Annotated in this window: 53 protein-coding genes and 6 pseudogenes (2 of these 59 only partly in view); 21 read left to right on the top strand and 38 right to left on the bottom strand. The window is 60.9% G+C overall.

The genetic code is table 11. From position 1 onward, the window contains the following. A protein-coding gene (gene leuA, locus B0O95_RS11125; protein WP_104077951.1) for a 2-isopropylmalate synthase crosses the window boundary here: on the top strand, positions 1-542 show its end. Its footprint begins 1,147 nt before the window's first position; 542 of the gene's 1,689 nt are visible here — the last part of the coding sequence; the start codon falls outside the window, past its left edge; it ends in the stop codon at positions 540-542. 207 nt (positions 543-749) lie between these two features. Then, a complete protein-coding gene (locus B0O95_RS11120) occupies positions 750-1,001 on the top strand; it encodes a hypothetical protein (RefSeq protein WP_104077950.1) in 252 nt (83 codons plus the stop codon). 38 nt (positions 1,002-1,039) lie between these two features. Here the strand turns inward: B0O95_RS11120 and B0O95_RS11115 are convergent. The 24 genes and pseudogenes from B0O95_RS11115 to B0O95_RS10995 all read right to left on the bottom strand — a co-directional run. Further along, positions 1,040-1,186: pseudogene (locus B0O95_RS11115) on the bottom strand (EamA family transporter); the annotation flags it as partial. A gap of 410 nt (positions 1,187-1,596) precedes the next feature. After that, complete coding sequence (locus B0O95_RS11105) at positions 1,597-2,817, bottom strand: O-succinylhomoserine sulfhydrylase (protein ID WP_104077948.1); 1,221 nt, start codon at positions 2,815-2,817, stop codon at positions 1,597-1,599. 28 nt (positions 2,818-2,845) lie between these two features. Next, the gene (gene purF, locus B0O95_RS11100) at positions 2,846-4,381 is read right to left on the bottom strand and encodes an amidophosphoribosyltransferase (protein ID WP_104077947.1); all 1,536 of its coding nucleotides are present in this window, start codon (positions 4,379-4,381) and stop codon (positions 2,846-2,848) included. 36 nt (positions 4,382-4,417) lie between these two features. Next, on the bottom strand, positions 4,418-4,924 hold the full coding sequence (locus B0O95_RS11095) for a CvpA family protein (RefSeq protein WP_104077946.1): 507 nt from the start codon (positions 4,922-4,924) through the stop codon (positions 4,418-4,420). A gap of 15 nt (positions 4,925-4,939) precedes the next feature. Continuing rightward, entirely contained in the window at positions 4,940-5,650 is a 711-nt protein-coding gene (locus B0O95_RS11090) for an SPOR domain-containing protein (RefSeq protein ID WP_104077971.1), read from the bottom strand. Between the two features lie 56 nt (positions 5,651-5,706). After that, a complete protein-coding gene (folC, locus tag B0O95_RS11085) occupies positions 5,707-7,032 on the bottom strand; it encodes a bifunctional tetrahydrofolate synthase/dihydrofolate synthase (RefSeq protein ID WP_104077945.1) in 1,326 nt (441 codons plus the stop codon). 28 nt (positions 7,033-7,060) lie between these two features. Further along, entirely contained in the window at positions 7,061-7,933 is an 873-nt protein-coding gene (gene accD / locus B0O95_RS11080) for an acetyl-CoA carboxylase, carboxyltransferase subunit beta (protein ID WP_076786520.1), read from the bottom strand. Between the two features lie 44 nt (positions 7,934-7,977). Next, the gene (trpA, locus tag B0O95_RS11075) at positions 7,978-8,781 is read right to left on the bottom strand and encodes a tryptophan synthase subunit alpha (RefSeq protein ID WP_104077944.1); all 804 of its coding nucleotides are present in this window, start codon (positions 8,779-8,781) and stop codon (positions 7,978-7,980) included. Next, the gene (locus B0O95_RS11070) at positions 8,768-9,595 is read right to left on the bottom strand and encodes a DNA-methyltransferase (RefSeq protein WP_104077943.1); all 828 of its coding nucleotides are present in this window, start codon (positions 9,593-9,595) and stop codon (positions 8,768-8,770) included. Before B0O95_RS11070 ends, trpA begins: the two co-directional genes overlap by 14 nt. 29 nt (positions 9,596-9,624) lie before the next feature. After that, positions 9,625-10,818 carry a tryptophan synthase subunit beta gene (gene trpB / locus B0O95_RS11065; protein ID WP_104077942.1) on the bottom strand — a complete coding sequence of 398 codons (1,194 nt, stop codon included), beginning with the start codon at positions 10,816-10,818 and terminating at the stop codon, positions 9,625-9,627. A gap of 48 nt (positions 10,819-10,866) precedes the next feature. Next, positions 10,867-11,586, bottom strand: coding sequence for a phosphoribosylanthranilate isomerase (locus tag B0O95_RS11060; RefSeq protein ID WP_104077941.1), 720 nt, complete (start codon positions 11,584-11,586; stop codon positions 10,867-10,869). Then, entirely contained in the window at positions 11,579-12,379 is an 801-nt protein-coding gene (gene truA, locus B0O95_RS11055; protein WP_104077940.1) for a tRNA pseudouridine(38-40) synthase TruA, read from the bottom strand. The genes B0O95_RS11060 and truA overlap by 8 nt, the downstream gene beginning before the upstream one ends. Positions 12,380-12,390: 11 nt before the next feature. After that, positions 12,391-13,743 (bottom strand): FimV/HubP family polar landmark protein, encoded by a 1,353-nt coding sequence (locus B0O95_RS11050; protein ID WP_104077939.1) that lies wholly within the window; start codon positions 13,741-13,743, stop codon positions 12,391-12,393. A gap of 184 nt (positions 13,744-13,927) precedes the next feature. After that, positions 13,928-15,049, bottom strand: a complete 1,122-nt coding sequence (asd, locus tag B0O95_RS11045) for an aspartate-semialdehyde dehydrogenase (protein WP_104077938.1) — start codon at positions 15,047-15,049, stop codon at positions 13,928-13,930. A gap of 348 nt (positions 15,050-15,397) precedes the next feature. After that, complete coding sequence (gene leuB, locus B0O95_RS11040) at positions 15,398-16,471, bottom strand: 3-isopropylmalate dehydrogenase (protein WP_104077937.1); 1,074 nt, start codon at positions 16,469-16,471, stop codon at positions 15,398-15,400. Between the two features lie 58 nt (positions 16,472-16,529). Then, on the bottom strand, positions 16,530-17,183 hold the full coding sequence (gene leuD / locus B0O95_RS11035; protein WP_104077936.1) for a 3-isopropylmalate dehydratase small subunit: 654 nt from the start codon (positions 17,181-17,183) through the stop codon (positions 16,530-16,532). Between the two features lie 123 nt (positions 17,184-17,306). Beyond that, positions 17,307-18,716 carry a 3-isopropylmalate dehydratase large subunit gene (gene leuC, locus B0O95_RS11030; RefSeq protein WP_104077935.1) on the bottom strand — a complete coding sequence of 470 codons (1,410 nt, stop codon included), beginning with the start codon at positions 18,714-18,716 and terminating at the stop codon, positions 17,307-17,309. Positions 18,717-19,197: 481 nt separating this feature from the next. Then, positions 19,198-20,499 carry a citrate synthase gene (gene gltA / locus B0O95_RS11025; protein WP_104077934.1) on the bottom strand — a complete coding sequence of 434 codons (1,302 nt, stop codon included), beginning with the start codon at positions 20,497-20,499 and terminating at the stop codon, positions 19,198-19,200. 51 nt (positions 20,500-20,550) lie between these two features. Next, positions 20,551-20,820: an FAD assembly factor SdhE gene (locus B0O95_RS11020; protein ID WP_104077933.1), complete on the bottom strand. Its 270-nt coding sequence runs from the start codon at positions 20,818-20,820 to the stop codon at positions 20,551-20,553. Positions 20,821-20,827: 7 nt separating this feature from the next. Beyond that, positions 20,828-21,532, bottom strand: a complete 705-nt coding sequence (locus B0O95_RS11015) for a succinate dehydrogenase iron-sulfur subunit (protein ID WP_076786497.1) — start codon at positions 21,530-21,532, stop codon at positions 20,828-20,830. A 30-nt stretch (positions 21,533-21,562) separates the two neighbouring features. Next, a complete protein-coding gene (gene sdhA / locus B0O95_RS11010) occupies positions 21,563-23,338 on the bottom strand; it encodes a succinate dehydrogenase flavoprotein subunit (protein ID WP_104077932.1) in 1,776 nt (591 codons plus the stop codon). A 4-nt stretch (positions 23,339-23,342) separates the two neighbouring features. Next, complete coding sequence (gene sdhD, locus B0O95_RS11005; protein ID WP_104077931.1) at positions 23,343-23,711, bottom strand: succinate dehydrogenase, hydrophobic membrane anchor protein; 369 nt, start codon at positions 23,709-23,711, stop codon at positions 23,343-23,345. Beyond that, positions 23,712-24,122: a succinate dehydrogenase, cytochrome b556 subunit gene (sdhC, locus tag B0O95_RS11000; protein WP_076786491.1), complete on the bottom strand. Its 411-nt coding sequence runs from the start codon at positions 24,120-24,122 to the stop codon at positions 23,712-23,714. 203 nt (positions 24,123-24,325) lie between these two features. Then, positions 24,326-25,114, bottom strand: a complete 789-nt coding sequence (locus B0O95_RS10995; RefSeq protein WP_104077930.1) for a GntR family transcriptional regulator — start codon at positions 25,112-25,114, stop codon at positions 24,326-24,328. 381 nt (positions 25,115-25,495) lie between these two features. Between B0O95_RS10995 and B0O95_RS10990 the strand changes: the two genes are divergently transcribed. The 5 genes and pseudogenes from B0O95_RS10990 (at position 25,496) to acnA (ending at position 31,381) form a co-directional block, all read left to right on the top strand. Then, a complete protein-coding gene (locus B0O95_RS10990; protein WP_104077929.1) occupies positions 25,496-26,479 on the top strand; it encodes a malate dehydrogenase in 984 nt (327 codons plus the stop codon). Positions 26,480-26,503: 24 nt separating this feature from the next. After that, a complete protein-coding gene (locus tag B0O95_RS10985) occupies positions 26,504-27,580 on the top strand; it encodes an HpcH/HpaI aldolase/citrate lyase family protein (protein ID WP_104077970.1) in 1,077 nt (358 codons plus the stop codon). Positions 27,581-27,647: 67 nt separating this feature from the next. Then, the gene (locus B0O95_RS10980) at positions 27,648-28,184 is read left to right on the top strand and encodes a hypothetical protein (protein WP_104077928.1); all 537 of its coding nucleotides are present in this window, start codon (positions 27,648-27,650) and stop codon (positions 28,182-28,184) included. 32 nt (positions 28,185-28,216) lie between these two features. Beyond that, a pseudogene (gene prpD, locus B0O95_RS10975) lies at positions 28,217-28,402 on the top strand (2-methylcitrate dehydratase); the annotation flags it as partial. 264 nt (positions 28,403-28,666) lie between these two features. After that, positions 28,667-31,381, top strand: a complete 2,715-nt coding sequence (gene acnA / locus B0O95_RS10965; RefSeq protein WP_104077927.1) for an aconitate hydratase AcnA — start codon at positions 28,667-28,669, stop codon at positions 31,379-31,381. A gap of 147 nt (positions 31,382-31,528) precedes the next feature. On the opposite strand, the gene B0O95_RS10960 is transcribed toward acnA, so the two are convergent. Then, positions 31,529-32,593, bottom strand: a complete 1,065-nt coding sequence (locus tag B0O95_RS10960; RefSeq protein ID WP_104077926.1) for a 2,3-butanediol dehydrogenase — start codon at positions 32,591-32,593, stop codon at positions 31,529-31,531. A 706-nt stretch (positions 32,594-33,299) separates the two neighbouring features. Here B0O95_RS10960 and B0O95_RS10955 point away from each other — a divergent pair. From B0O95_RS10955 to B0O95_RS10940, 4 genes are all read left to right on the top strand, one after another. After that, complete coding sequence (locus tag B0O95_RS10955; RefSeq protein ID WP_104077925.1) at positions 33,300-34,517, top strand: DUF2863 family protein; 1,218 nt, start codon at positions 33,300-33,302, stop codon at positions 34,515-34,517. Positions 34,518-34,704: 187 nt separating this feature from the next. Further along, positions 34,705-35,559 carry a response regulator transcription factor gene (locus B0O95_RS10950; RefSeq protein WP_233203298.1) on the top strand — a complete coding sequence of 285 codons (855 nt, stop codon included), beginning with the start codon at positions 34,705-34,707 and terminating at the stop codon, positions 35,557-35,559. A gap of 72 nt (positions 35,560-35,631) precedes the next feature. Continuing rightward, positions 35,632-36,324, top strand: a complete 693-nt coding sequence (locus B0O95_RS10945) for an energy-coupling factor ABC transporter permease (RefSeq protein WP_104077969.1) — start codon at positions 35,632-35,634, stop codon at positions 36,322-36,324. A 221-nt stretch (positions 36,325-36,545) separates the two neighbouring features. Then, the gene (locus tag B0O95_RS10940; RefSeq protein ID WP_104077923.1) at positions 36,546-37,124 is read left to right on the top strand and encodes a BspC domain-containing protein; all 579 of its coding nucleotides are present in this window, start codon (positions 36,546-36,548) and stop codon (positions 37,122-37,124) included. A gap of 57 nt (positions 37,125-37,181) precedes the next feature. Here the strand turns inward: B0O95_RS10940 and B0O95_RS10935 are convergent, their stop codons facing one another. Together B0O95_RS10935 and yaaA are read right to left on the bottom strand one after the other, a co-directional pair. Then, positions 37,182-38,324, bottom strand: a complete 1,143-nt coding sequence (locus B0O95_RS10935) for a M14 family metallopeptidase (protein WP_104077922.1) — start codon at positions 38,322-38,324, stop codon at positions 37,182-37,184. A gap of 33 nt (positions 38,325-38,357) precedes the next feature. Next, positions 38,358-39,131, bottom strand: coding sequence for a peroxide stress protein YaaA (gene yaaA / locus B0O95_RS10930; protein ID WP_104077921.1), 774 nt, complete (start codon positions 39,129-39,131; stop codon positions 38,358-38,360). A 153-nt stretch (positions 39,132-39,284) separates the two neighbouring features. Here yaaA and B0O95_RS10925 point away from each other — a divergent pair, with 153 nt between their 5' ends. Beyond that, positions 39,285-39,827, top strand: coding sequence for a PIN domain-containing protein (locus tag B0O95_RS10925; protein WP_199180497.1), 543 nt, complete (start codon positions 39,285-39,287; stop codon positions 39,825-39,827). 59 nt (positions 39,828-39,886) lie between these two features. Then, positions 39,887-41,071, top strand: a complete 1,185-nt coding sequence (locus tag B0O95_RS10920) for a pyridoxal phosphate-dependent aminotransferase (RefSeq protein ID WP_104077919.1) — start codon at positions 39,887-39,889, stop codon at positions 41,069-41,071. A gap of 52 nt (positions 41,072-41,123) precedes the next feature. Here the strand turns inward: B0O95_RS10920 and B0O95_RS10915 are convergent, their stop codons facing one another. Beyond that, the gene (locus B0O95_RS10915; protein ID WP_104077968.1) at positions 41,124-41,780 is read right to left on the bottom strand and encodes a glutathione S-transferase family protein; all 657 of its coding nucleotides are present in this window, start codon (positions 41,778-41,780) and stop codon (positions 41,124-41,126) included. Between the two features lie 187 nt (positions 41,781-41,967). Here B0O95_RS10915 and B0O95_RS10910 point away from each other — a divergent pair. From B0O95_RS10910 to B0O95_RS10895, 4 genes and pseudogenes are all read left to right on the top strand, one after another. Next, positions 41,968-42,321: pseudogene (locus B0O95_RS10910) on the top strand (3-hydroxyacyl-CoA dehydrogenase family protein); the annotation flags it as partial. Positions 42,322-42,367: 46 nt separating this feature from the next. Next, complete coding sequence (locus B0O95_RS10905) at positions 42,368-43,147, top strand: oxepin-CoA hydrolase, alternative type (protein ID WP_104077917.1); 780 nt, start codon at positions 42,368-42,370, stop codon at positions 43,145-43,147. Between the two features lie 5 nt (positions 43,148-43,152). Further along, a pseudogene (locus B0O95_RS10900) lies at positions 43,153-43,662 on the top strand (acyl-CoA dehydrogenase family protein); the annotation flags it as partial. Between the two features lie 83 nt (positions 43,663-43,745). Further along, positions 43,746-44,438 (top strand): glutathione binding-like protein, encoded by a 693-nt coding sequence (locus B0O95_RS10895; protein ID WP_104077916.1) that lies wholly within the window; start codon positions 43,746-43,748, stop codon positions 44,436-44,438. Positions 44,439-44,526: 88 nt separating this feature from the next. On the opposite strand, the gene B0O95_RS10890 is transcribed toward B0O95_RS10895, so the two are convergent. Together B0O95_RS10890 and B0O95_RS10885 are read right to left on the bottom strand one after the other, a co-directional pair. Continuing rightward, positions 44,527-44,976 (bottom strand): DUF1178 family protein, encoded by a 450-nt coding sequence (locus B0O95_RS10890; RefSeq protein WP_104077915.1) that lies wholly within the window; start codon positions 44,974-44,976, stop codon positions 44,527-44,529. Positions 44,977-45,084: 108 nt separating this feature from the next. After that, positions 45,085-45,258: pseudogene (locus tag B0O95_RS10885) on the bottom strand (IS30 family transposase); the annotation flags it as partial. 592 nt (positions 45,259-45,850) lie between these two features. Between B0O95_RS10885 and ribA the strand changes: the two are divergent. Beyond that, entirely contained in the window at positions 45,851-46,501 is a 651-nt protein-coding gene (ribA, locus tag B0O95_RS10880; RefSeq protein WP_104077914.1) for a GTP cyclohydrolase II, read from the top strand. A 95-nt stretch (positions 46,502-46,596) separates the two neighbouring features. Here the strand turns inward: ribA and B0O95_RS10875 are convergent, their stop codons facing one another. The 4 genes from B0O95_RS10875 to cofC form a co-directional block, all read right to left on the bottom strand. Then, positions 46,597-48,420 (bottom strand): ABCB family ABC transporter ATP-binding protein/permease, encoded by a 1,824-nt coding sequence (locus B0O95_RS10875; protein ID WP_104077967.1) that lies wholly within the window; start codon positions 48,418-48,420, stop codon positions 46,597-46,599. Between the two features lie 135 nt (positions 48,421-48,555). Continuing rightward, the gene (cofD, locus tag B0O95_RS10870; protein WP_104077913.1) at positions 48,556-49,527 is read right to left on the bottom strand and encodes a 2-phospho-L-lactate transferase; all 972 of its coding nucleotides are present in this window, start codon (positions 49,525-49,527) and stop codon (positions 48,556-48,558) included. 214 nt (positions 49,528-49,741) lie between these two features. After that, positions 49,742-52,228: a 5-amino-6-(D-ribitylamino)uracil--L-tyrosine 4-hydroxyphenyl transferase CofH gene (cofH, locus tag B0O95_RS10865; RefSeq protein ID WP_104077912.1), complete on the bottom strand. Its 2,487-nt coding sequence runs from the start codon at positions 52,226-52,228 to the stop codon at positions 49,742-49,744. Beyond that, positions 52,216-52,866, bottom strand: coding sequence for a 2-phospho-L-lactate guanylyltransferase (gene cofC / locus B0O95_RS10860; RefSeq protein ID WP_158249482.1), 651 nt, complete (start codon positions 52,864-52,866; stop codon positions 52,216-52,218). Before cofC ends, cofH begins: the two co-directional genes overlap by 13 nt. 308 nt (positions 52,867-53,174) lie before the next feature. Here cofC and cofE point away from each other — a divergent pair, with 308 nt between their 5' ends. The 3 genes and pseudogenes from cofE (at position 53,175) to B0O95_RS15570 (ending at position 55,307) form a co-directional block, all read left to right on the top strand. Further along, positions 53,175-53,957 carry a coenzyme F420-0:L-glutamate ligase gene (cofE, locus tag B0O95_RS10855; protein WP_233203296.1) on the top strand — a complete coding sequence of 261 codons (783 nt, stop codon included), beginning with the start codon at positions 53,175-53,177 and terminating at the stop codon, positions 53,955-53,957. Between the two features lie 26 nt (positions 53,958-53,983). Continuing rightward, positions 53,984-54,145 (top strand): annotated as a pseudogene (locus tag B0O95_RS10850) (IS3 family transposase); the annotation flags it as partial. A 577-nt stretch (positions 54,146-54,722) separates the two neighbouring features. Beyond that, positions 54,723-55,307 (top strand): hypothetical protein, encoded by a 585-nt coding sequence (locus B0O95_RS15570; RefSeq protein WP_146064057.1) that lies wholly within the window; start codon positions 54,723-54,725, stop codon positions 55,305-55,307. A gap of 226 nt (positions 55,308-55,533) precedes the next feature. Here the strand turns inward: B0O95_RS15570 and B0O95_RS10845 are convergent, their stop codons facing one another. From B0O95_RS10845 to B0O95_RS10830, 4 genes are all read right to left on the bottom strand, one after another. Next, positions 55,534-55,722, bottom strand: a complete 189-nt coding sequence (locus B0O95_RS10845) for a hypothetical protein (RefSeq protein WP_104077909.1) — start codon at positions 55,720-55,722, stop codon at positions 55,534-55,536. 94 nt (positions 55,723-55,816) lie between these two features. After that, on the bottom strand, positions 55,817-56,770 hold the full coding sequence (locus B0O95_RS10840; protein ID WP_233203295.1) for an esterase/lipase family protein: 954 nt from the start codon (positions 56,768-56,770) through the stop codon (positions 55,817-55,819). 135 nt (positions 56,771-56,905) lie between these two features. Continuing rightward, entirely contained in the window at positions 56,906-57,121 is a 216-nt protein-coding gene (locus B0O95_RS15565) for a hypothetical protein (RefSeq protein WP_146064056.1), read from the bottom strand. 332 nt (positions 57,122-57,453) lie between these two features. Then, positions 57,454-57,671, bottom strand: partial view of a Pvc16 family protein gene (locus tag B0O95_RS10830; protein ID WP_269845329.1) — the 3' portion only. Its footprint extends 7 nt past the window's final position; the window shows 218 of its 225 coding nt (coding positions 8-225); its start codon lies off the right edge, out of view; the stop codon is at positions 57,454-57,456.

Below are 57,671 nucleotides of genomic sequence, written 5' to 3'. Positions count from 1 at the left end.
AGGGCGGTATCGCATACCTGCTCGAACAGGGCTATGGCATCGCGCTGCCACGGCGGCTGCAGGTCGATTTCAGCGCCGCGGTACAGCGGCACACTGACGACAGCGGCCAGGAGGTCAGCGCCGCACAAATCTGGGCTTTGTTCCAGCAGGAATATGCGCGCAACGATGCACCGCTGCGCTACATCGGCCACGAATTGTCCAAGCACGAGGGCGGCGAATCCATCGCGGTCACCGTTCAGATCCATGGCCGCCAGCAGGTTCTGACCGGCACGGGCAACGGTCCTCTCGATGCGCTGATGCGCGCGCTGCGCACGCCGCTGCGCATCCAGCACTATGAGGAGCGCGCGTTGAACCAGGGCGCCGACGCACAGGCCATCGCCATCGCTGAACTAGCCGGTTCCGCCGTGTGCGGCAGCGCGTTCGGCGTCGGCATTGATGCGAATCTGACGACTGCGTCGATCCGCGCGGTCGTGAATGGCGTGAACCGGGCGTATGCGCGCTGTGACGCCACAAGGCAACACACGTTCTTCGATGCCGTATAGCAGGCATCGACCAACGCCGGCGTCAGCCGAGCTGCGTAACGCCCCGGTTCAACGCATGCACAGGTGCCCGGCGACAATACACCGGGTTTCGTGTATCACGGAACAGCACGCGGTACCCGTGGTCCAACCCCGGTCATTCGACATCGCCGCCGGCGGCTCCCCCTTGCCGGCGGCCAGCATTGTAAAAACCTTGCAGATACCCAGCGCATGAACGCCGATACCGTCAATACGTCGTCACCGCGCAAGCCGTTGTTGCGCCGCCTATTGAGCCACCATGAAATAGCCACGCTGCTGCTGTTACTGCACGCGCCAGCCGGCGCTCTCGCCGCCAAGCCAGATGTCGCCGCGCTGGCGGAAGTCGGACTAGTACGTATCGTCGATTCGTCAGAGAGCGGATCGCACGTCGAGCTGACTCCCGAAGGCGATGCAGTGCTGCGCACGTTGGCCGCGTCGCGCTGATTGCGCCAGCAGCGCCCTAGACGCCGCGGGGATGTCGCGGCGGACCTGGCTGCGCGCCGCCGCGATGCCAACCAGCCGCCGCCGAGTTGACACACGAGCAGCCCGGCCAGCATCAACGCGCAGCCGGCCATCGCGCGCAACGACAACGTCTCGCCGAACAGCCACCAGCCAAACAGGGTGGCAAATGGATTACGCGGGGGCACTGTCCAGCATGTCGCGAATACCAGGACACCGACAGGAAGACCGATCCACTCGCGCCGACCGAATCGGATCATTGCCGAATCCGGCGTCGCCAAAATGACGATGTACAAGCACTTTGCGTCCAAGAGCCAATTGGTGCTGGACGTGCTACGCACGCGGTGCAGCGAGCCGAGTCAGTGGCGGCGTTGGTGGACAAGCAGCGGGAACCGCTCGCCCAGTTGCGGGCGGTCTTCGTCTGACATGATCGTTGGCTCAAGTCCGCGCAGTTCGCCGGCTGCCTGTTCATCAATGCGGCCGCTGCCCCGCAATGGTTGTCGGCGGCCGACGCGTCGCACAAGCTCGCCTGAGCGGCAGGCAACGCGGACGCGGCGACGGGAGCCTATCGTGGCGACGGTCAGCCGTTCAGGCCGCGCGCCAGGTCGCGCTTCAGGTCATCGACTCCTTCAAGACCAACCGACATCCGGATCAAGCCTTCGGTGATACCGGCAGCCGCTCGGGCCTGCTCCGTGATCCGCGCATGCGTGGTAGTCGCCGGATGGGTCAGCGTGGTGCGCGTGTCGCCAAGGTTGCCCGTGATCGAGCAGATCCTCGTGCCGTCGATCACGCGCCATGCGTTGGCGCGCATCTGCTCGGGCGAGTCGCCGTTGAGCTCGAACGATACGATCGCGCCGCCGGCACGCTGCTGGCGCTGGGCGAGCGCGTGCTGCGGATGCGACTGAAGCCCCGGATAGAAGACCCGGTTCACCGCCGGATGCGCGTCAAGCCAACGCGCCAGCTCAAGTGCGTTGGCTGACTGCCGCTCGAGCCGCACGTGCAAGGTCTCCATGCCCTTAAGCAGCACCCATGCGTTGAACGCGGACAGCGTCGGGCCGGCGCTGCGCACGAACGGGAACACCTTCTCCATCAACAACTGCCGCTCCCCCACCAGCGCGCCGCCGAGCACGCGACCTTGGCCGTCCAGATACTTGGTGGCCGAGTGCATCACCACGTCTGCCCCGAGCTTCAGCGGCTGCTGCAACGCCGGGCTACAGAAGCAGTTGTCGACGACGAACAATGCCCCTGCCTGCTTCGCGATCTGGCTCACCGCTTCGATGTCCGACACCTCGGTGAGCGGATTCGACGGCGTCTCCAGAAAGAACATCCGAGTGGTGGGCGTCACCGCGCGACGCCAGGCATGCAGGTCGGACGGATCGACGAACGTCGTCGTGATGCCCAGCCGCGGCAGCATCTGCGCGAACATGCCGAGCGTCGAGCCGAACAGGCTCCGGGAACTGACGATGTGTTCACCGGCCTGCAGCACCGACAATACGATCGACAGGATAGCGCTCATGCCGGAAGCGGTCGCGATACAAGCCTCGCCGCCTTCGAGCGCCGCCAGACGGTCCTGGAACATCGATACCGTCGGATTCGTGAAGCGCGAATAAGTGAAGCTGTTTTCGGAGTCGGCAAAGCGCTCGGCGGCCTGCGCCGCGCTGTCGAAACAGAAGCTCGAAGTCAGCAGCAACGCCTCGGAGTGCTCGTTGAACGGCGTGCGCCGCGTACCGGCACGCACCGCCAGCGTATCGCTGGACAATTCTTGCGGATCCCCGTCATGTGGGTGGAGAAAATCGCTCATGGATGACGTTCGCCGATGGTTTGCTTGCTCATTCAACCGACAAATGCAGGTGCAGTTGTGAGCGGTCGTTGCCTTCACCGGTCGCATCCCGGTCCGACTGTGACGTCGGATCGAGCCGCACCCGTTCGATCTTGTCCAGATACTCAGTCGTCACGTCGCCGGTGATGTAGTGGCCGTCGAAGCACGACGCCTCGAAATTCTGCAGCTGCGGGTTCGTGTCACGCACCGCCTGCTTCATGTCCTCGACGTCCTGGTAGACGAGCGCATCGGCGCCGATGATCTGCGCCACTTCCTGGTCGGTCCGACCATGCGCCACCAATTCACCGCGGGTCGGCATATCGATGCCATACACATTCGGGAAGCGCACTGGCGGTGCCGCCGAGGCAAAGATCACCTTGTTCGCGCCGGCGTCGCGTGCCATTTGCACGATCTCCTGTGACGTGGTGCCGCGCACGATCGAGTCGTCGACGATCAACACATTGCGGCCCTTGAACTCGACCGCCATCGCGTTGAGCTTCTGGCGCACCGACTTCTTGCGCACTGCCTGACCGGGCATGATAAAGGTGCGGCCAACATAGCGATTCTTGAAGAACCCTTCGCGATATTCGATGTTGAGCTTCTTGGCGACCTGCATCGCCGCCGGCCGCGACGAATCAGGAATCGGCATCACGACATCAATCTGCATGCCGGGCAGCGTGCGCTTGATCTTTTCGGCCAGGTAGTCGCCCATGCGCAACCGCGCGTTGTAGACGGGCACACCATCGAGCACCGAGTCGGGCCGCGCTAGGTAGACAAGCTCGAAGATACACGGATTCAGGCTGGGATGCTGCGCGCATTGCTTTGCGTGTAGCACGCCGTCCATGCCGATGAACACGGCTTCGCCAGGCGCCACGTCTCGTACGAACTCGAAACCGATGCCCTCGAGCGCGACCGATTCGGATGCGATTATCCATTCGGTGCCCTGCACGGTGTCGTGCTTGCCGATGGCCAGCGGCCGGATACCATGCGGATCACGAAACGCCAGCAACCCGTATCCGGCAATCAACGCGACGATCGCATAAGAGCCCTTCACGCGCCGGTGCACCGCGGACACCGCCTTGAAGATCGCGTCAGGCTCCAGCGAGAACCCGGTCGTGGCCAACTGCAGCTCGTGTGCGAACACATTGAGCAGCACCTCGGAATCGGAACTCGTGTTGATGTGCCGGCGGTCGATGCGGAACATTTCGTCCTTGAGCTGTTCCCAGTTCGTCACGTTGCCGTTGTGCGCGAGGATGATACCAAACGGTGCATTCACGTAGAACGGTTGGGCCTCCTCTGCACTACTGGCCGAGCCGGCGGTCGGATAGCGGACCTGGCCGATCCCGCAGTTGCCGGGCAGCGAGCGCATGTTGCGCGTGCGGAACACGTCGCGCACCATGCCGTTTGCCTTGTACATGTGGAACGTGCTGCCGTTGGCCGTTGCAATACCGGCCGCGTCCTGGCCGCGATGCTGCAGCAGTAGCAAGCTGTCATAGATCAGCTGATTGATGGGAGACTGGGAAATTACGCCTACGATGCCGCACATGGCATGTCCTTCAAAGAAATTGAATCCGGGTGCCGCTCAGAAATGCACGTACGCCGCGATCGCGGCCGGCAGGAACGGTTTCAGTTCGCGCACGCCGTGTTCGGCATAAGACCTGAACATCGCGTTGCGCCAAAAATTCTGTCGCGGCAGCTCGGTCAACCCGGCGACCGCCACCAATACGAGTACCAGCAGGACGCCTCGTATCAGCCCAAATAGTATGCCCAACGTGCGATCGACACCGCGCAGCCCGCCGGCTTCGGCAAGCCGCGTGATTAGCGCACCGACCACGCCAGAGACAACCAGTACAGCCGCCGCCAAGCCGAAGAACGCGACTAGGTACTGCGTCAGCACGCCGCCGGGCCAGTTCGCCGGTACATAGCGTACCAGCGCTGGCGCATAGATCGCGGCGACAATCAACGCGACGACCCACCCAATCAGGCCGAATACCTCCGCCAGCAGCCCCCGCCACATCCCGCGCAGCGCCGACAGGCCGATAACCGCGATCACGGCGTAGTCGAAAGCGGTTAACGTCGCGTCTGTCACTTCGTCAGCCGTTCTCTATTGCGTGCGCTTACTGTCGCCGCCCGAGGTCAGGCCGGCCTCGCGCACCTTCGCCACCGCGGCAGCGGCCGCCGAACGATCGGCGAAGGGCCCGGCGCGCAATAGGATGCGCTCGCTGCCGTCGGACTGGCGCCGGCGCTCGATATAGGCCGGCACGCCGAGCGCCTTCAACCGGCCCACCCACTCCCGCGCGGCGGCATCGCTGTTCAGCGCGCCCAGTTGCACCACGTAGCGATTGCCGGCTGGCGCATTCGGCATACCGCCGGGGCTCGACACATCAAATGACGCATTCGCACCGCTTTGTGCTCGAGCGCGCCCGGTTTCCATCGCAGTCTTGCCGCGCGGCGGCGGCGCGATGGCCGGCGGCGGCGCAGCCGGCATCACATCATCGTCATGCGCATGCGACGATGCCGGCGCCGATTCGAGCCGCGCCGGAATCTGGATGGCGATGTCGTCGGTAAAGGGCTTTGGGTGGGAGTCGAGAATCACCGGCAGCGCGACCACGGCCGCCACGACCAGCGCGATCGCACCGACCAGGCGCCGACGCGCGCGCTGTTTCTCAGGCAGCGTCGGATCGAGCAGCATTGCGTCCGGATCGGAGCGGCGCTCGGCACGCTGCTCGCGGCGGCTCGTGCGGGCGGCACGGCTCCCCGCGGTGGTCCGGGACGGGCCCGCGTCGTCTTTGCTGCCGAAGGAGAACAATCCCATATGTGGCTCGTGGCGGCGCCGGCAGACCGGTCTGCCCGGCTCGCGCGCCGCGCGGATCAATGATGCTGCATCTTACGATAGGCCAGCACGCCGGCTACCGTATAGAAACTGCCAAAAACCACGATTCTATCATTTTCGCACGCCCGGCTGAGTGCATCCTGATAGGCAAGCTGTGGATTCGCGAACTGCCGGATCGACGCGTCCGAGGGTGCGTCGGGATCGCCGCGCGACACACCCAGCGCCACCAATGTCTGTTCGATGTCGACCGCACTGGCCGCACGCGACGTGGGCAATTCGGTTACGCACCAATGGTCGACCTCACCTTTCAAGCGTGCAAGCACGCCGGCGATATCCTTGTCGGCCATCGCGCCGAACACCGCATAGGTGTAGGGGAAATAGCCCATGTTGCCCAGATTCTGTGCCAACACCGCGGCCGCGTGAGGGTTGTGTGCAACATCCAGCACGATCGCCGGTTTGCCGGGCAGCACCTGGAAGCGCCCGGGCAGCTCGACGTTGGCCAGCCCGAGCCGGATGTCCTGCGCGCTGACTGGCAGATGCTCGCGCAGCGCCTCGAGCGCGGCGAGCGCCGCCGCGGTATTGAGCAACTGGTTTGCACCGCGCAGCGCCGGATAGGCCAGCGCCGCGCGTTTCAGCGTGCGGCCGCGGTAGCTCCATTGCTGCCGCTCGCTGCCGGCATGACCCTCGTAGTGGAAGTCGCGGTTGAACAGCCACAGGTCGGCGCCGATCGCCTCGGCATGCTCGACCACGCTGGACGGCGGCAGCGGATCGCCGACGATCGCTGGCTTGCCGGGACGAAAGATCCCCGCCTTCTCGCGGCCGATTTGCTCCCGCGTGTCGCCAAGGTAATGCTGGTGGTCCAGATCGACGCTGGTGATGACCGCACAATCGGCATCGATGATATTCACCGCGTCGAGCCGGCCGCCCAGGCCGACCTCCAAAATCACCGCATCGAGCTGGCGGGATGCGAACAAGCGCATGATCGCCAGCGTCGTGAACTCGAAGTAAGTCAGCGACACCGGCTCGGGCAACGACAACCGTGCAGCCTCGATCGCCTCGAAATGCGGCAGTAGTTCGTCATCGGTCGCATTGCGGCCGTCCACGCGCGCGCGTTCGTTGAACTCGAGCAGGTGTGGCGACGTGTGGCACCCGACGTGATAGCCGGCACGCAGCAGAATCGCTTCTAGGATCGCGCACGTCGATCCCTTGCCGTTGGTGCCGCCCACGGTGATCACCGGACAGTCGAACTGTAGTCCAAGCGCCGCCTTGACGCGCCCAATGCGTGCCAGCCCCATGTCGATACCGACCGGATGGGCGGTTTCCAGATGCGCGAGCCAATCCTGAAGCGTGGCGAAAACAGTCATGACAGCCCCAGTGTCGAGCGCCGCCGCTTCACGCGACCGCGTCCGCCGGCTGGTGCGTCAACAGCGCGATCAGCCGGGCGATTTCCTCGCGCATCTTGCGACGATCCACGATCATATCAATCGCACCTTTTTGCAGCAGGAATTCCGAACGCTGAAAGCCCTCTGGCAGTTTCTCGCGCACCGTCTGCTCGATCACGCGCGGGCCGGCGAAGCCGATCAGCGCGCGGGGCTCGGCAATCACGACATCGCCCAAGAACGCGAAGCTGGCCGACACGCCGCCCATCGTCGGGTCGGTCAGCACCGAGATGAACGGCAGCTTGGCCTCGGAGAGCTTTGTGAGCATCGCTGTGGTCTTGGCCATCTGCATCAGCGATAGCACGCTTTCCTGCATCCGCGCACCGCCCGATGCGGCAAAGCAAATAAACGGGACCTGCTGCTCGAGCGCGTTCTTCGCCCCGCGCACGAAGCGCTCGCCGACGACCGAGCCCATCGAACCGCCCATGAACGCGAACTCAAAGCAGGCGACCACTACCGGCAATGTGTGGATCGCACCGCCCATCACGACCATCGCGTCGGTCTCACCGGTCTCGTCCATCGCGTCCTTGAGCCGATCCGGGTATTTACGGCTGTCCTTGAACTTCAGCGCATCGACCGGCACGATCTCCTGGCCGATTTCATAGCGGCCCTCCGGATCGAGCAACACGTCCAACCGCTCACGCGCACCCATCCGCATATGGTGATCGCACTTCGGACACACGTGTAGATTGGCCTGCACATCATTGCGGTAAAGCACCGCTTCGCAGTTCGGGCACTTGACCCACAGTCCTTCCGGGATGCTCTTGCGGCTGCGCGGATCCGTTTGCTTGATCTTCGGCGGCAGCAGTTTATCCAGCCAACTCATGAAAGCTCCTCGATGCGTAGTTTCGTCGCGGCATGCCGCCGGGTTCAGGCTGCGTGGTCCAGCGCGTGCCGCACCTCGGCAACAAACGTCTTGAGTACGTTCGCAGCGTCCTGCCCGGGCGTCTGCTCGAGCAGTTGGACAATGCGGCTACCGATCACGACCGCGTCGCTGACCTCGGCGACCACACGGGCCGTGGCGGCATCGCGAATGCCGAAACCGACTCCGATCGGCAGAGGCACCCGCGCCTTGATGGTCGGCATTTTACCTGCGATGCTGGAAACGTCGAGATTTGCCGCACCAGTCACGCCCTTGAGCGACACATAATAGACATAACCGCTCGCCACGCGCCCCACCGCGGCAATGCGCTCTTCGGTGGACGTCGGCGCGAGCAGGAAGATCGGATCGATGCCGTAGCCGCGCATCGCGTCGGCGAATTCGGCAGCTTCCTCGGGCGGATAGTCGACCACCAGCACGCCATCGACGCCGGCCTCACGCGCCGCGGCGCCGAACGCCTCGCGCCCCATCCGCTCGATCGGATTCGCGTAGCCCATCAGCACCACGGGTGTATCACGATCGCGCTCGCGAAACGCGCGCACGTCGTCGAGCACGCGCCGCAGCGTGATACCGCGCGCCAGTGCCCGCTCGGACGAGCGCTGGATCACGGGGCCGTCGGCCATCGGGTCCGAGAACGGCACACCCAGCTCGATTACGTCGGCGCCGCCAGCAGCCAGCGCGTGCATGAACTCGACGGTGCGCGCCGGGTCCGGATCGCCCGCGGTCATGAATGGAATCAGGCCCTTGCGTCGAGCGCGGGTCAACGCCGCAAACTTCGTTTCAATTCGGGACATGGGATGAAGTCTCGTCTAAGATCGCGCGGTCTGCCTCCAGCTCAGCCAATCGCCGGCGAGCAAGCGCGCAGTATTCAGGATTGATCTCGTAGCCAACAAAGCGGCGCTGGCGCCGCGCGCAGGCCACCGCGGTGGTGCCGCTGCCCATGAACGGATCGAGCACCAGACCGCCCGGCGGACAGCTGGACAGCACCATTCGCTCGATAATCTCCAGCGGCTTTTGCGTCGGATGCGCGACGCGCTCGGCATGCTGGCGGTGCAGGCGCGACACCGACCAGACGTCCTTCGGGTTATAGCCGAGTTCTAGCCATTTGCTGCCTTCGAAAATGCGCCGCGAGCGGGCCTTCTTCGTGACAGGATCGTACGGAATACGCACCGAGTCTAGGTCGAAGTAATAGTCCTTCGACGCCGCGAAAAAGCCGATGTTGTCGTGCACCGACGTGAACCGGCGCGTCGTGCCGCCCATGCTCGGCACGCGCCGGTCCCAGATAATCTCGTTGATCATCGTGAGCCGGCGCTTCAAGAAGCAGAAGATTTCCGGCGCGTATTGCCACGTGCAGAATACATACAGTGAGCCGCTCGGCTTAAGCTTCGGAATTGCCAGCTCGAGCCAGCGGCAGGTCCACGCGATGAAATCCTGGCCGTTGCGCTTGTCCGAATCATTGCCATAGTCCTTGCCCAGCCCGTATGGCGGGTCGGCCAGGATCAGGTCGATCGACTGGTCAGCCAGGCTGCCTACGTCAGCAACGAAATCGCGATTGCGTAACGCAATCCCCGGCGGGATGGCGCGCGGATGCAGCGCGTCGCCGCGCATCGTGATCGGTGTCGTGTCACCACGCGCGCTCAAAACGCGAGGCCGGTGCGCTCGGCCACCGTATGCATGTCCTTGTCGCCACGGCCCGACAGGTTCACCAGTAGCAGCTTGTCACGCGCCAGGCTCGGTGCGAGCTTGGCTGCATACGCGAGCGCGTGGCTGGACTCGAGCGCGGGAATGATGCCCTCTATGCGGCAGCAGTCGTAAAACGCCTTCAGCGCCTCATCATCGGTGATTCCGACGTACTGTGCGCGGCCGATATCGTGCAGCCACGCATGTTCCGGCCCGACACCCGGATAGTCCAGCCCCGCGGAGACCGAATGCGTATCGTTGATCTGCCCGTTCTCGTCCTGCAACAGATAGGTGCGGTTGCCATGCAGCACGCCGGGCATGCCCCCGATCAGCGACGCCGCGTGCCGGCCGCTGTCCAGTCCATCGCCGGCCGCCTCCACGCCGATTAATTGCACCGCCGTGTCGTCGATGTAGGGATAGAAAATGCCCATCGCATTCGAGCCGCCCCCCACACACGCGATCACCGCGTCCGGCTGGCGGCCGACTAGTTCGGGCATCTGCACGCGGCACTCGTCGCCGATCACGCGCTGAAAGTCGCGCACCATCATCGGATACGGATGAGGGCCGGCCACGGTGCCGATGATGTAGAACGTGTTCTCGACATTCGTAACCCAGTCGCGCATCGCCTCGTTTAGCGCGTCCTTCAGCGTGCGCGAACCCGAGTCCACCGGCACGACGGTCGCGCCAAGCAGCTTCATCCGGTAAACGTTCGCCGCCTGCCGGCGCACATCTTCGACGCCCATGTACACCACGCATTCCATGCCAAGGCGCGCGGCGATCGTCGCCGTGGCCACGCCGTGCTGGCCGGCGCCCGTCTCCGCGATGACGCGCGGCTTGCCCATACGGCGCGCCAGCAACGCCTGGCCGATCACGTTGTTGACCTTGTGCGCGCCAGTGTGATTCAAGTCCTCGCGCTTCAAGTAAATCTGCGCACCGCCGAGCAGCTCGCTCCAACGCTGTGCGTGATAGATCGGCGACGGACGGCCGACGAAATGCTTCAGCTCGCGCGCATATTCGTCGACGAACTCGGGATCCTGCCTGTATTTGTCGTACGCGTCGCACAGTTCGGCGAGCGCATGAACCAAGGTTTCGGCGACGAACACGCCACCATAAGGGCCGAAGTGGCCACGTTCATCAGGCAAGTTGTACATTGCGTCACTCTCGTCAGACAGGGCCCGCGCGTCACGCGAGCCCACTGTTCACCGGGCGTCCATCGCCGCCGCTGCCACATCTGCGGCCCGCACGGCATCGACGAACGCCGCCATTCGGGCATGATCCTTCACGCCCTTTGCACCCGGCACTTCGATGCCGCTGGACACATCCACGGCATATGGGCGCACACGGTGGATGGCGTCAGTTACGTTTTGCGCGTTCAACCCACCACTCAAAACGGCCTGACGCGCGATGTCTGCTGGAATAAGTGACCAATCGAAAACCTTTCCGCCCCCACCATAGCCGGCGACCAGCGTATCAAGCAGCAAGCCCGTCGCGCAAGCATAGTTAACCGATGATTCTACCAAATCAGCCGGCCGGGTATCCGGTCCGACACGTAGGGCGCGCATCCAGCGCAGGCCCGCGCGCCCCGCCAAGGCGGCGCAGCGCTGCGGCGTCTCGTCACCGTGAAATTGCACCATGCCGAGCGGCACCGCGTCGAGCACCTGTTCGAACAGCGCGTCGTCGGCATTGACGAACAGCCCCACCACAGTCACGAATGCCGGGACTCGGCGCGCCAGCGCGGCGGCAAGCTCGATGCTCACACAACGCGGGCTAGGCGGATAAAAAACCAGTCCAATCGCATCCGCGCCCAGTGCGACCGCGAAATCGACGTCTTGCGCAGTGGACAGACCACACAGCTTCACGCGCGTGCGCCGCGCACGGCAGACCGGCGCGGCGGCCCCGATGGTTGCGGGCTCAGTCACGATTCCATACCTCGCTGAACGGCAAACTGGCGAGATTGGGCGGCGGCACGCCGAAGTCGTCAGGATAGCCCACCTGCGCCAGATACAGGCCGTCCGGCATGAACGTCGGCGCCGCGTGCTTGCGCTCGCGAGCGGCCAGCACTTCGGCCATCCAACGGGCCGGATGCCTGCGCCGTCCCACCGACACCAGGCAGCCCATGATGTTGCGCACCATGTGATGCAGAAACGCATTCGCGCGAAAGCGCAAATGCACGAACGGCCCGTGCTCGACGATATCGATTGCATACAGGTGCTTGACGGGTGTCTTCGCCTGGCAATCGGACGAGCGAAACGACGAAAAGTCGTGTTCACCGATTAAATAACCGGCGGCCTTGCGCATCCTCTCGACATCCAGCGCCGTATGAACCCACCCGGCGCGCCTCGCGAGCATCGGCGAGCGCACTGGATGCACGTACAGCACATAGAAATACGTGCGCTCGAACGCTGCAAAGCGCGCATGAAAAGTTGGCGGCACCGGCTTGGCCCACTGCACCGAGACACTGGGCGGCAAGAACGCGTTGACTCCCCGAACCCACGAAAATTCCGCCCGGTCGAGCTGTGTATCGAAATGCACGACTTGACCGAGCGCATGCACGCCCGTGTCGGTACGGCCGGCGACGACAGTGGGCAGCGACACTTGCGCGAACTGCTCCAGTGCACGCTCGAGCACGTTCTGCACCGTATTGCCGTGCGGCTGCGCCTGCCAGCCGCAGAATGCGGCGCCGTCATACTGGAGTCCCAGCGCGATGCGCATCGCCACCCCGCTCAAAGCGGCGCGAGCGCGGCGTGCAGCTTCCGCGCCTCGTCCAGCGTCGTTGGGTCGTTCGACGCGATGACTTCGCTAACCAATGCGCGCGCGCCCGCCGCATCGCCTAACTCCATGTATTCGACGGCCAGATTGAGCTTGTGACGGGCGATCGCGGCGAGTTCGTCCGGCGTCGACACAACGGACGATTGCTCGGCCAGCGGCGGCAAATCGAGATCGAAATCGAGGTTCAGTGCGCCGAAAGGGGCGGCACCGACGCGGGGCGGCAGCGCAACGGATGGTGGCGGGGCCATCGGTGCGTCGCGCTCGACGGCAGCAATCGCCGCATCGTACACGCTCGACGACGTGGACGACAGCGGCGGCAGCGACAGCTCCAGCGATGCCAGCGCGGCAGCGGCGTGTGCCGGAAAGTCGGGCGCCAGCGGCGTTTGCCGCTCACCGGCGTGCGTTGCCGTGACAGTCGGCGATTCGGCTGCTGAGGTGGCTAAAACAACACCCGATGACGGCGGCGCAACGTCCGGACCGTGCTCGACCGTGTCACCGCGCGACAACGCGTCGTGTACTCCGGCGGCGGAAACGGCCCCAGGCAGCAGGCCGGCCTTACCAGCGTCACCGGTCGGGCCTTCGCGCGCCGTGTCAGCGGCATGGGCTGCCGCGCGCTGCCGTCGTCGCACCAGTGCAATCAGCAACCCCATCAACAGGACCGCCAGCGCAGCAGCACCCGCCGCGATCGCTGGCGACAGACGTAGCGAAGCACCCGTGCGGGCCGACGCGTGGTCCGTACCCTGGCTCGCCGCCACGGCAGGTGTCGAGACCGCCCGTGCCGCGGACGAGGACGCGACGCCACCCGACGCGGCAGTGCCCGACGCTGATGGCTGAACCGGCACACCACCGCGCGACGCGGCGCTTGCAGCTGCGGCGCTACCCGCAACCGGTGCATGTGCGCCGGAGGTCGTCACCACGACCGACGCCGCGGGCGGCAGTGCATTGCCGGCGACGCCCGCCGCGGCCGTCACCGTCGCCACCGCGCCGTCTGGTACCCGGATCACCGCGCCGATCTTCAAGCGGTTCGGATCGCGCCCCATGAACGCGCTGGGATTGGCCTCGAACAGCAGCGCCACCATCCTGTCACGCATCGTCCGGTCGTTGGACTGGATCACAGCACTGGCTATGTCGTTCAGCGACTGGCCAGGCTTGACGACAAAACGATTGGAGCTTGCGTTGTCGGCAGCCGATGCGCCGGCCGTGCCGGCCGCGCTGGTATTCGTTCCGGCTGCCGCCGCGCCCGGCGGCAACACCACAACTATTGCCGCCACCGCCACAGCGCACGCGCCCCCTGCTCGAACACTCATTGATACTCCTGCATCGCCACGATGCGTGCTAACCTGAGCCGCCGTTGGCTTGTGCCACACGCCGGCGCCGATCCCAGTCGGCTTTCGATCACAAAAGCAGAATCTTAAAACGAAAAAGGCGCCACGCAGCGCGCAACGCCCTTGTCTTTCGCGCGCACGGGCACGCGCGTTGTTCGCTGGCGGATCAACGCTCGAGCAAAATGCGCAACATCCGGCGCAGCGGTTCGGCAGCGCCCCACAGCAACTGGTCGCCGACCGTGAATGCCGACAGGTATTCGCCGCCCATCGCGAGCTTGCGCAACCGGCCGACCGGCACCGACAACGTGCCGGTCACGTTGGCCGGCGACAGCCCGTGCATCGACGCGTCGCGCTCGTTCGGCACGACCTTCACCCAATCGTTCGCCGTCGCCAGCATCTGATAGATCTCGTCAAGCGGCACGTCCTTTTTCAGCTTGATCGTCAATGCCTGTGAGTGGCAACGCATCGCACCGATGCGCACGCACAATCCGTCAACCGGGATCGACCCCGGCTCGCCGACGGCTGGACGGCCGAGGATCTTGTTCGTCTCGGCGCCACCCTTCCATTCTTCCTTTGACATGCCATTGCCCAGGTCCTTGTCGATCCATGGAATCAGCGAACCGGCCAGCGGCACGCCGAAATGCTGCGTCGGCATCGCGTCACTGTTCATCGCGGACGACACGCGGCGGTCGATGTCCAGGATGGCCGACGCGGGATCGGCCAGTTGCGGCTCCACCGCGCCATGCAGCATCCCCATCTGCGCCAAAAGCTCGCGCATGTTTTGTGCGCCGGCCCCGGACGCGGCCTGATACGTCATCGCGGTCAGCCAGTCGACCAGGTCGTGCTGGAACAATCCGCCCAGCGCCATCAGCATCAAGCTCACGGTGCAATTCCCACCGATGAAATCGCGTCCGCCACGCACCAGCGAATCACGGATCACGTCGAGATTGACCGGATCCAGGATGATCACCGCATCATCCTTCATCCGCAGCGCAGATGCCGCATCGATCCAGTAGCCCTTCCAGCCAGCGGCGCGCAGCTTCGGATAGACGTCGTTCGTATAGTCGCCCCCCTGGCACGTGATGATCGCGTCGCAGCGCTTTAGTTCGTCGATATCGGACGCGTCCTTCAGTTTCGTGTCCGTGTTCGCGAATGCCGGCGCCGCACCGCCCGCATTGCTGGTACTGAAGAAGACCGGCTCTATCAGGTCGAAATCGCGCTCCTGTTGCATACGTTGCATCAGGACGCTGCCGACCATGCCACGCCATCCAACGAAACCTACGTTCATGACTTACCTTTGGGATCGATTCTTCCCCGCATCTGTCCCCAGTGTGACCGCGCGGGGAAGATGAGGCGGACACGACTGGACACAATCAAGTTTTGATCGTTTTGCGGGTGCGAATAATCGTCGTGCTAATAGGCGTGCGATGCGCCGCGCGCACGGCCGCTAATTTCCGCTCGCGCGAACGCGCGCCGCGATCGTCACCGATGATCGCGGCAACCAGGTTCGTGGAGCAGGATGCTGGCATCATGGTGCGCAGTGTACACGAAATCGTAGCGCGATGGCGCCAAACTGATTCAAAAAGCGAACCGATTCAGCAACTTGCACCACCTCGGACAAATCGCCTGGGCGGTCTCAGCGCGCCAGCGCCGCGATGACCGCATCGCCCATTTCGCGCGTGCCGACTTGCTTGCAACCCGGCGTGGCAATGTCCGCGGTGCGATAGCCTTGCGCGAGCACACGCTTGACCGCGTCCTCGATCCGGTCCGCCTGTTCGGCGCGCCCCAGAGAGTAGCGCAACATCATCGCAGCCGACAGGATCGTTGCGAGCGGATTGGCCACGCCCTTGCCCGCGATATCCGGCGCCGATCCGTGCGACGGCTCATACAGGCCCTTGTTATTCGCGTCAAGCGACGCGGAGGGCAGCATCCCGATCGAGCCGGTCAGCATCGCGGCTTCGTCGGACAGGATATCGCCAAACATGTTGCCCGTGACAACCACATCGAACGCCTTGGGCGCCTTCACCAGTTGCATCGCCGCGTTGTCGACATACATATGCGAGAGTTCGACATCCGGATAGTCGCGCGCCACGTCGATCATGACGTCCTTCCACAGTTGCGACGTCTCCAGTACATTAGCTTTGTCTACCGAGGTCAACCGCTTCGCGCGCTTTTGCGCGGCCTGGAAGGCTACGTGCGCAATCCGTCGCACCTCCGGCTCCGCATAGCGCATCGTGTCGAAACCCTCGCGGCTGCCGTGGAACGGGCCGTCCGGCGCGTCGCGCAGGCCGCGCGGCTGGCCGAAGTAGATATCGCCGTTCAGTTCGCGCACGATCAAGATGTCCAGTCCGGACACGATCTCCGGCTTCAGCGATGACGCACCGGTCAACTCCGGATAGCAAATCGCCGGACGAAAGTTTGCGAACAACTGCAAGTGCTTGCGCAAGCCAAGGATTGCCTGCTCCGGGCGCAACGCACGCTCGAGCTGATCGTATTTCCAATCGCCGACCGCGCCGAACAGGATCGCGTCCGCGTGCCTAGCCAGCGCCAGCGTGGCGTCCGGCAACGGGTGCCCGCTTGCCTCGTAGCCGGCGCCGCCGACCGGAGCCTGCTCCAGCTCGAAGCGCTCGTCGAGCGCATTCAGTACTTTTACTGCCTCGGTGACGATTTCCGGGCCAATCCCATCGCCCGGCAACACGGCAATCTTCATACGTTCCATTCCAAAGACATTGAACCGAAAGGCACGACGTGCAGCGACGCGTGCCGCCTCAACCGACGAGTCGATTGGTCAGCCACGGTTGATGGGCCAGCCGCTCGGCCTCGAACTGACGAATCCGGTCGGCATGACGCAGCGTAAGACCGATGTCGTCAAACCCGTTGAGCAGACAGTACTTGCGAAACGGTGCAACATCGAACTCGAACACGTGGGCGCCGTCCACGGTGCGCACCTGCTGCTGCTCCAGGTCGATCGTCAGCTGGAAGCCGTTGAATGCGGCCGTGTCGTTGAACAGCCGGTGCACATCGGAGTCGCGCAACACGATCGGCAGCAAGCCGTTCTTGAAGCAGTTGTTAAAGAAGATGTCTGCAAAGCTGGGCGCGATGATCGCCCGAAAACCATACTGCTGCAATGCCCACGGCGCATGCTCGCGTGAACTGCCGCAGCCGAAGTTCTGGCGCGCAATCAGGATCGAGGCGCCCTGGTAGCGCGGCTGGTTCAGCACGAAATCCGGGTTCAGCGGCCGCTTCGAACAATCCTGGCCCGGCTCTCCATGGTCCAGGTAGCGCCACTCATCAAACAGATTGGGACCAAAGCCCGTACGCTTAATCGACTTCAGGAACTGCTTCGGAATGATGGCATCGGTGTCGACATTCTCGCGATCGAGCGGTGCGACGATACCGGTATGAACGACAAATTTTTCCATGACTTCCTCGAACGTGATCGAGTCCTGATCGAACCAGGGCGGGCCCGCCGTCGCGGGCCGTGTGCGTGACCCCGTGACCTGCGGCGCGACCCGCGTTACTCCGCGGCCTTCTTGATCGTCGCGTCAGGCCAGCTGACGCACGTCGACAAAATGACCTTCGATGGCCGCCGCGGCTGCCATCGCCGGGCTGACCAGGTGCGTGCGTCCGCCGTTGCCCTGGCGCCCCTCAAAATTGCGATTCGACGTCGATGCGCAGCGCTCGCCCGGCTCGAGCCGGTCCGCGTTCATCGCCAGGCACATCGAGCAACCCGGCTCGCGCCATTCGAACCCGGCGTCCTTAAATACTTTGTCGAGCCCCTCGCGCTCGGCCTGCGCCTTCACGAGCCCGGAGCCCGGCACGACCAGCGCCTGTCGGATGCTCGGTGCAATGCGCCGCCCGAGCTTGCGCACCACGTGCGCGGCCGCGCGCAGATCCTCGATCCGCGCATTCGTGCAAGAGCCGATGAAGACCTTGTCGGGCTTGATCGCCTCGATCGGCGTATCGGGCTCCAGCACCATGTACTGGAGCGCACGCTCCATCGCATCGCGCTTGACCGGATCCTTCTCGCGCTCCGGGTCCGGCACCCGTGCGTCGATCGAGGTAACCATCTCCGGCGACGTGCCCCACGTCACTTGCGGCACGATCTGCGCGGCATCCAGCTCGACGACGCGATCAAAGTACGCGCCTTCATCGGAGCGGAACGTGCGCCAATACTGCGCGGCCTGCTCGAACTCGGCGCCCTTCGGCGAGAACGGCCGCTCGCGCAGATAGTCGATTGTCGTGTCATCGACCGCCACCATCCCGGCACGCGCGCCGGCCTCGATGGCCATGTTGCACACGGTCATACGACCTTCCATCGACAGCGCACGGATCGTCGAGCCGTCGAATTCAATCGCGTAGCCGGTGCCGCCCGCCGTGCCGATGCGCCCGATGATCGCGAGCACGATGTCCTTGGCCGTGCATCCACGCGGCAACACGCCATCAACTTTGATCAGCATGTTCTTGCTTTTTTTCTGTAGCAAAGTCTGCGTGGCAAGCACGTGTTCGACCTCGGACGTACCAATGCCGTGCGCGAGCGCGCCGAACGCGCCGTGCGTCGACGTGTGGGAATCGCCGCACACGATCGTCATGCCGGGCAACGTCGCGCCCTGCTCCGGCCCAATGATGTGAACGATGCCCTGCCGCTGGTCGTTCATCTTGAATTGCGTGATGCCATAGGCGTCACAGTTGGCGTCCAGCGTATCGACCTGCAGCTTGGACACCGGATCGGCAATGCCGTGGCTGCGGTCGGTAGTCGGCACGTTGTGGTCCGACACCGCCAGGTTCGCGCTGATGCGCCACACCGGTCGCTGCGCGAGCTTCAGGCCTTCAAATGCCTGTGGCGAAGTCACCTCGTGCAGCAGGTGCCGGTCGATATAAAGCAGCGTGGTGCCGTCTTCCTCGGTATGGACGACGTGCGAATCCCACAGTTTGTCATACAGGGTCTGGGGCATGGCGTTCAGTCTCGGGTCAGTGCTGGACCGTGGTATTGAAGGGACAGCGTAAGTCGATGTTGCGTTGGTCCACGCACCGATTATGCCAGCAGCACGGGCAGATTCGCTACCTCTTTGATAAAAAAACCTTATAAAAACATATACTTATGGTGGTATTCGCAATACCTGGATAAATACTGCCAGCTTTATTGATGCACGCTGCAGCCCTACGGCGTTCGACTGCTGCCGGTCTCGACTGTTGCCAGTCATTACCGGCAATCCCAACGCATACGCATCGGAGACAGCTGCATACGGCGGCCCAGCCTACAACAATCCCGGCGTGGAAAAAGCGCACGGGCCAGAGGCGCCTGTCCAGCACCTCTGGCCCGCTCTGTCCTCGGCCTAATCAACCTTGACGGCCGGTTCACGCAGACTGCCCGTTCACACAGGCTACCGGTTACGAGCCGCCGAACACCGACAGCCGCAACACGCAGGTCCGCTCTTACCGCTTGTCGATCGGCTTCACCTCGCGCGACGTATGGCCGATAAACAATTGACGCGGACGACCGATCTTTTGCTCCGGCTCCGAAATCATCTCGCTCCACTGCGCGATCCAGCCTACCGTACGGGCCATCGCGAAAATACATGTGAACATCGACGTCGGAATACCGAGCGCGCGCTGCACGATGCCGGAATAGAAATCCACGTTCGGATACAGCTTGCGCGACACGAAGTACTCGTCCTCGAGCGCGATCTTCTCCAGCTCCATCGCCAACTTGAACAGCGGATCATCGTGCAAGCCAAGCTCGTTGAGCACTTCGTGGCACGTCTCGCGCATCAACTTCGCGCGCGGATCGTAGTTCTTGTACACGCGGTGGCCAAAACCCATCAGCTTGACGCCGGAGTTCTTGTCCTTGACCTGCTTGATGAACTCGGGAATCCTGTCCGGCGAGCCGATTTCCTCGAGCATATTCAGCGCCGCCTCGTTGGCGCCGCCATGCGCCGGCCCCCACAGGCACGCGATCCCCGCGGCGATACACGCAAACGGATTGGCGCCGGACGAGCCGGCCAGCCGCACAGTCGACGTCGATGCGTTTTGCTCGTGATCCGCGTGCAGGATCAAGATACGGTCGAGCGCGCGCACCAGCACATCGTTGACCACATATTCCTCACACGGGTTCGCGAACATCATGCGCATGAAGTTTGCGCTGTACGACAGGTCGTTACGCGGATAGACGAACGGCTGGCCAATGCTGTACTTGTAGGCCATCGCGACGAGCGTCGGCAGCTTCGCAATCATCCGGATCGCCGATACATCACGATGACGCGGATCGTTGATGTTCAGCGAGTCGTGGTAGAACGCCGACAGCGCACCCACCGCCGCCGTCAGGATCGCCATCGGATGCGCATCGCGGCGAAAGCCCCGGAAGAAGAACTGCATCTGCTCGTGGACCATCGTATGCTTGGCCACGGTATCGACGAATTCCTTCTTCTGCTGTTGATTCGGCAGATCGCCCTTGAGCAGCGCATAACACGTCTCGAGAAAGTCCGCGTTCTGCGCCAGCTCGTCGATCGGGTAGCCGCGGTACAGCAGCTCGCCCTTGTCGCCATCGATATAGGTGATCGAGGAGTTGCACGACGCGGTGGACATGAACCCCGGGTCATACGTGAATTTGCCGGTCTGGCCGTACAGCTTGCGGATGTCGATCACATCCGGGCCCATCGTGCCCTTGTAGATCGGCAGTTCGACACTCGGCGAATTGTCGCTGAACGATAGCGTGGCTTTAACGTCTGACGGGGTCATGGCAGATCCTCAATCGTGGTATAGGAAACAGTTTGCGATATGACGCATGAATCACACCGTGCGCAGCCAACCGAGTACGCGCGCCACGTCGGGCGTCGCGAGCGCTCCATCGGGTTCGCTACGCGACAACAGCAGGTCCATCAGCTCGTTGTCGGACAACTCCAGCAGTTGCGTGAGCGCGCCGACGTCCGCGTCGCTGAGTGCATGTTCATATCGGCTGAAAAAACGCTCGAAAATCAGATCGTTTTCCAGCAGGCCGCGTCGCGCGCGCCAGCGAAGCCGCGCGCGACGAGTAGGGTCGGACTGATGAGACGATGACACGTCAGCCTCAAACCGCCCGGCGCACCATCAGTTCCTTGATCTTGCCGATCGCCTTTGTCGGATTGAGCCCCTTCGGGCACACGTCGACGCAGTTCATGATCGTGTGGCAACGGAACAGACGATACGGGTCTTCCAGGTTGTCCAGCCGCTCGCCGGTTGCCTGGTCGCGGCTGTCGGCAATGAACCGATACGCTTGCAACAAACCCGCCGGGCCGACGAACTTATCCGGATTCCACCAAAAGCTGGGGCACGACGTCGAGCAGCTCGCGCACAAGATGCACTCGTACAGGCCGTCGAGTTCGTCGCGCTCCTCGGGCGACTGCAACCGCTCCTTCTCCGGCGGTGGCGTATCGTTGATCAAATACGGCTTGATCGAGTGATACTGGTTAAAGAACTGCGTGAAGTCGCAAATCAGGTCGCGCACGACCGGCAGTCCCGGCAACGGACGCAGCACGATCTTGTGCGGCAGCTCGTTCAGGTTCGTCAGGCACGCCAGCCCGTTCTTGCCATTGATGTTCATCGCATCCGAACCGCACACGCCTTCGCGGCACGAGCGGCGGAACGAGATCGTCTCATCGATTGACTTGAGCTTGACCAGCGCGTCGAGCAGCATCCGGTCATGCGAGTCGAGCTCGATCTCGTACGTCTGCATGCGCGGCGCGGCGTCCTTGTCCGGATCGTAGCGGTAGATTTCAAAAATACGTTTTGCCATGTTCGTTTCCTTTGACTTGCTACGCGTCGCTCAAAAGGTCCGCGGCTTCGGCGGGACCGGATCGACCGTCAACGGCTTCATGTGGACCGGCTTGTAGTCCAGACGGTCGCCTTCGCTGAACCACAGCGTATGGCGCAGCCAGTTTTCATCGTCGCGGTGCTCGTAGTCGCTCTGCGCGTGTGCGCCCCGGCTTTCCTTGCGCGCCTCGGCCGACACCATCGTCGCACGGGCGACTTCGGTCAGGTTGGCCAGCTCGAGCGCCTCGACGCGCGCAGTATTGAACACTTTCGACTTATCCTTCAGATGCACGTCGCCAGCGCGCGCGCACACTTCGCGGATCTTCACGACACCTTCGGCAAGCAGCTTCGACGTGCGGAACACACCCGCATGCGCCTGCATCGTCTTGCGGATGTCCGCCGCCACCGCCTGCGTGTACTCGCCCGACGTGGACGCATCGAGCTTGGCCAGCCGCGACAACGCAAAATCGGCCGCATCGGCCGGCAGCGGCTTGTGCTCCTTCACGTCCTTCACGTGCTTGATGATGTGATTGCCGGCCGCGCGGCCGAACACCACGAGGTCCAGCAACGAGTTCGTGCCAAGACGGTTCGCGCCGTGGACCGATACGCACGAGCATTCGCCGACCGCGTAAAAGCCGTTGACCGGCTCCTTATGACCCTTCGGCGTGCCGACGACCTGGCCATGGATATTCGTCGGGATGCCGCCCATTTGGTAATGGATCGTCGGCACCACCGGAATCGGCTCCTTGATCGCATCGACGTTCGCAAACTTCAGCGCGATCTCGCGAATCGACGGCAGGCGCTTCATGATCGTTTCCGCGCCGATGTGCGACAGGTCCAGCAGCACGTAGTCCTTGTTCGGACCACAGCCGCGCCCTTCCTTGATTTCCTGATCCATCGAGCGCGACACAAAATCGCGGGGCGCCAGATCCTTCAGCGTCGGCGCGTAGCGCTCCATGAAGCGCTCACCATTCGCGTTGCGCAAGATGCCGCCCTCGCCGCGCACCCCTTCGGTGATCAGCACGCCGGCGCCCGCAACACCGGTCGGGTGGAACTGCCAGAATTCCATGTCCTGCAGCGCGATGCCAGCGCGCGCGGCCATCCCGAGACCGTCGCCGGTGTTGATGAACGCGTTCGTCGACGCATTAAAGATGCGCCCGGCCCCGCCAGTCGCGAACAACGTGCACTTGCCCTCGAGAATGTAGACGTCACCGGTTTCCATCTCGAGCGCGGTTACACCGAGCACGTCGCCTTCGGCGTCGCGGATCAGGTCCAGTGCCATCCATTCGACGAAGAAATGCGTTTTGGCCTGCACATTCTGCTGGTACAACGTATGCAACAGCGCGTGGCCGGTGCGGTCCGCAGCCGCGCAAGCGCGCTGCACCGGCTTCTCGCCATAGTTCGCGGTATGGCCGCCGAACGGGCGTTGATAGATCGTGCCGTCTGGATTACGGTCGAACGGCATGCCGAAGTGCTCAAGCTCGTAGACCGCGTTTGTCGCCTCACGGCACATGAACTCGATCGCGTCCTGGTCGCCAAGCCAGTCCGAGCCCTTGATCGTGTCATAAAAGTGGTAGTGCCAGTTATCCTCGCTCATGTTGCCAAGCGATGCGCCGATGCCGCCTTGTGCGGCCACCGTGTGCGAGCGGGTCGGGAACACCTTGGAGAGCACGGCGACCGACAAGCCAGCCTTCGCCAGTTGCAGCGACGCGCGCATCCCGGAGCCACCCGCGCCGACGATCACCACGTCGAACTTACGACGCGGCAGCGAATTCTTGATTGCAACCATGCTTTTAAACTCTCCAGAGAATCTGTGCGGCGTAGCCCGCGCACGCGACGAGCCAGACAATCGTCAGCACCTGCAGCACGAGCCGCACGCCGACCGGCTTCACGTAATCCATCCAGATGTCGCGCACGCCGACCCAGGCGTGGTAGAAAAGCGCGAGCAGCGTGACGAACGTCGCGAGCTTCATCCATTGGATCGAAAAGATCGCCGCCCAGCCGTCATACGAAAAGTTACCGGCCGAGAAGAACCAGACGAGCAGGATGACCGTGTAGATCGCCATGATCGCCGCGCTCGCGCGCTGCGCAATCCAGTCGCGCAGCCCATAGTGAGCGCCGACGACGAGACGCTTCGGCCCAATGCGGTGATTCGCTGCCATTTAAAAAACTCCGAACAGTTTGAGCGCGACGGCGATCGTAAGCACCGACGACACCACGAATACGACGATCGACGTTTGCTTGCCGCCCTGCTTCGTGACCGCACGGTGCGTGTCTAGCAGCAAGTGGCGCAGTCCGGCGCAGAAGTGGAACAGGTACGCCCACGACAGCACGAGCACGATGAGTTTGACTAGAGGATAGGAAAAGAAAGCTTTCAGGGACGCAAAGCTGAGTTCCGAAGTCAGGCTCTGCTCAAGCAGGTACAGCGAGAAAGGCAGCAGCAGGAACAGCAGCGCACCGCTGACGCGATGCAGGATGGACACACGGCCCGCGAGCGGTAGCCGGTAAGTCAGTATCTGGCCGATACTGATATTCCGGTACTCCGGTCTTGGTTTTTTTACGGCTTCAGCCATTGCTAGACCCCAAGTTGAGACACCAACCCGTAATTTTAACGCCTTTTCTTTTCGCGATGCATCGCAACAATGTTGCGCCGGCGTTCTTTCGGGCGCCAGTGTTGCAAGATTGCTTTGCCCTATACGCAACAGTAGGCGTTGCGCCACGCGCACGACGCGCGCCAGACCGGGCTGCCGCGCGTCGGTGCCATCGTCTTTTTCTGTCAGCTCAAATCGTTTTGGTAATGGTATCCGGCCGTCACATACCAGCCCCGCCGCACCTCGACCGGCCGATCACCGTACGTGTACGACACGCGATCGACCGACAGCAGCGGATAACCGGACGCGACCCCCAGCAACGCGGCCACCGCCGCGTCGGCGGCCACCGCGCGGATCTTTTCGGACGCGCGGATCATTCGCGTACCGAACTCCGTCTCGAACATCGCATACAGCGGCCCCTTATACTCGGACAACCGCTCCAACGTGAGCCCGCGAAACATCGCACCGGGCAGCCAGATCTCATCGAGCACCGTCGGCTTGGCCTCGAACTCAAGCACGCGCTTGACCAGCACCGCCGGGTCCGCGGGCTTGAGTTCCAGCTGCCGGGCGATCTCCGCCGGTGCGCGCAAGCGCCGTACCTCCAACAGGCGGCTCTCGTGCGGCTGCAGCTCGCCCTGGTCGGGCAGTAGCCGCAGGAAACGGAACTGCACGCGGTCCTCGTTGTGGGTCGCCACGAACGTGCCCTTACCTTGGCGGCGCACAAGCAGGTTGCCGGCGGCCAACTCGTCGATCGCTTTGCGCACGGTGCCCTGGCTGACCTTGTAGCGTGCGGCTAATTCCACCTCGCTCGGGATCATCTCGCCCGGCTTCCACTCGCCCGATTCCAGGCTTTGCGTGATCAGCGCCTTGATCTGTTGATAAAGCGGGCTGAATGTGGGCGACGGCGCGCCCGTGGCCGGGCCGCGCTCGGCGCCGTCCGTCGTGTTGCCCGGGCTCGCGTGGATCGAATTCATGGCGCTATTTCATCATGAAGGTCGCCACACCGTCCATCTTTTTTCATCCTATTCATATGTCTTATATAAGATATAAGATACGATTGACTTTACCCCCTTCGGCTCCTAAACTGCGTTGTTGTGCAATGCTTCACGGCGCATCGTGCTAGATCGGCGTGCGATACGCCGCGCAATGCGGAACGACCGAAATTTACCGGCACGCCCCGTTTAGCTGCGTGCGCGAGCACCGCATCCCAGCAGGTGGTTCGCCCATGCGGCAAACGAGACCGCGCTTCACCAACGCGCGACGAACGTCAGCCCAAGCATGCTGCAAAGAGCCACGCGGCGCGCTTAAAATGACGTTCTTTGTTGCGTTCAACGTCTCGTCCTGGAGATTTATCAATGGCTAAGCCCGCTCAGCGCGTTGCCGTCACCGGCGCCGCAGGTCAAATTGGTTATTCGCTGCTATTTCGCATCGCCAATGGCGACCTACTTGGCAAGGACCAGCCCGTCATCCTGCAACTGCTCGACCTGCCGCAGGCGCAAGCCGCCGTCAAGGGCGTGGTGATGGAGCTTGAGGACTGCGCTTTCCCGCTGCTGTCCGACGTGGTCGTCACTGACGATCCGAGAGTTGCATTCAAGGATGCCGACGTTGCGCTGCTGGTCGGTGCCCGCCCCCGCTCTAAGGGCATGGAACGCAAGGACTTGCTGTCGGCCAATGCCGAGATCTTCACGGTGCAGGGCCGCGCGCTTAATGAAGTCGCTAGCCGCGACGTGAAGGTGCTGGTGGTGGGCAACCCGGCCAACACCAACGCCTATATCGCGATGAAGTCGGCGCCGGACTTGCCCAAGAAGAACTTCACCGCGATGCTGCGCCTGGACCACAACCGCGCGCTGTCACAACTGGCCGCCAAGGCCGGCAAGCCGGTCGCCTCAATCGAGAAGCTCGCGGTATGGGGCAACCACTCGCCGACGATGTACCCGGATTTTCGCTTCGCAACGGCCGAGGGCCAGTCACTGACCCAACTGATCAACGACGATGAATGGAACCGCAACGTGTTCATCCCGACGGTGGGCAAGCGCGGCGCGGCGATCATCGAGGCCCGTGGGCTGTCGTCGGCCGCGTCCGCAGCCAATGCGGCAATCGACCATGTGCGCGACTGGGTGCTCGGCTCCAACGGCAAGTGGGTCACGATGGGCGTGCCGTCCGACGGCTCGTACGGCATCCCGGAAGACATCGTCTATGGCGTGCCAGTGATCACCGAGAACGGCGAGTACAAGCGCGTCGAGGGTCTGGAGATCGATGCCTTCTCGCGCGAGAAGATGGACGCCACGCTCAACGAGCTGCTCGAGGAGTGTGACGGCGTGCAGCACCTGCTCGGCTAAACCGGCACACGCTTCATGCCGACGATGCGCGCCTTGACGCCTGCCGATGTCCTGTTCGATGGCGAAACGCCGCCCGCGCTGCTGCCCGCGTGCGATCACTACGCGGGCAGTGAGAAGCTGATGCGCAAGTCGCTCGAGCTGCAGCAGCGGCTCGGACCGGTGTTCGACATCACGCTCGATTGCGAGGACGGCGCGCAGGTCGGGCGCGAGGCCGAGCACGCGGCGCTGGTCGCCTCGCTATTGCACGGCGAGGTCAATCACTTTGGCCGCGTCGGCGTGCGCATCCACGCGTACGATCATCCGCATTGGCGCGACGACGTGCGCATCGTGCTACATGCGCCACGGCGCCCGCCCGCGTACATCATGTTGCCGAAGGTGCGTGGGCTACACGAAGCGGCCGAGCAGTGCGCCTTCATCGACGCGGTGCGCCGCGAGACGGGTCTGCACGCCCCCATCCCGATTCATTTGCTCATCGAGACGCATGCCGCGCTCGACTCGGTATTTTCGCTGGCCGCGCTGCCAGCCGTGCAATCGCTGTCGTTTGGCCTGATGGATTTTGTCTCCGCGCATCACGGCGCAGTTCCTGACGCCGCGATGCGTTCGCCGGGACAATTCGACCATCCGCTGGTGCGCCGCGCCAAGCTCGAGATTGCCGCGGCCTGCCATGCGCACGGCAAGGTGCCGTCGCACAACGTGACGACCGACGTGCGCGACGCGCAACGCGTCGCGCAGGATGCCGCGCGGGCCCGCGACGAATTTGGCTACACGCGGATGTGGAGCATCCATCCGGCGCAAATCGAGCCGATCGTCGCCGCCTTCGCGCCGCGCGACGACGAATTGGCGCTTGCCACCGACATCCTGCGTGCCGCACAGCAGGCGCAATGGGGGCCCATTCGCCACCGCGACACGCTGCACGACCGCGCGAGCTACCGCTACTACTGGTGCGTGCTGCGCCGTGCGCAAGCGTCCGGTCGGCCGCTTGCGAGCGACGTCGCAGCCTGGTTCACGCCTGCTGGGGACACCGTGTCGGACGCCGCCGCGACGAAGTACGCCGCAACGACAAACCCAATATCTGTCCCCTTGTTAAATAGACGAGAATAACGTCCGGCCAACAGCGCGCACCGCCCGCGCGCCCGGTTGACGCCCATTTTTCGAGGTATGGATACAGATGAAGTCACTCTCTATCGCCACCGCCATCGGCGTGCTCTGCGCCACGCTGTTCGTCACTGCCGACGCGTGCGCCGCCACGTCCGCCGCAACCGGAGCCAGTTCCGTGTCCGCCAAATCCGGCGCAAAGAAACCCGAGCCGAACCATCGATTGTTCAAGAAGCGCGTCGCCAAGAAGGCCGCCACGAAAAGGATAGCCGATCCGATGCCGGAAGGCGCGACGAAATGGGGCTGTGCGGAAAATAGCGAGTTTTTCGTGAGTGGCGACATGAAGCGCGACCAGATTGTCACCGTGCATTGGGCAGGCAAGAATTACAAGCTGCCGCGCGAGCAGACGACCACCGGCGCCGATCGCTTCCACGACGCGGCGACGGGACTGGATCTGATCGTGATCCCGACCAAGGCAATGCTGTTCTCCGACAAGAACAGCTCTCGACTGGCCGACGAATGCAAGACGCCCGAAATGGTCGCCGGTGCGCCGGCGCCGATCCAGACCGAGGCGCTCAAGCAGCGTCCGGCTCTGTTGCAAGGTAACTGAGCGACACCAGGCCGTATACCAGGACCCCCGCCATGTCTGCGCCGATCTCGAACGTGCGACCCGAACCGGATTCCGTGCTGGTCTACAGCATCGACTACGTGCAGCACTACCGCGTCGACAGTGCGCTCGCGCTAGAGACGGCGCGCTACTGCCTGCTCGACACGCTTGGTTGTGGGCTACAGGCGCTGTCCTGCCCGGCCTACACGAAGCTGCTCGGCCGGCTTGAGGCGACTGACTATGAGGACGAAGTCGCACGCAACGCGCGCAACCCGATCGGGCATCCGCGCCGCCGCGCCGACGGCATCCCGTTGCTGGTTGACAAGTTCCGCGCGAATCTTGCGCGTCGCTTCGCCGACAAGCAGCGCAACGCCATTGTTGACGTCTCGCTGGACCCGGCCCGCCTCGAGGCGATGCCGTCAACGAGTATGTCGATTTGTACGTGATTTGACTGAACCCACGCGTATCAACCCAAGGGAAACACCATGGCCCACAATCTCCACAAAACGCTCAAGGAATTCGACAGCGGCTCAGGCAAGGGTAAGTACTACTCGTTGCCGCAGCTCGGCAAGGCCCTCGGCATTCAGATCGACCGCCTGCCCGTGTCGATTCGTATCGTGCTCGAATCCGTGCTGCGCAATTACGATGGCAAAAAGATCAGCGAGGAGCACGTCGAGCAGTTGGCGAAGTGGCAGCCCAACGCCGCGCGCACCGACGAAATCCCGTTTGTCGTGTCGCGCGTCGTGTTGCAAGACTTCACCGGCGTGCCGCTGCTGGCCGACATTGCGGCAATGCGCGGCGTCGCGCAGCGCGCCGGCAAGAATCCGAAACGCATCGAGCCGTTGGTGCCGGTCGACCTGGTCGTGGACCACTCAGTGCAGATCGACTACTTCCGGCAGAAGGATGCGCTGGACCTGAACATGAAGCTGGAGTTCGAGCGCAATAAGGAGCGCTATCAGTTCATGAAATGGGGCATGCAGGCATTCGACACGTTCAAGGTCGTGCCCCCGGGCGTGGGCATCGTGCACCAAGTGAACCTAGAATACTTAGCGCGTGGCGTGCACAAGAAGAGCGTGGACGGCGACATGGTCTACTATCCCGACACGCTGGTGGGCACCGACAGCCATACGACGATGATTAACGGCATTGGCGTGGTCGGCTGGGGTGTGGGTGGTATCGAGGCGGAGGCGGGCATGCTCGGCCAGCCGGTGTATTTCCTGACACCTGACGTGGTCGGCGTCGAACTCAAGGGCCGGCTGCGCGAAGGCGTGACCGCGACGGACCTGGTGCTGACGATCACCGAGATGCTGCGCAAGGAGAAGGTGGTCGGCAAGTTCGTCGAATTCTTTGGCGAAGGTACCGCATCACTGACGCTGCCGGACCGCGCCACGATCGGCAACATGGCGCCAGAATACGGCGCGACGATGGGCTTTTTCCCGGTTGACGACAAGACGATCGACTACTTCAAGGGCACGGGCCGCACGAAGGAAGAAATCGCCGCGTTTGAGAACTACTTCAAGGCACAGGGCCTGTATGGCATCCCGGGCACCGGCCAGATCGACTACACGAAGACGCTGACGCTAGACCTGAGCACGGTCGCGCCGTCGCTTGCCGGTCCGAAGCGCCCACAGGACCGGATCGAGATCGGCAACGTGAAGAGTACGTTCGCTGACTTGTTCTCGCTGCCGGTCGCACAAAACGGCTTCGCGAAGAAAGCCGACGACCTGGGCAAGGTATACAAGACCACCGATGGCGTCGAGTTGAAAAACGGCGACGTGCTGATCGCCGCAATCACCTCGTGCACGAACACATCGAACCCGAGCGTGCTAATCGCCGCCGGCCTGCTCGCGAAGAAGGCCGTTGACGCGGGCCTCACGGTGGCGCCGCACATCAAGACGTCGCTTGCGCCGGGATCGCGGATCGTCACAGAGTACCTGAGCGCCACCGGCCTGCTGCCCTACCTGGAGAAGCTCGGCTTCACGGTTGCGGCGTACGGCTGCACGACCTGTATCGGCAACGCCGGTGACCTGACCCCGCCGCTCAATGATGCAATCGTTAAGCATGACGTGGTCGCCGCCGCGGTACTATCGGGCAACCGTAACTTTGAGGCGCGGATCCACCCGAACATTCGCGCGAACTTTCTCGCCTCGCCGCCGCTGGTGGTCGCGTACGCGATCGCCGGCACAATCACACGCGACCTGATGACCGAGCCGGTCGGCAAGGGCAAGGGCGGCCGCGACATCTACCTGGGCGACATCTGGCCGTCAAGCGATGAAGTCAATCAGCTGCTCAAGTACGCGTTGGACGCGAAAAAGTTCAAGGAAAACTACTCGCAGTTGACCAAGCAAGGCGACTTGTGGAGTCAGATCGAGGGCGCCGAGGGTCAGGTCTATGACTGGCCGAAGTCGACCTATATCGCCGAGCCGCCGTTCTTCGGCGAGCACTTCTCGATGCAGCCGGCCAAGTCGATCACGCCGGTCAAGAACGCCCGGGCACTGGGCATCTTCGGCGACTCGGTAACGACCGACCACATTAGCCCAGCCGGATCAATCAAGGAAGACTCGCCGGCCGGCCGCTGGTTGAAGGAGAACGGCGTGCAGAAGGCCGACTTCAACAGCTACGGCTCGCGGCGCGGCAACCACGACGTGATGATGCGCGGCACGTTCGCCAACGTGCGGATCAAGAACCTGATGATTCCGGCCAAGCCGGACGGCTCGCGGGTGGAAGGCGGCCTGACCATTCACCAGCCGAGCGGCGAACAGACGTCGATCTATGACGCCGCGATGAAGTACATCGCCGAAGGCACGCCGACCATCGTATTCGCCGGCGAAGAGTACGGCACCGGCTCATCGCGTGACTGGGCGGCCAAGGGCACGTACCTGCTCGGCGTGAAGGCGGTCGTGGCGCGCAGCTTCGAGCGTATCCACCGCTCGAACCTGGTGGGCATGGGTGTGCTGCCGCTGCAATTCGAGAATGAGGACAGCGTGCAGTCGCTCGGCATCACCGGCGAAGAGACCTACGACATTGAGGGCCTGACGGACGAGTTCAAGCCGCAACAGGAAGTCACGCTGGTCGTCCGCGGCAAGAACGGCGTGAAGAAGGTGCCGGTGCTGCTGCGCATCGACACGCCGATCGAGGTCGACTACTACAAGCACGGCGGGATTCTACCGTTCGTGCTGCGCCAGTTGCTGGCCGCATAACGTACGCCGTTGCGGACACCGCACCGGATCTGCTGTACCGGTGCAGCAATGGAAAAGCCCTACGCCACTGCACCCCAAAGGTTGGATCGGCGTCCAACTTTTTGGGATGCAGTTCAACGGCGTCGGGCTTTTTTGACTGCGCGCGCGTCAGGCGGCGACTGGCGACACGATGATCTTGACGTTCGCGTCCTTATTGTTGACCAACTCCTCGAATCCTTTGCTCACGATGTCAGACAGCGCGATGCGACCGGTGATCAGCGGCTGCACGTCGATGCGCCCATCCGCAACATAGCGGATCACATCGGCGAATTCACCGTTGTAGGCTAGCGAGCCGATGACTTCCTTCTCGGTCGAGACGAGCTCAAAGAAATTGAACTCGCTCGGCTCCTCAAAGATACCGACCATCACGCACTTGCCGGCCTTGCGGATCACGTCGATCGCCAGCTTGGCCGTGGTGCGATGGCCGATGCACTCGAACGACACGTCCGCGCCATAGCCACCGGTCAACGCGCGCACCTGTTCAATCGCGTCACCCTGAGTCGGGTCGATCACCGTCGTGGCGCCGACCTCCAGCGCCTTCTTCTTGCGCGCGGCGGACATTTCGAGCGCGATGATACGGCCAGCGCCGGCGGCCTTGGCAGACATGATCGTGCACAACCCGATGGTACCGGCACCCACCACCACCACGGTCTGCCCGACGATGCTGCCAGCCTTCTTCACCGCGTGCAGCCCAACGGCGAGCGGCTCAATCAGCGCACCGGCCTCGGTCGGAAAATCATCCGGCAGTTTGTAAAGCAGCTCCGCCGGCACATTCACGTACTCGGCGAACGCCCCATTGTTCATCAGGCCGGTGAACGCTAGGTTCTCGCAAATGTTATACAGGCCATGCTTGCAGTAGTAGCACGTGCCACAGTGCTGGCATGCATCCGCCGTGACCCGCTCGCCGACGCGCAAACCGCTTACGCCAGCGCCGATGTCGGCGATCTCGCCACTGAATTCATGCCCGAGGATGCACTGACCCTTCAGCCCCGTAAGCGGGTGAGGACGCTCGACCGGGATGAACACTGGTCCCGCCACATATTCATGCAGATCGGAGCCGCAGATACCGCACCAGTGCACCCGGATCTTGACCCACCCTGGCGGGGGGGCGTCGGGAACCCGCACCTGCTCGACGCGAATGTCCTTGCGGCCGCGCCAAACGGCGGCTTTCATGCTAGGTTGCTGTACGGGAGTTATATCGTTCACGATTGTGCCTCCATCCTAGTTGTTCGACGCCAAATCAACGAATGGGCCAGCCGGGCACCACGCGTGCCTACGTGGCTGCATGCCTGCATGCTATGTGCTATGTGCTTTATGCCTGCATGCCGGGGGCTTGGCTCGCTGCGTACGCTCCTGCATGCTTGCGCGGCGGCCGTTACTTGCGACGGTCATTAGCTGCGCGACGGTCATTAGTTACGCGCTGGTATGCCAATGCAGGATCGGTGCCAGCCGGCGGACCCGCGGCAGGCTCGTCCACGGGCGGCACGATGTGGCAATGCAGCGGGCCCGTAAAAGTCAGTACATCGGTGCAGTCCTGGATCCGCCGCGGCCGCAGTGCTGCACTGCGCAACGCCGCTCAGCCGGACGCGGACTGGCCGCCAGCGGCCTGCGCCGAGACGCGGCGTCGCAGCGCACGTGAGACCGTCGTCTCTGATGTCTTCCGTGCTTGTTTGGCCTTTCTTGCGGCCGAAACCCGTGGCGGCGTGCCCGTAAGACGCGTGTATCACGCAAGCGCATCGCAACTCCGACACGACGCAGTCCTGTTGCGGCAGCAAAGGCGCCATTGCGCGAAAGCTCGCCTCCATGGACGACGGAAAATGTACCGTCAGCCCCGATCCGAACTAAAATATAAGGTTCTTCGCACCTGAATTGGCACACCATGCGCTCGCGTATCGCTAAACGTCTTCCACCCGACGCCGACAAACTGGTCGGTCTGTCGCTCGCGCTTTTCGCGTCCGGCAGCCGCATCGAAGACCGCTTCTGGGAAGCAAAGCTCGATGCGCTAATCGAAAAAGTGATCCGCAATGGCAACCAGACGACACTGGATGCCGCTTTAGACCATTTGCAGCAAAAACATGCGGATGCCTATGGCGCCCTCGCCGACATGGCCGAGACCCATAGCGAATCGTTCCGCATCGAGCACGAGGGTCAACCGTACGACGTACTGCTGATCGCGGCACCAGTGCTCGCATGGACGCGTTACATGATCCCGTCCGGCCCGCTGAAAGGCGACGTCGTCGATGCGCTGCGTGCGCAGTTGCAAGCACACGTCTTCGCGGCGCGGGCGCGCGTCGCGTTAGCGCCGTATCTGTACAGCATCGACCAGTTACCGCGCCATCACGTCGAGACGTTCCGGCTCGCGCAGCAACTTGGCCAAGCGGCGCTGGTCGGCGGCACGATCAAACTAAATCTCGGCGATCTTCCTGAAACATCACCGATCCTCGCCGATCCGCGCTTTCTGCTGTCCGTGGTCGCCGTGCCGGCCGGCGAGCCGCTGTTTCGCTGGCAGGAGGAGGAGAACGGCGCACGCGTCGAGCGCGGGCAGTGCCTGGAACAATGGCGTGCGCAGGGCGGCCCGAACCTGTCGGGCGTGCTGCCCGGCTGCGAATTCGACTGCCTACTGCCGGACGCGTATTACTCGGCCTGCCGCGACGCGGACGAGCAAATCCGCCCGCATACCGTACGCACTGCAGTCAGGTATCTGAGCGACACGATCGGTGCCAAACCGGACGAACTGCGGGCGGTTGTCGCTGGTTTCGGCGAACGGCGCGTAGACGAATATCGGATCGCCTTCACCCGGCGCGGCAGCAACGACGTGATCTACGGCGTGGTATGGCCGCTGTATGGCCGCGAGAACGGCGATCTCGGCCCAGATGACGACGTGCCGCCCGACGAAGATCCGGCCGGCGGCATGCTCGACGATGTCATCGGACTGCTCAAGGAAATCGGTGTCACCGACATCCGCCGTCACGCGGCGCGATTCGAACCGGAGTACTGCGACGACTGTGGCGTGCCACTGTATGCCGACCCACTCGGTGAAATCGTGCATGCCGAAATGCCTGAGGATGCCGTACCAGCGCAACCTCACTTCCACTAAGACCCGCGCTTCTCCCGCCCGCCACGTGCGTCGCGTTATTGGCCGAAGCGCCATCACGACGCGGCCCGACTGGCCTTTCGGCTAATGCCGGCCCACGGCTTGTTCTTGCCATCATTGATCTCTGACGTCCGCCGCGCTGGCCAACGCGGCGGCGCGGTTGTGTGGACTCAGTCAGGGAGAAGTGGTCATGAAAGTCTGCTTGCTGAATGAGCAAGCCGAGAGGCGCGAAGGGCTGAAAACATTGCTGCGCCAGATTAATCGACATGCATCATTCTATGATGCGCGTGACTGGCGACAAGCGCAGCGCATCCTGCAACATGCCTGCCCGGACATGCTCGTCATCGACTGGCAGGACGGGATGAGCGTGCAGGATATCTTCGATCTCCGGCGCCATTATCCCAACCTGCCGATCGCGGCGTTGGTCGATGATGCCAGCCTGACGCGGGTCAGGTCGCTGGTCGACGCCGGCGTGCTCGGCGTCGTGCCGCGGCACCTCAATCCGCGTCTTATCGTTCGCGCGTTCGAGATCGTGCTGCTCGGCGGGCACTACGTGCCGCCCAGTGGGTTGAATCTGCACACGCCCACCGTCGTGCCGATCAACGCGTACGGGGACAGTTTGCTGAACCGAGCAGCCTGCCGGCGCCAAAGTGCGTCGTCTGGCCTACTGTCGCCGCGCCAAGAGCAAATTCTGCGGCTTGTGCACATGGGTGCGACCAACAAAAGCATCGCACGCGCGCTGGGCATCAGTGAAGGAACGGTCAAGATCCATCTCGGCGCGATCTTCGAGAAGCTCGGCGCGACCAACCGCGCGGCCGCGGTGGCGATCTACAACGGTTGGCAGACTGGCGCACTGGAAGTGCTACGCGATGCGACCCAGCAGGCACGGCAACCGGTCTATGGCGAGGCTGGGCCGACGCCGCTGCGTGCGGCCGCCCGCGAGCACCGGCGGCGCGACGCAGCCAATGGGCGCGACCAAGCGATACTGCAAGCCGCGGAGCCAGACGGCGTGCCATACAAGGTCGTTCCACGCAAGCGTCGCTGAATCGCAACGCCGCGCGCGGGCGTGCAATTTGCTTCCACCACCGGGAGCCGCGCAGCGAGTAATATGTTTGATATGGGATTCCTCTACACGTCGTTACCATTGTGGTTGGCGATAGGTGGCAACCTTGCCGCCGTGGCTCTGCTTGTGCCCGCGGCGTGGAAGAAGCCCTTTGCGCGGTTGCACGACGATACGCTGCAGCACCTGTGGCTTGGCATGACCGTGGCGATTGCGGTCATGTGGGCCACGAACGCATGGTTGAACGATGGCCCGGTGATGCATCTGCTTGGCGCGACATTGATGGTCACGCTGTTCGGCTGGTCGCTCGCGCTGGTGTCGATGGCGGCCATATGCGCGCTGGTGGCTGCGATCTTCGGCACACCGTGGGAGGGCGTGGGTCTGACCTTTGTCATATTCGGGGCGGTGCCGGTCTGCGTCTCGATGCTGCTACAGCGGGCCATTGCCGCATGGTTACCGCGAAACTTGTTGGTGTTCATTTTCGGCCACGGCTTCGTGACCGCCGCGCTGGCGCTGGGGGTCGCCTGTGCCGCCGCACTGGGCCTGCACCTGGTGCTGGCCCACGGCGATACGGCCGTGATCCCGCCCGGCTACGGGATAGCCGTCGGCATGCTCGCCTCCGGCGAAGCGTGGTTCTGCGGCATGCTGACCGCGCTGTTCGCCGTCTATCGCCCGGCATGGGTCACCACGTACGATGTACGCCGCTACCGGTTCGATCGCCGCCACGTGGACCGGGGCCCGCGCGCCTGACCCAGCAGCCTGTCGGTCCACTATATCGTGCGCAACAGTTGCCGCGCGCTACGCCGGCCGGCCGCGGTACACCCTGCGTTTTGCGTTAAGATAGAACTCTAGCCCAACCGCGGACATCTGAGTATATCCAAGTCCGGACTCGACACCGCGTGCGAATCCACTGGTGCACGTCCTCTCACATCGACCGCGGCTTTTTTCACGGCACCTAGCAACAGGATTAGATGGATCGTCATTCTACGTCGCGCCCGATGCTACGACTGATCGGCGCCATGGCCTCATGCGCGCTCGCGGCCATGGCAATCGCCATTCCCACGATGGCCCGCGCCGACCAAGCTGAACACCACAACGAGCTGGTCTACCAATTCATCACGCAAATGAGAGCCAATCCGCTGGTTGCGAACTGCGCGGCGCACGCCGACTTTATCGTCGGCACATCGAGCGCGTTTCACCACGTCGAATTCCCACGCAGCTCGTTCGATCCCGCGCACGCCGAAGTCAAGCCATGGAAAGGCTCGTTCGACCAGGGCAAGCAACGGATCAAGGTCGATTCGATCGTCACCGTCCAAGGGGTCGGCGTGCGCAAGGATGGTTCGACGAAGCCCGACGCGCTGAAATTCCGCTGCGGCTACGTCGACGCGAAAATGCTCGCCTTCAGTTGGAACGATCCGGTCGCGCCGTTCAAGCGCGCTGCGCCGAGCCGCCAGGCCGGCAAGACCAAAAAGGCGTTGCGCGGCTCGGGCCGCAAGAGCCCAGCGAAGGCGGCGGGCAAAGGCACTAGCAAGAAAGGCCGGCGGCGCTGAGCCTGCCATGCACGCGCCTGCGTGTGACGAACGCTGCGCACACAATGCCGCGGCGCGTCACATCGCGTCGAGTTGCCAGCCGATGGCCTGCAACATCGCCGCGCCCAGCGACGCACTGCGCGCGCCGTTCCAGCCGACGTGCGGGTCGGGCAGGTTCGCATCGTCCTTAAATGGCATTTCAAGCGTGAGCGACAGGCACTTAAAGGTGTGGCCGACATACTTGGAGGCGAGCTGGAGCGCATCCTGCTGGTAACGCCCGGACTCGTATCCGTGCTCATCCTGGAAGTGCGCGCTGGCGCGCTTGAAATGGCGGATGAATTCGTCTTGCACACGGCGTTGCGCGCTAGAGAAATCGGGCAGCATTTCCGAGCCGGCGACGAAGACGTATGGCAGCGTTTCATCGCCATGGATATCGAAGAACATGTCGCAACCGCTCGCATGGATAGCGTCGCGTACAGCCAGCACTTCGGGGCTGCGATGCGGGTCCGGCTGCAACCATTCCCGGTTCAGGTTCGCGCCGGCGGCATTGGTGCGCAAGTTACCCAGCGCGCTGCCATCCGGGTTCATGTTCGGTACCACGTGAAAGACCGCGCGTTCGCGCACGATGCGGCCCAGCGGGTCGCCCCGCCAATCGCCAAGGCCACACAAGCGCCTGAGCAGACCCTCGACAAACCACTGCGCCATCGTCTCGCCCGGATGCTGCCTTGCGATGATCCAGATGCTGCGCTTGTGCGGCGCCGGTTCGCCAACGGTCAGCAGATCCAGCGCACGTGCTTGCACGGTGCGGGTCAGTTCGGTCAGGCGCACGCCAGGCTGCTGGGCCAGCGTGTCGACCAACTGTGCATGTCGCGTATACGGATACGGCTCGAAATACGCGTAATAGATCCGGTCGTGCGCCGGCCGATGATAGATGCGCAGCACTTGACCGTCATACGTGGTGGGCACCCGGAACCAGTCGATGCCATCATGACTCGCGGCAGCCTGATAACCGTGCCATCCATCCGGAAAAGCACTATGCAACGCGTTCTCGAACGTGAGCGTGCAGTCCACGTCTTTCGCACCGCTCAGCGAGAAATAGAACCACTGCGCAAACTCCGCTTGGGTGTCGGCGCGCAGCCGCAATCGAATGTCGTCCGCGCGCTCGCACGATACGACATCAATTGCTCCTGAATCGAATTGACTACTGATGTGAATGCTCATGGGTCGGATTCGTAACGAATGAAGTCAGTTGGCCTACTTGCGACGAAATACATAGGTCGAATCGTTCGACGCCTTTGCATCGAACCGGTAGCCGTCGGCGTCGAACGCGACGAGCCTGACCGGTTCGTCGATCCGGTTCACGACTGCAAAGCGGGCGAACGCGCCGCGCGCACGCTTGGCATAGAAGCTGATGATTTTGTATTGACCGTTTTTCCAGTCCTCGAACACTGGGGTGATCACCGGTGCGTCAAGCTGGCGCGGCCTGACCGAACGGAAATACTCGTCCGACGCGCAATTGATCAATACCCGCGCGCCACCTGCGCGCTTGAGCTGCGCGCTCAGCGCGGCGGTAATCTTGTCGCCCCAGAATGCGTACAGGTCCTTGCCGCGCGGGTTGGCAAGCCGCGTGCCCATTTCGAGCCGGTACGGCAGCATCAGATCAAGCGGACGCAGCACCCCATATAAGCCGGAGAGCACGCGTATATGGCGTTGCGCATAATCCAGGTCGGCGGCAGACAAAGACCGCGCGTCGAACCCGTCGTAGACATCGCCATTAAACGCGAGCATCGCCTGCTTGGCATGCGGTGGCGCGAACCGCGCGGCAGACCAGTCGCCGTACCGCGTATAGTTCAACCGCGCGAGCGGATCGGAAAGACGCATCAATGTGCCGATCTGCTGCGGCGAGAACGTGCGCAACTGTGTGATCAACTCGGCCGAGTCGTCAAGGAACGCCGGCAGCGTATGCTTGCGTACATGGGGCGGGGTGTCATAGTCCAGTGACTTGGCGGGCGACAAAACGATTATCATGGAAGGCTGACTGTAAGAAGGCATCGCGCGGCGTGACTGGCCGCAAGCGTTGCCATTGTATCGACAATGACGCCCTCCCGTTCCGACCCGCCGCTACCGGCCGACCCTGTTGCACCATTGAACGCCTCTGCGGTTACCTTCGTCCGTCCACGCGTGGTGCTCGACACGAACGTGTGGATCGACATCCTGGTATTCGACGATCCCGCGACCCGCCCAATTGCAACAGCGCTGCAGGACGGCAGCCTCGACGCGGTGCAAGACGACCGCTGCCTCAACGAGCTGCAGCGCGTGCTCGACTACCCGCAGTTCGTGCGCTACGCGATCGATAAGCCGGCGGCACTCGCGCGGCTCGCCCGGCTGTGTGCGCGCGTGGCGCCGGCGCTGCACACGAAGGGTGGCGCTGCAATGTCTGTGCCGGAAGCAGGCGCGAATGCGAGCGCAAGTGCGCGCGCAGCCGGCGCCGCACCACGCGCGCTGCCGCTGTGCCGCGACCGCGACGACCAGAAGTTCCTCGAATTGGCGTATGACGCAGCCGCACAGTGGCTGGTCACCAAGGACAAGGCGCTGTTGAAGATGGCGCGCCGGATGGCGCGCGAGTTCGACTTGCGCATTGTGCAGCCGGCCCAGTTCGTCGCGGCCGCAGGCCTTGTCCAGTCGGCGGCGGGCGACGCAACGCACGAGCCTACCGTACAATAGGCCCGCTGGAGTCGATCATCCGGTCGCACGGCTCCCCCTATCGACACGACGCTTATGCCATGAACACCTCGCATCGCCCGCCCGATACGTCACCCCGCGTGCCTCCCTTCCCATCGCGGTTGCCGCAAGTCGGCACGACGATCTTTACGGTGATGAGCGCGCTCGCGTCCGAGGCCGGTGCCGTCAACCTGGGTCAGGGGTTTCCGGATTTCGACTGCGACCCGACGATCATCGATGCGGTCGCGCAAGCGATGCGCAACGGCTTTAACCAGTACCCGCCGATGGCCGGTCTTGCGTCGCTGCGCGATGCGATTGCCGCGAAGATCGAGCAGCTGTACGGACATCGTTACGATGCGGCCAGCGAAATCACAATCACCGCGGGCGCAACGCAAGCGTTGCTCACTGCCGTGCTGTGCTGCGTGCAGCCGGGCGACGAGGTGATCGTGATCGAGCCTTGCTATGACAGCTACTTGCCGGCAATTGAGTTGGCTGGTGGCAAACCCGTGTTCGTGACACTGGACGCACCCGATTATCGGATTGCGTTCGACCAACTCGCCGCGGCGATCACGCCGAAGACACGGCTGATCATCGTGAACACGCCGCATAACCCAACCGGCACGGTCTGGCGTGACAGTGACATGCGAGCGCTGCAGGATATCGTGCGCGGCACGGACATCCTGGTGCTGTCTGACGAGGTCTATGAGCATATGGTGTTTGACGGTGCCCGCCACGAGAGCATTGCGCGCTATCCGGACCTCGCGGCGCATAGCTTCGTCGTATCGAGCTTCGGCAAGACCTATCACGTGACCGGCTGGAAGCTCGGCTACGTCGCCGCGCCGCGCGAATTAAGCACCGAGTTCCGCAAGGTCCACCAGTTCAACGTGTTCACGGTGAATTCGGCCACCCAGGCAGGCGTCGCCGCGTACATGGCCGACCCAGCGCCCTACCTGACGTTGCCGGCGTTCTACCAGGCCAAGCGCGACTTCTTTCGTGCCGGCCTGGAACGCACGCGTTTTAAGCTATTGCCATGTGAAGGCACGTATTTTCAGTGCGTCGATTATTCGGCGATCTCGGCACTGCCGGAGGCGGAGTTTGCCAAGTGGTTAACCGTCGAGATCGGTGTTGCGGCGATTCCCGTGTCCGCGTTCTATCATCGGGCGCACGACGCCGGCGTCGTGCGCTTTTGCTTTGCCAAACGCGAAGCAACGCTGGCGAGCGCGCTCGAGCGCCTTGCCGCGCTGTAGCGTATGGCGTGCGCCCTGTCCGGGCCGCGCCTGCGCGGCGGCGCCCGCGCCGCTATTGTCTAACACGCTGAGCTTCGATATACGCGTTGCGGTCGGCCTGTACTTTTTGCGCGGCTGGCCGCGTGCCGACCTGTCCCACGTGCGCCTTCCAGTCGATACCCGCCTCGAGCACGTAGTCGGTACCGTAGATCGCCTGGCTCGCCTGGGCGACCAACGGCAGATGCACGAACGCGGCGATGTCGGCCAACGTAAACGTATCGCCGGCAATGTACGGCGCAAACCGCGTCAGTTGCTTAAACGCCGGCAGTTGGCGCTGCAGCTTGCGCTGGACCCGTTGTTTCGTGCCATCCGAGATATCGGTATGGAAGAACGCCTCAGGGTACAGTTCGCGGGCCACCAACTCAAGGTGCAACTCCATAAACGTGATCAGCTCGCGCTGCTTGGCCGCCGCATACGGTTCCGCCGGCAAGATCGGCTTGTCCGGGTGCATCGCCACCAAATACTCAACGATCGGCGTAGACTCGCACAGCGGACCGTGCTCGGTCTCGATGAACGGCACCTTGCCCAACGGGGACCGTGCGTCATGCACCGAGTCCTTATACGAAATTGGAACTACGCAGACTTCCTCGAATGCAATGCCGTGCTCGAGCAAGACGAATTTGACTTTGTTGTGGTAGTTGGACAGCGAAAACCCATACAGCTTCAACATGATCTTCTCCTTTGGCTGTACAACGATCGTGCTTTGACGCAGGGGCAATCGCGCGTCCACAAATTGCACGATCGCGCTATTCTAAATCCCGACTCGTCGGCACATCATGACATCTCGACTTTATAGAATGGAGACGCCGGGTATCGTCGGCGCCGGCGAGATGAGCCGCGGCATCGCACGGTGATGACAGCGTCGGCCACTATCGTCCTTGCCCCGCGAGCACACATATACGCTGTTCGCCGCGCACGGCGTACCGGTCACGGTGATCCGCGACTCAACCAGCGTTGTCGCGCAACGCATCGTCGCCACGACCATCAATATCGCGTGCGACATCGCTCGACAGCAGACCGCCACGCCGCAGGACATCGACTTGGCCGTGATGCTGGACCTCGGCTATCCGAAAGGGCCGCTGGCGCTCGGCGATGCATTAGGTGCGGCGCGCATCCTCACGATCCTGCGCCCTATCTGCGCCCCACTGCACGATCCACGCTACCGGCCGTCGCCATGGCTGGCGCGCCGCGCACAACTGGGCCTGTCGCTGCTGCCTGTCGAGGGCGACGCCCCCCAACACATGAAGGAGCCCACCGATGACCGCCGAATTGCTCGCCACCCGCCGGGATGCGACGCTCGTGCTCACGCTGTCCAACCCGGGCGCACGCAACGCGCTGCACCCTGACATGTACGCCGCCGGCATCGAGGCGCTCGATTCGTCCGAGCGCGACCCGGAGATCCGGGCCATCGTGCTGACCGGCGCCGACGATTTCTTCTGCGCGGGCGGCAACCTGCACCGGCTGCTAGAGAACCGGGCGAAGGATCCATCGGTGCAGGCTGACAGCATCGACCTGCTCGGCGCTTGGATCAGCGCGATCCGCGCCTCACGCAAACCGGTGATCGCCGCGGTCGAAGGGGCAGCGGCCGGCGCGGGTTTCTCGCTCGCGCTCGCCTGCGACCTGCTGGTGGCGGCGGACAACGCAAAATTCGTGATGTCGTATGCGCGCGTCGGACTCACGCCCGATGGCGGCGGCTCATGGTTCCTGTCCCGGGCACTGCCGCGCGCGCTGGCCACCGAAATTATCCTGGAAGGCAAGCCGGTGCCGGCGCCGCGCCTGGCCGCGCTGGGCGTAGTCAACCGGCTCAGCGCGGCAGGCGCGGCGTTGGAGACCGCGCTCGCATGGGCTGAAGAGCTGGCGCGGCTGTCGCCAAACGCGGTGGCCCGGATTAAGGCGCTCGTCGACGATGCCCTCAGGCAACCGCTGGCCGAGCAGCTGATCGCCGAACGGGACCATTTCGTCGCGTCGCTGCATCATCGCGATGGTCTCGAAGGGATCAGCGCGTTCCTGGAAAAGCGCGAAGCGCGCTATAAATGACCTCCGGCACCACGATCCATCGTCCGCTGAACGTATTGGGCTATGACGACGCGCCGCATGGCCACATGGACATTTCGCTGTAATCGGTCCGCGTGCCGGCCACCAATGTGTTGCTCGGTGAAGGCCGTGGCTTCGACATCACATAAGGCCGGCTGGCCCGGGCAGCATTCACCATGGCATGCGCTTGCTTGGACTGACGAAGCACGCTCAAGTTGATGTGCCGGCGCACGCTGCGGCGCAAGGCATTCTGCCAGGCCCATGGCGCGGCAGGCATCTGCGACGACTTCCCGCGGGCCTACGCGTACACGTCAGCACGTATGCTGCGACAGGCCGACGGACCGGATGAAGTCCATCGCAGCGCAATCGCCCGGCTGGAGCTGGCGTCGTATCTAAAAGACAGAGACGGCGTCCCGCGTGTGAGCCTGACCTGTGACGCTGCAACCCAGCCGGTTCTATGCTTAAATGGCATGCATCTCGCAGCCGACGGCGCTCGATGCGCTGCAGGCGTCGTGTGAACATTCAACTTTCTACAGGATGGGGCGCCGAAAGCGCGCGCGGGCCGGGTCCGCGCACAGGGGACGCGCCTCGATAAGCGGACATGATCGATATTTACAGCTGGGCCACGCCGAACGGTCACAAGGTCCATATCATGCTTGAAGAGCTGGCGCTACCCTACACCGTCCATGCGGTTGACATCGGCGCAGGCGACCAGTTCAAGCCCGAGTTCCTGGCGATCAGCCCAAACAACAAGATCCCGGCGATCGTCGATCACGACGGTCCCGGTGGCCAGCCGATCGCGCTGTTCGAATCGGGCACGATCCTGATCTACCTCGCGGAGAAGACCGGAAAATTTCTGCCTGCCGATCCGGCCCAACGTTATGCGACATTGCAGTGGCTGATGTTTCAGATGGGTGGACTTGGCCCGATGCTCGGACAGGCGCACCACTTCCGAATCTATGCGCCGGAGCAGATCGAATATGCGGTCAATCGCTACACGAACGAAGCGCGGCGGCTGTATGGCGTGATGGAGAAACAGCTCGGCAAGCATCCCTATCTGGCCGGTGATGACTACACGATCGCGGACATCGCGGCGTTCCCGTGGACACGCTCGTGGAAGAATCAGGGAATCGATCTCGACAGCTTCCCGAACGTGAGCGCATGGCAGCAACGCATCAATGCGCGGCCCGCGGTACAGCGGGGCGTCGAAGTGCTGGTATCCGCGCGCAAGGCACTGACCAACGACAAGGCGCGCGAAGTCCTGTTCGGCGCCACGCAGTACGCGCAACGCTGAAGAAACCGAGTCGACAGGGCGGGTACTGAAATCCATGCGCTCGTTTCCTTGCCGCACGCTGTTACGCGCAGCTGAAGCGCCGCCCGGATCATTGGAGCGGCTCTTTCAGCAACGCTGGCAATGGCATCACGTCGATGCCTTCGTCCAATAGGGCCCGCGCGTCGTCAGGCGTCGTGACCCCGCGAATGCTGCGGGCCGGCGCCTCGTCATAGTGGATCCGCCGCGCTTCCTCAACGAACTGCTCGCCCACGTCTTCGGTGTGCTCGATCACCTGCCGCATCATCTGCAGCCACCGCGCCTGCAATTCGCCCGCATTCAGCGGCTGCCCGCCGGCGCCCGGCGCGCCATCGCGTTGCGCCGGCGCGCTCGCACCCGACAGGTTCAAACGGGGCGCCGATGGCACGCGATGCACTGTCTTCGAACCACATATCGGACACTCGACGAGGTGCCTCTCCAGTTGCGACTCGAAGTCCTCAGCCGACTGAAACCAGCCTTCGAACCGGTGCGCGTGCTCGCAGGTTAAATCGAGAACTTTCATACCCATAAAACGTACGATCCAGTGTAGCGCACTCCGCGCGATTTGTGCACGATCGTTCTAAATTATCAGACCGTGGCCGGCCATTCTAGCGCGTTTGCGCGTGGCGCAACCCACCCACTCACCGCCCGCCTTGTCCTCAAGCTCCCTGATCATCACCTCGGCGGTAACGAAGCTTTTACGTCGTTGTTGCGTTCTGGCGCGTGGTACACGCAGTGCCCGGCCGATACGCAGACACGCGGATAGTTCACGTCGCAAAGCGCCGCAGCCCTGGATGTAAAGCGCTGCACACCAACGCCGCGGCGTCACCCTCCCTTTCCTCGGCAATGCGTTTCCAGAACGCTTGCTTCGTCTCCAACTGATCGACGCCTAGTCTGCCAGGCGATGACATCATTGGCCGTCCCGTTTGCTCCGAGGCCCAATCCCGTGATCGTCCCATATAACAATGCCAATTCGCAAAGGTTGCAACGACCGGTTGAATCCGCCGACGCGTTACCGCGCCGGGCGAAACAATAGAGCAACAATTACGACAATTTGCCATCAAATAATCACTTTGTGATTGACAACGAAACTCGCGCACGCATCACTTGCCGCCCGCATAGTGCACGCCCCCGCAACCGGCCATACCTACGCAACTTTCTATTGCCATTTTTATACAAGTATGCAATCCTGCTCGACGACATAGTCTAAAACAACATTGCGCGCTGCCCTGTTAGGATATCCGACATTGCATAGCGCCCGTTAAGCAGACAGGTCCGTCTGCCGTGTTGTATTTCGCTTGTTAAGTGAGCAATGCTGGATAAACATTAAGTTTTGGTTGATATGACAAATTTTGTGTATTGCGGGAGTAACCCTTCAGCCTTCCGAGGATGATCCGATGCTACTACAATGCCACGATAAAAACAGCGAATGTGTGACGTATGTCGGCAAAGCAGCAATGCCGACTCGTTACGGAAATTTTGTTGCCCATGCATTTCGTTCGAAAAGCGATGGCAATGAGTATCTCGCACTTGTGATGGGCGACGTTTACCAGCGTGAATCAGTACTGACACGACTCCACTCCGAGTGTCTTACCGGTGATGTATTAGGATCACTGCGTTGCGATTGTGGTGAGCAGCTGGACGCCGCGCTGCGCTATATCGCATCCGACGGAGTCGGCGCACTACTGTATTTGCGAGGCCATGAAGGCCGCGGCATTGGCCTGTGCAACAAAATTCTTGCATACGGACTCCAAGAACAAGGACGCGACACTGTCGATGCCAATCGCGACTTGGGTTTGCCGGATGATGCGCGCGAGTATGACTGCGCAGCGAGCATCTTGCGCCAACTCGGCATCCTGTCGGTACGGCTAATGAGTAACAATCCGGATAAATTTGAGGCGCTACAGCGTCATGGTATTCCGGTATGTGAGCGCGTTGACCTCGCGATTGCATTACGCGAGGAAAATGAACGGTATATTTGGACTAAACGCAATCGTTTCGGGCATTATTTCGACAAGAACGAGCTCCAGTGCCCGTTGCCATTGTAGTTAGCCCGGCGTTTACTACAATATATCCACCACTTTACGTAGTGAGCGCCGGTCAAAGCAATCTTTTTTAAGCAACTGCTCTTATTTACCCACTTTTATTCAGGCTGCTTATGTTGCAATGCCCACATTTGCGCATATAAACCACCTGCATTCAGCAATTTTTTATGAGTGCCGCGTTCAACGATACGGCCTTGATCCATCACAAGAATTTGCTGCGCGTGAGTAATTGTCGACAGACGATGCGCAATGATCAGCGTTGTACGATGGCGCGCAAGCTGTTTCAACTCGCGCTGAATCGCACGCTCAGCGCGTGAATCGAGGGCTGAAGTCGCTTCATCAAAAATTAGAATAGGCGGCTTTTTTAGCAAGGTACGAGCGATTGCGATGCGCTGCTTTTCACCGCCAGATAATTTCAAACCACGCTCACCCACTATGGTGGAGTAGCCAGCAGGCAAGCTTTCAATAAAAGTATGAATATGAGCGGCGCGCGCAGCCGCCATCACTTCTTCTGGCGACGCGGACAACCGACCGTACGCAATATTGTAATAGATCGTGTCACGGAAAAGCACCGTATCTTGCGGCACAATGCCAATGGCTGCACGCAGCGAATCTTGCGTCACAGCACGGATGTCTTGGCCATCGATCAAAATCCGCCCAGCACCTTGATCAACATCATAAAAACGAAGCAACAGTCGTGCGAGTGTCGACTTACCTGAGCCGCTATGCCCAACAATTGCGGTCGTCGTACCCGCTGCAATCGTAAAGGTTATATCCCGTAAAATTTGCCGTTGCGGTTCATATGAAAAATTGACATGCTCGAAGCATACTTCAGCGCTCTGCACAGCAAGTGGAGATGAACCTTGAATATCGTCAACTTCACGCCTGAGCTTTAACAGAGAAAACATCTGATCCATATCGGTCAGACTCTGCTTCAAAGTTCGATACATATTCCCCAAAAAACTAAGCGGAATATATATCTGCAACATAAACGTATTGATTAATACAAAGTCACCCAATGTCAACTGCTTGTCCACTACCTGTTGCGTCGCCCTCCATAAAACAGCGACCATGCAGATTGCAATAATCGACTGCTGACCAAGATTCATAAACGAAAGCGACTTTTGTGATCGAACCGCTGCATCATGATAAAGCACCATGCTTTCATCATAGCGCTGCGCTTCGTGTTGCTCATTACCAAAGTATTTGACTGTCTCGTAGTTAATAAGCGAATCGACCATTATCGTATTGGAGCGCGAATCAAGCTTATTCATCTCCTGCCTTAAACGCGTACGCCATTCCGTCACCATCACGGTAAACGTGATGTACGCCGCAAGCACAGATAGAGTAACAATCGTATAATAGATGTCGTAGCGAATAGCAAAAAAAATGAGCACCAACATGACTTCAACGCATATTGGCAGGATATTGTAGAGCGAATACGAAACAAGCGTCTTAACACCGCGAGTCCCTCGCTCGATATCGCGTGATAGGCCACCCGTTTGCCGCTCAAGATGAAAGCATAACGACAGCGTGTGCAGATGCCGGAATACTGCTAAGGCCACTTGGCGCGCCGCGCTGTAAGCCACTTTTCCAAAGATAATTTCACGCAGTTCAGCAAAAAGCGAGCTTGATAAGCGCACGACCGCATAGGCGACAATAAGAAAACTCACGCCATGGAACAATGAAAATGACGACTCCTGCATCGCCAACCGGTCAGTTTCCGATAATTGGTCGACAATTGCTTTCATCACAACCGGAACGCCTAGATTAGCGAGTTTTGCGCCAATCAGACAGGCGAGTGCAAACGCGACACGCCATTTATAAACCATCAAATAAGGAAATAGTGCGGCGATTGTCTGCCAGTCGCCGCACCGATTCGAAGATGACAAGGGAGAAACAAAAGCCCAAAGGCGACGCATGCGTAATGGATAGTGCATTTTTCGTGAGTGGTTCAGCAAGCGTTTGCTGTACCGCATGCCATTAAACAATTTTTTATTTCTGTAACAATCTGCCCCATTAAAAAACAGGGTCAATGCGCTTCATGCGGTGCGACGCTATGCAACGCGGGCCGTCTGTCGATTGCTTTGGTGATGTTCAATACAAGCCAGCACATGTCGCGCAAGCGCGATACGCTCGTCAGGCGTTTTCATAAGCGTCTTGACTTTATCGACTGCCATAAGGTCTGTGCGCAAAAGGTCATGATCGTGCTCATCCAACGGATCAATCACCAGAATGTCAAGGAAATCAGCATAAAGAGAAGCAATCGCACCAACCGAAGCATTCATTCCCAGTTCATGCATCATCTTAGTCAATGGACCTTTGACTGCTTCGCCGCCGACAAGCGGTGCAACAGCTAAAACAGGCACATTGCAGGCACGCAGCCTGTCACGCACGCCGGGTAATGCCAGAATCGGTCCAATGCTGACAAAAGGATTTGAAGGACATAAGATCACGCCAGCCAGATCAGGCGTACTCAGCGCTGCGTCAAATGGCGACGATAACCGTGCCGACGAAGCTCCTTCAAAGCGAAACCCCGACACACGTGGCTCACATCGCCGGTTAACAAAATAAGATTGGAAAGACAAATCGCCTTCTTCTGTCTCAACGATGGTTCTGACCGGATCGTCAGACATCGGGACGATCGCATGCTTGACACCGAATGCTTTCGCAATGGTTGCGGTTAAATCACACAAGCTGGCACCGCCGTCAAGCAAGCTGCGCCGATAGAGATGAAGCGCAAGGTCCTTGTCACCCAGCTGAAACCAGACCGGCCCGCCCAAACGAGCCAGCGCTTCTTGCGAAGACCAGCTCTCGTTCGCACGCCCCCACCCTTTTTTTGCATCCGCCACATCGGCTAGTGTATAGACAACCGTATCCAGATCTGGACAGATGAGTAAGCCAAAATGCTCAAAATCGTCACCCGTGTTTACAACGATCGTCAACTCGTCCGCAGAAAGCACATGCGCTAGACCATAGGCCAACTTAGCGCCGCCCACCCCGCCGCACAACGCAACATACTTTGCCATTTCCTTCCTATGTAAAGGTCAAGCATTTTTGACTTAAACAGATCACCCTTCCAATCCTGTCAGGCCGAATAGTGTCTGTCTACTTTGATATAGACGTTTGAGCATCTTAGTGAATCCATGATGTGAAACGCTGCGTGAGCGCCATCACAACATCGATTTAGGCAGTCTGCAGGCAAGCCACACCATGAACCCACTGATACAGGCCCGATTATTGTTACGCTTCGTTCAAGACCTGATGGCCGTGCCCACGCACCAAACGTCCGGCCTTCATGAACCGCACAGGCGCCAACGCAGGGGCAGCATACGAAGCCTGCTGCCGCTCAGTACTGACACCACGGTAAAGAGGGGTACGCTGCATCGCACGGCGCCCGAGTCTGGCGGCCAGTGCTTCCATGGCAGCAGGCGGCATTTCCTGTCCATGGGCTGCACCGGCTGCACGGCTGATCGACTCATTCATTAGGGTACCGCCCAAATCGTTGGCCCCCGCTTGCAAGCAAAGCTGTGCACCCTGCTCACCCATCTTCACCCAAGACGTTTGAATATTGTCAATCAAGCCATGAAACGCCAGACGCCCGACTGCATGCATCAAAACGGCTTCTCGTAAAGTTGGCCCCTGACGCGCGCCTTTCTTTTTAAATAATGGTGCTTCCTCGTGGACAAAGGGCAATGGAACAAACTCAGTCAGCCCGCCTGTATCACGTTGCAGCTCGGCAAGCCTGAGGATATGTCGCGCCCAATGCTTATACGATTCGACATGGCCGAACATGATCGTGCAAGTCGTTCGCAATCCCAACTCGTGTGCCGATCGCACGACGGTCAACCATTCTTGCGTATTCAGCTTATCCGGACAGATCTGTCGCCGCACTTCGTCGTCCAAGATCTCGGCTGCGGTCCCAGGCAAAGTACTTAACCCAGCACTTTTCAAATCAGACAAAAAAGCGCTGATTGATTTTCCTAGGCTAGTTGCGCCATGCATCACCTCAAGCGGTGAGAAGGCGTGAATGTGCATGTCAGGACATTCTGTTTTAGCCGCTTCGCAGATATCAAGGTAAGTGCGCCCCGTATAGTCGGGATGAATGCCCCCTTGCAAGCAAACTTCCGTCGCACCGCGATCCCACGCTTCTTTAACGCGGCGACGGATTTCATCGAGGTCAACGATATAGGGCTTTTCGCGCAAGTCTTCTTGTATCGGCCCTCGTGAAAAAGCGCAAAAATTGCAATGGTATTGACAGACGTTTGTGTAGTTGATGTTCCGATTGACAACGTAGGTGATCGTGTCACCCTTTGTCTGCCTGCGTAAACGATCCGCCGTGTGCGTCACATGCGTAAAATCATGGCCGCGTGCGTTGAACAAATGCACCAACTCGGCTTCTTCGAGGCGCTCACCCGCCACGCATTTATCAACGATATCGATCGTCTGCGAACAAACACGGTCAGCATGAGAAGCCGTGGTAGTCACTGCCAGGCGAGCGATATCCCCCATCGTCTTGGAGCCTGCTTTCCATAGATCGCTTGTTGCCAAACCACCGCAATCTGAATGGCGCAGCACATCAGCATGCAAGCCCGGGTCGATCCAACGATCACGTTCCTCGATATAGGCAGGATAGACGGTTATCCGCTCGGTCAACGTCTTCCCACCCCTGTCGGTGACCTCACTTAAGCGGTCAATTTGCGGCCACGGCGCTTCTGGATTAACGTGATCAGGCGTGACCGGTGAGACGCCTCCCCAATCATTGATTCCCGCGCGTATCAAGTCGGTCAGGTCACCATCGAAAAGATTAGGCGGCACCTGAATGCTCATTGCGGAACCCAGAACCAACCGGGCAACCGCTGTTGTCCAACACAATTCGTCCATTGACGGCTCAGGCGCGTTGACCATTTTGGTGCCGGGTTTCGCACGAAAGTTCTGAATAATGACTTCCTGCAGATGACCATAGCGATCATGCAAATCCCGCAGCGCAAAGAGCGATTCAAGCCGCTCGCGGCGTGTCTCCCCGATACCAATCAATATGCCTGAGGTAATCGGTATATGCGCTTCGCCGGCAAGGCGAAGCGTTTCAAGCCGCGCTGCCGGGTGCTTATCGGGAGAACCGTAATGCGGCCCACCACGCTCGGAAAGACGTTCAGAAGCCGTCTCTAGCATCACCCCGAAGGAAGGGGCATGGGGCCGTAGCATCTGGTATTCTGCTGCGCTTAACACGCCCATATTAAAGTGGGGTAGCAGCCCGGTTTCAGCTCGTACACGTTGCGCGACCTCAGCGACATAGTCGGCCGTCGTAGCATGACCCAGTTGCTGCAGCGCTTCGCGTGCAGCGGCATAACGTGCTTCGGGCCGATCGCCGAGCGTAAACAAGGCCTCACGACAGCCTACTGCAGCGCCCGCCCGTGCAATGTCCAGCGCTTGGTCCACGGTAAGAAATGCTTGGCCAATGACCCGTGGCGCTTTGGCAAAGGTACAGTAATGGCAGACATCCCGACAAAGATGGGTGAGCGGAATAAAGACCTTGCGCGAATAGGTGATGACATTACCCCATCCAATGTCTCGCCATGCCGATGCCAGACCCGCCAACTCACGCCAATCTTGCACCGCTTCAAGCTCATACGCCAAAGCTTTGTCATCTAGCCTTGGCTGATTGCCCTTAGCAGAACGTTCAATTTCTTGAATCATTTGATAAACAGGATTGCTTACTAGGTTTGGCATAGCACTCTCCTCTTGGCGTCTTTGATAGAAGACTCGAATTCCTCAAGGTCGTCAGGCAAGTCAACATCCAACGCCCACTCTCTTGAACGGACAACCCAAACATCAATCCCGGCGCGCCGAGCGGCGTTTTGATGAGCAGCAAAGCTTGGCCCGCTGAAAAACAATGGAATAGCGCCAGGCCGGCAAATCAGTCCATTCGTGCCATGACCGTCCCGGTTCGGCGCCATGCCAATCGCATCGACCGGTGCACGGCTCAACATGTCGATGGCTGCCACGTCCAGCAGCGGCAAATCACCGGGGACAAACATCACACGTTCCCCGCCTGCCGCCGCAATATGGGCCATCGCTCGCGAACAGGCATTCGCCATGCCCTCACCCGGTGGTCCCCACAAGATCTCGGCACCGGCTGCCCGGGCCATTTCCGCCGCACTTTCCGACGGCGTCACCACCAATAGGGAAGCAATCTGAGGCGATGCGCGCAACGTGCCAATGACATGATTCGCCATGGAAAAAAACAACGCTTGGCGCGCCGCGTGACTCAAAACGCCAGCCAACCGGGTTTTAGCACACTCAGGCGCTTTCAACGGTACTACCGCCCAGATGCCGGCATTGCGTTGGGCGACAGAAACAGGAGACATACCATTGCATCTCATATTGTTTCACTTCCCGGAAAATCAGGCAACTGCATCGAATCCAAAACAATCGAAACAATTGCCTGGCTTAGGTACCTATTGAACAACGAATTGGCACATCTGCTTCCTTTGAGTGCCGCTAGCTTGCGTACAAGCACGGCATTGCCATAGGCCGATGACATGCTGGCATAGTAGCAAGCAAATTGTCTAGTCACTTGTTATTGACTGTGCCCATTTTTTCTGAGAATCTTTCTACCACTAGGGAAGATGAGGAGCTTGAGAGGATGAGCCACGCTACACGAACAGCAAGAAGCATGACTGTATCTGCCATCGGTGGCATTCCCTTGATACAAACAGGGGATGACCTTGGCCAGATTATTACGGAGGCGATCCACAAAAACGATATCGCTCTAGAAAATGGCGACGTGCTGGTGCTTGCACAAAAGATTGTTTCGAAGTCGGAAGGACGATGGGTTACGCTGTCTACTGTCACACCCGGCAAGCAAGCTATTGATTTAGCGCAAAAAGTGGATAAGGATCCCCGGCTCGTTGAACTTATCCTTTCGGAGTCGGCAGAAGTCGTTGCACACAGGCAGGACGGTGTACTGATCACCGCTCACCGTCTCGGATGCGTGATGGCGAATGCCGGTATCGATCATTCCAATGTAGGTGATGAAGACAGTGTGCTTTTGCTTCCGAAAGATCCGGATCACAGCGCACGCCAATTAAAAAAACAATTTCATCACTTGTGCGGCGTCGATGTCCACATCATCATCAACGATAGCTTTGGTAGGGTGTGGCGCCACGGCACGACAGGATGCGCGATCGGTGTAGCGGGCTTTTCACCGCTTAAAAATTATATTGGGAAGCCGGACCTGTTTGGGCAGCTCTTACGGACAACCCAGGTGGCAGTGGCCGATGAACTAGCCGCAGCGGCGTCTTTCCTAATGGGACAAGCCGATGAAGGATCGCCTGTTGTGCTGATCCGCGGCGCGAATTTGCCCGCTTCGGATGAAACGGTCCAGCAGCTTATTCGTCCGAAAGAGGAAGATCTATTCCGTGAAACCTCCTCTACATTGGCAGTAGAAATGGCCTGAGCATGAAATGAGAGGTGGCCGCGCAAAGCCAGTTCACGGCGAACGCGTTCACCGATGCCGTGTTGGGCCGAGACCTCAGACTGTCGATGGACGGCAAAGGAAGCTGGCGTGATAACGTGTTCGTTGAACGCGTGTGGCGCAGCGTCAAGTATAAAGAGGTCTACCTAAAGGCGTACGAGTCGGCCAGTAGGCGAGGTCAATAAACGCGGAAGATGGCATGTGGGCAGCCAAATTGGGAAAAGCAGCGGTTAGAGTGGGGGGCGGTCTTGTGGGCGGTGCAATGATCGACCGCCTGTCCAAAACTAATAAAAATTCCAGTGAAACGCAGAAGGTTTAGGCCGCCAGGTCCATCTAAGGTTCTCCATTCTCTACTAAGAACAGGAAACCAGCGCCTTAATGATATCAGCCAGCGTATTGCACCGTCGGAATATGCCAATCTTGTCACTGAGGGTATTGCTAATCAATATAATAAACGCGTGAATTTGCTGGAAATTTGCTAGAAAAATGTCGAACTGTGATAACGCAACCATCTCAGTCAATGCAAAATGTTCAAACAGCACTCAACGATTTGGCAGATGATGCTAGAACGTTGCAAGGTGCAGCCAATATTGCACGTGGAAGCGCCTCGATTACACCGCAAGAAGCGACTAAAATTACTCATGCAGTCGCAACCGATTCGGTCCGAGGAACGTACAAGACACTTAAGGCAGCAGCGAGCAGCCATCGCCAGGGTCACCACCCACGTCAGAAGGTGCCCAGCAAGTCATGGATGCAATGAGTAGCCGTATTTCGCATGATACGACTGCAGCCGCAGCCGGTTTAGGCGCTGCCAATACTGTTGCAGCGGCAATCGGCATGATTTCCCATCCAGCCGCCAAAGTTGCATCTGTCGTCCTTAAAATAGGCGGAACGGCCGCAACGGGTGCGCAGCTTTCAGAAACGATGCGTGAAGCATCGGGTAAGACAAGTGACAGCGCGACCGGAAAAGCGCTTGGGGAAGTGCTGCGCGAGAAAGCGACCAACAAAGCGCACAGCAATGCGGCGCTGGTGCCATTGACTTCGCTGACTACCGTGACTCAACCGACGTCAATGGATTCGCGTAAAGCAGCACTGTGTCATGCGATACAGTCAACGACGCGACCGAAATTACCGGCAAGCGTGACGCAGTCCGTAGAAAAATGGATGACTGAAAATTGGGCACCCGCCGAAACGCAAACTTCTGATAAAAACCAGTCTTTACAGGTTATGCTGGAAGGCCCGCTTGCAGAAGCGTTGTCAGATGACGAAGAAACGACAGAACCGTTACATGCGACGCACCAGCGCAGTGTCGCGATGGAGTCAAGCATATGACGTTGCGTGGCTGTAGGCCAAGAGCGGGCCGCTCAGATGTCCCGAGCGTGCTAGCCAACACTTCGGCAGCCAGCGTCTTGCCGGCACCCGAGTCACCGTAAAAGAGCGCACTGATGCCCGTGGCAATGCCGAGTTTGCACGCAAAGCCGCGCGCTAGCACCGCCTCCCGATGGCGAATCCGCGGCCCCCACTTCGCGTAGCTGGCGCTGCACGTCGTCGCCCACCATCAGATCGTCCCAGCCCCAGGCATGATGCGCTGCGCGAGGGAGCCGAACGCGCGTTGCGCGCACAGCCCAAACGCCCGGCTTAAGTCCGATGCCTCAAGCATTGCATCGGCGCCGCGTTGCTGGCGGTAACTATCGGCCTCCTGCAAGGCGGGTGCCACCGCCTCCGACGCCAGCCGAAAACGCTGCACGAGTGTCTCGAGTTCAAGTGGGATGGCCGCCGGGCTGCACGAAGCCAGTTGATCGTGCAGCCATGCCGCGTCCTGCGCTGTCCATTGGCCAGCCTTACAACCGTGTCGCTTGGGTTATCGCGGTAAGCAGCCCTAAAACGGCTTTTGAATGGAGTTCGCTATGGGTGGCGTCCGCCACATGAAGCTCGGTATTGGCCAACGAATTTCTTATCTTAGCCTTATTTAATCCCATTTTTTGGAAGAAATTATCTTTAAATGGCGTGACAAAATCTAGGCCGCCTTTGGGGGCAATGGTATCTTTGCCACCCGAAATATGAATATAATGTTCTACCGTTTCTCTAAGCTTCTTTGTCGGCGGTAAATGATCACCTCGGATAGGTGTGCCTAAGGTGACCAGTTGTTCAATATTACCTTGTGTCAGCTTAATCGCTTCAAAAGCGACATTGCCACCATGGCTATGGGCAATGACATTCGTGATGATACCGGCCCGTGTGTTTTCATCGATTTTTTTCGCAAGGGTTTGCGCCGCCTCAATACGGGCAAGTCGATGATTTTTTCCACTCCATTGTAAAGCACTCACTTTCCCGCCAAATCTTTCCCGGACAATATCGGCGTATTTCCCATTCGGGCTGGTCCACCCTACTTCGGCTGCGGTGGCGTTGAACGTGCCATGCACCAAAATGGTTTCAATGCCATTGTTTGATTGCTCGGACGGCCCGATAAAATTGGGTGGGCGATTAAGATAGGGCATTTTGTGCAAGAAATTCAATAAGCCATAGGTCATTTGCTCCTGTGTGGCTTCCGAGACGGCTTCTTTTTTGTCTTTGGGAATACTTTTATCGTGGCCTATCTCAAGATTGGTGGTATGAATCTCTTGCGATCCATTGTACAAGCGTTTCGAAATGGCTTCCACTCCCTTGAATGGCCTCTCTGGATCGATATCCAGCCGGCTGACCAGCCTGACAGATGAATCTTGGTCGGGTACAACCTGCGCTCGCCCTGCCTTTCTCCGTTGGTCGGATTGGACCTCATAAGCCTTCTTTCCCATCATCCACCTCGTCAATGCAATGATTTTGCGCTAGGCTGACGTAGCAACACATCAAATAACAGCTGTATATCATCGGTTCGACTCTGACACAATACCGATTTGCCGTGCACGAGATCACTTCAAGTCCCTGCGCATCTAGTGGTAGGGCGTCGGGAGCAAGTGCAGCTGCGTGTCCGCTTCATCGACGATCAGTGCGTGGCCGGCAAGCGTCGCGCTTGATGTCCAGCCCTGTAGGATCTCGCGGATGCAAATATTGTCGTCTACCGTCACCACGCCCGAGAGCGTCACCCGCAAATGCTGGACAGTCGTGGGGACGTCTGTGTCGGGGCCCTCAACGGGCTGGCAGCTCAATTCAACCTTATCCAATGGGGCGCGATCCGCTGCGCGCGCAGCGCTTGGATCGGCTTGTCTTAACACCGTGCTCAACGCAGCTTTTAAAAGGGGCGCGGCCTGACGATTCCAGTCAATGCCTGGCGTTAGCTTGACTTGATGCGACACTGAGAGCACAGGGGTTATCTTAGCTTGCGGAGCGGTCAGGTGGATCGGCACTGTCACCGCGTAGCTTAGGCACAAGCGCGGTTTATTGCCCATCACCTGCCAAAAATTGCCCGAGCTATTGAGTCCTTCGGACGGCGACAGCACCCGTGCATAGGCGCACCCGAGCTAAGACTGTGCGGTGGCTCTCAATAGGTGATCAAATAGCAGTGCTGCACATGGACCAAGTCCGGCTGTAGCTGTCCGGTACCGACATTGTAGGGGCGGCCTTGCGCGGTGCGCAATTGCAAGTCTTCGTGTATATCATATAAAAACACGCTGACAGTGGGCACATCCGGATTCTCACCGGTGTTAGGCAACGTAAAGCGGATCGCGACGTCGTCTGGCAAATACGGCTTCAGAGCAT

The sequence above is a fragment of the Mycetohabitans endofungorum genome, from assembly GCF_002927045.1.
Lineage (GTDB): Bacteria > Pseudomonadota > Gammaproteobacteria > Burkholderiales > Burkholderiaceae > Mycetohabitans > Mycetohabitans endofungorum.
This window is presented reverse-complemented; position numbering and strand designations above follow the sequence as displayed.

Excerpts from the sequence above, each read along its gene's own strand:
- trpA (WP_104077944.1), bottom strand. The coding sequence starts at position 8,781 with ATGTCCCGAATTGAAACGAAGTTTGCGGCGTTGACCCGCGCTCGACGC.
- B0O95_RS10840 (WP_233203295.1), bottom strand. The coding sequence starts at position 56,770 with ATGGGAAAGAAGGCTTATGAGGTCCAATCCGACCAACGGAGAAAGGCA.
- sdhD (WP_104077931.1), bottom strand. The coding sequence starts at position 23,711 with ATGGCAGCGAATCACCGCATTGGGCCGAAGCGTCTCGTCGTCGGCGCT.
- cofH (WP_104077912.1), bottom strand. The coding sequence starts at position 52,228 with ATGCCAAACCTAGTAAGCAATCCTGTTTATCAAATGATTCAAGAAATT.
- B0O95_RS10895 (WP_104077916.1), top strand. The coding sequence starts at position 43,746 with ATGATCGATATTTACAGCTGGGCCACGCCGAACGGTCACAAGGTCCAT.
- B0O95_RS11070 (WP_104077943.1), bottom strand. The coding sequence starts at position 9,595 with ATGCGCGGCGACGCGCTGCATCCGCGCGCCATCCCGCCGGGGATTGCG.
- B0O95_RS10985 (WP_104077970.1), top strand. The coding sequence starts at position 26,504 with ATGCGCGCCTTGACGCCTGCCGATGTCCTGTTCGATGGCGAAACGCCG.
- B0O95_RS10890 (WP_104077915.1), bottom strand. The coding sequence starts at position 44,976 with ATGAAAGTTCTCGATTTAACCTGCGAGCACGCGCACCGGTTCGAAGGC.
- B0O95_RS10935 (WP_104077922.1), bottom strand. The coding sequence starts at position 38,324 with ATGAGCATTCACATCAGTAGTCAATTCGATTCAGGAGCAATTGATGTC.
- B0O95_RS10945 (WP_104077969.1), top strand. The coding sequence starts at position 35,632 with ATGGGATTCCTCTACACGTCGTTACCATTGTGGTTGGCGATAGGTGGC.
- B0O95_RS10875 (WP_104077967.1), bottom strand. The coding sequence starts at position 48,420 with ATGCGTCGCCTTTGGGCTTTTGTTTCTCCCTTGTCATCTTCGAATCGG.
- B0O95_RS15570 (WP_146064057.1), top strand. The coding sequence starts at position 54,723 with ATGGATGCAATGAGTAGCCGTATTTCGCATGATACGACTGCAGCCGCA.
- sdhC (WP_076786491.1), bottom strand. The coding sequence starts at position 24,122 with ATGGCTGAAGCCGTAAAAAAACCAAGACCGGAGTACCGGAATATCAGT.
- B0O95_RS10990 (WP_104077929.1), top strand. The coding sequence starts at position 25,496 with ATGGCTAAGCCCGCTCAGCGCGTTGCCGTCACCGGCGCCGCAGGTCAA.
- cofD (WP_104077913.1), bottom strand. The coding sequence starts at position 49,527 with ATGGCAAAGTATGTTGCGTTGTGCGGCGGGGTGGGCGGCGCTAAGTTG.
- B0O95_RS11120 (WP_104077950.1), top strand. The coding sequence starts at position 750 with ATGAACGCCGATACCGTCAATACGTCGTCACCGCGCAAGCCGTTGTTG.
- B0O95_RS11015 (WP_076786497.1), bottom strand. The coding sequence starts at position 21,532 with ATGGCAAAACGTATTTTTGAAATCTACCGCTACGATCCGGACAAGGAC.
- asd (WP_104077938.1), bottom strand. The coding sequence starts at position 15,049 with ATGAACGTAGGTTTCGTTGGATGGCGTGGCATGGTCGGCAGCGTCCTG.
- B0O95_RS10940 (WP_104077923.1), top strand. The coding sequence starts at position 36,546 with ATGGATCGTCATTCTACGTCGCGCCCGATGCTACGACTGATCGGCGCC.
- leuC (WP_104077935.1), bottom strand. The coding sequence starts at position 18,716 with ATGCCCCAGACCCTGTATGACAAACTGTGGGATTCGCACGTCGTCCAT.
- gltA (WP_104077934.1), bottom strand. The coding sequence starts at position 20,499 with ATGACCCCGTCAGACGTTAAAGCCACGCTATCGTTCAGCGACAATTCG.
- B0O95_RS10955 (WP_104077925.1), top strand. The coding sequence starts at position 33,300 with ATGCGCTCGCGTATCGCTAAACGTCTTCCACCCGACGCCGACAAACTG.
- B0O95_RS10915 (WP_104077968.1), bottom strand. The coding sequence starts at position 41,780 with ATGTTGAAGCTGTATGGGTTTTCGCTGTCCAACTACCACAACAAAGTC.
- cofE (WP_233203296.1), top strand. The coding sequence starts at position 53,175 with ATGACTGTATCTGCCATCGGTGGCATTCCCTTGATACAAACAGGGGAT.
- sdhA (WP_104077932.1), bottom strand. The coding sequence starts at position 23,338 with ATGGTTGCAATCAAGAATTCGCTGCCGCGTCGTAAGTTCGACGTGGTG.
- yaaA (WP_104077921.1), bottom strand. The coding sequence starts at position 39,131 with ATGATAATCGTTTTGTCGCCCGCCAAGTCACTGGACTATGACACCCCG.
- accD (WP_076786520.1), bottom strand. The coding sequence starts at position 7,933 with ATGAGTTGGCTGGATAAACTGCTGCCGCCGAAGATCAAGCAAACGGAT.
- purF (WP_104077947.1), bottom strand. The coding sequence starts at position 4,381 with ATGTGCGGCATCGTAGGCGTAATTTCCCAGTCTCCCATCAATCAGCTG.
- B0O95_RS10950 (WP_233203298.1), top strand. The coding sequence starts at position 34,705 with ATGAAAGTCTGCTTGCTGAATGAGCAAGCCGAGAGGCGCGAAGGGCTG.
- trpB (WP_104077942.1), bottom strand. The coding sequence starts at position 10,818 with ATGTACAACTTGCCTGATGAACGTGGCCACTTCGGCCCTTATGGTGGC.
- ribA (WP_104077914.1), top strand. The coding sequence starts at position 45,851 with ATGCTACTACAATGCCACGATAAAAACAGCGAATGTGTGACGTATGTC.
- cofC (WP_158249482.1), bottom strand. The coding sequence starts at position 52,866 with ATGTCTCCTGTTTCTGTCGCCCAACGCAATGCCGGCATCTGGGCGGTA.
- B0O95_RS10995 (WP_104077930.1), bottom strand. The coding sequence starts at position 25,114 with ATGAATTCGATCCACGCGAGCCCGGGCAACACGACGGACGGCGCCGAG.
- B0O95_RS11090 (WP_104077971.1), bottom strand. The coding sequence starts at position 5,650 with ATGGGATTGTTCTCCTTCGGCAGCAAAGACGACGCGGGCCCGTCCCGG.
- B0O95_RS10920 (WP_104077919.1), top strand. The coding sequence starts at position 39,887 with ATGAACACCTCGCATCGCCCGCCCGATACGTCACCCCGCGTGCCTCCC.
- B0O95_RS11050 (WP_104077939.1), bottom strand. The coding sequence starts at position 13,743 with ATGAGTGTTCGAGCAGGGGGCGCGTGCGCTGTGGCGGTGGCGGCAATA.
- B0O95_RS10980 (WP_104077928.1), top strand. The coding sequence starts at position 27,648 with ATGAAGTCACTCTCTATCGCCACCGCCATCGGCGTGCTCTGCGCCACG.
- acnA (WP_104077927.1), top strand. The coding sequence starts at position 28,667 with ATGGCCCACAATCTCCACAAAACGCTCAAGGAATTCGACAGCGGCTCA.
- leuD (WP_104077936.1), bottom strand. The coding sequence starts at position 17,183 with ATGGAAAAATTTGTCGTTCATACCGGTATCGTCGCACCGCTCGATCGC.
- B0O95_RS10960 (WP_104077926.1), bottom strand. The coding sequence starts at position 32,593 with ATGAAAGCCGCCGTTTGGCGCGGCCGCAAGGACATTCGCGTCGAGCAG.
- B0O95_RS10905 (WP_104077917.1), top strand. The coding sequence starts at position 42,368 with ATGACCGCCGAATTGCTCGCCACCCGCCGGGATGCGACGCTCGTGCTC.
- folC (WP_104077945.1), bottom strand. The coding sequence starts at position 7,032 with ATGACTGTTTTCGCCACGCTTCAGGATTGGCTCGCGCATCTGGAAACC.
- leuB (WP_104077937.1), bottom strand. The coding sequence starts at position 16,471 with ATGAAGATTGCCGTGTTGCCGGGCGATGGGATTGGCCCGGAAATCGTC.
- truA (WP_104077940.1), bottom strand. The coding sequence starts at position 12,379 with ATGCGCATCGCGCTGGGACTCCAGTATGACGGCGCCGCATTCTGCGGC.
- B0O95_RS11105 (WP_104077948.1), bottom strand. The coding sequence starts at position 2,817 with ATGAGCGATTTTCTCCACCCACATGACGGGGATCCGCAAGAATTGTCC.